General features: G+C 72.0%; 52 protein-coding genes and 1 pseudogene (1 of these 53 cut by a window edge). 30 read left to right on the forward strand and 23 right to left on the reverse strand.

Annotation, left to right across the window (positions count from 1 at the left end; all coding sequences use genetic code 11):
• Window positions 1-162 precede the first annotated feature (162 nt).
• Window positions 163-1,236 (forward strand): annotated as a pseudogene (locus tag ACIRQY_RS18815) (NAD-dependent epimerase/dehydratase family protein); the annotation flags it as partial.
• A gap of 246 nt (window positions 1,237-1,482) precedes the next feature.
• Complete coding sequence (locus tag ACIRQY_RS18820) at window positions 1,483-2,526, forward strand: lysophospholipid acyltransferase family protein (RefSeq protein WP_403926966.1); 1,044 nt, start codon at window positions 1,483-1,485, stop codon at window positions 2,524-2,526.
• A 164-nt stretch (window positions 2,527-2,690) separates the two neighbouring features.
• Here the strand turns inward: ACIRQY_RS18820 and ACIRQY_RS18825 are convergent, their stop codons facing one another.
• From ACIRQY_RS18825 to ACIRQY_RS18835, 3 genes are all read right to left on the reverse strand, one after another.
• The gene (locus ACIRQY_RS18825; protein ID WP_403926969.1) at window positions 2,691-3,926 is read right to left on the reverse strand and encodes a DUF5667 domain-containing protein; all 1,236 of its coding nucleotides are present in this window, start codon (window positions 3,924-3,926) and stop codon (window positions 2,691-2,693) included.
• Window positions 3,927-4,224: 298 nt separating this feature from the next.
• Window positions 4,225-5,016, reverse strand: coding sequence for an ECF subfamily RNA polymerase sigma factor, BldN family (locus tag ACIRQY_RS18830; protein WP_351789371.1), 792 nt, complete (start codon window positions 5,014-5,016; stop codon window positions 4,225-4,227).
• Window positions 5,017-5,541: 525 nt separating this feature from the next.
• Window positions 5,542-6,483: an HAD-IB family hydrolase gene (locus tag ACIRQY_RS18835; RefSeq protein ID WP_351789373.1), complete on the reverse strand. Its 942-nt coding sequence runs from the start codon at window positions 6,481-6,483 to the stop codon at window positions 5,542-5,544.
• Window positions 6,484-6,776: 293 nt separating this feature from the next.
• Between ACIRQY_RS18835 and ACIRQY_RS18840 the strand changes: the two genes are divergently transcribed.
• From ACIRQY_RS18840 to ACIRQY_RS18870, 7 genes are all read left to right on the forward strand, one after another.
• A complete protein-coding gene (locus ACIRQY_RS18840) occupies window positions 6,777-7,055 on the forward strand; it encodes a glutaredoxin family protein (RefSeq protein WP_351789376.1) in 279 nt (92 codons plus the stop codon).
• Between the two features lie 272 nt (window positions 7,056-7,327).
• Window positions 7,328-8,116: a redox-sensing transcriptional repressor Rex gene (locus tag ACIRQY_RS18845; RefSeq protein WP_351789379.1), complete on the forward strand. Its 789-nt coding sequence runs from the start codon at window positions 7,328-7,330 to the stop codon at window positions 8,114-8,116.
• Window positions 8,113-9,477, forward strand: a complete 1,365-nt coding sequence (locus ACIRQY_RS18850; protein WP_403926973.1) for a glutamyl-tRNA reductase — start codon at window positions 8,113-8,115, stop codon at window positions 9,475-9,477. The genes ACIRQY_RS18845 and ACIRQY_RS18850 overlap by 4 nt, the downstream gene beginning before the upstream one ends.
• On the forward strand, window positions 9,474-10,460 hold the full coding sequence (hemC, locus tag ACIRQY_RS18855) for a hydroxymethylbilane synthase (protein WP_351789386.1): 987 nt from the start codon (window positions 9,474-9,476) through the stop codon (window positions 10,458-10,460). The genes ACIRQY_RS18850 and hemC overlap by 4 nt, the downstream gene beginning before the upstream one ends.
• Window positions 10,457-12,127 carry a uroporphyrinogen-III synthase gene (locus ACIRQY_RS18860; RefSeq protein WP_351789388.1) on the forward strand — a complete coding sequence of 557 codons (1,671 nt, stop codon included), beginning with the start codon at window positions 10,457-10,459 and terminating at the stop codon, window positions 12,125-12,127. Before hemC ends, ACIRQY_RS18860 begins: the two co-directional genes overlap by 4 nt.
• A gap of 154 nt (window positions 12,128-12,281) precedes the next feature.
• Window positions 12,282-13,286, forward strand: coding sequence for a porphobilinogen synthase (gene hemB, locus ACIRQY_RS18865; RefSeq protein WP_351789391.1), 1,005 nt, complete (start codon window positions 12,282-12,284; stop codon window positions 13,284-13,286).
• 219 nt (window positions 13,287-13,505) lie between these two features.
• Window positions 13,506-13,775, forward strand: a complete 270-nt coding sequence (locus ACIRQY_RS18870; protein WP_351789639.1) for a DUF1876 domain-containing protein — start codon at window positions 13,506-13,508, stop codon at window positions 13,773-13,775.
• A 76-nt stretch (window positions 13,776-13,851) separates the two neighbouring features.
• Here the strand turns inward: ACIRQY_RS18870 and argS are convergent, their stop codons facing one another.
• Window positions 13,852-15,621 carry an arginine--tRNA ligase gene (gene argS, locus ACIRQY_RS18875; RefSeq protein WP_403926977.1) on the reverse strand — a complete coding sequence of 590 codons (1,770 nt, stop codon included), beginning with the start codon at window positions 15,619-15,621 and terminating at the stop codon, window positions 13,852-13,854.
• A gap of 233 nt (window positions 15,622-15,854) precedes the next feature.
• On the opposite strand from argS, the gene lysS reads away from it, so the two are divergent.
• A complete protein-coding gene (gene lysS / locus ACIRQY_RS18880) occupies window positions 15,855-17,579 on the forward strand; it encodes a lysine--tRNA ligase (RefSeq protein WP_384858471.1) in 1,725 nt (574 codons plus the stop codon).
• 74 nt (window positions 17,580-17,653) lie between these two features.
• Here the strand turns inward: lysS and ACIRQY_RS18885 are convergent, their stop codons facing one another.
• The 3 genes from ACIRQY_RS18885 to ACIRQY_RS18895 all read right to left on the reverse strand — a co-directional run bounded on the left by ACIRQY_RS18885 (window position 17,654) and on the right by ACIRQY_RS18895 (window position 20,836).
• Window positions 17,654-18,952 (reverse strand): DUF2637 domain-containing protein, encoded by a 1,299-nt coding sequence (locus tag ACIRQY_RS18885; RefSeq protein WP_351789400.1) that lies wholly within the window; start codon window positions 18,950-18,952, stop codon window positions 17,654-17,656.
• Window positions 18,953-19,078: 126 nt separating this feature from the next.
• Window positions 19,079-19,813, reverse strand: coding sequence for a DUF3558 domain-containing protein (locus tag ACIRQY_RS18890; RefSeq protein WP_403926981.1), 735 nt, complete (start codon window positions 19,811-19,813; stop codon window positions 19,079-19,081).
• Window positions 19,814-19,942: 129 nt separating this feature from the next.
• A complete protein-coding gene (locus ACIRQY_RS18895) occupies window positions 19,943-20,836 on the reverse strand; it encodes a DUF3558 domain-containing protein (RefSeq protein ID WP_403926984.1) in 894 nt (297 codons plus the stop codon).
• Window positions 20,837-21,011: 175 nt separating this feature from the next.
• Between ACIRQY_RS18895 and ACIRQY_RS18900 the strand changes: the two genes are divergently transcribed.
• Window positions 21,012-22,205, forward strand: coding sequence for an RtcB family protein (locus ACIRQY_RS18900; RefSeq protein ID WP_403926987.1), 1,194 nt, complete (start codon window positions 21,012-21,014; stop codon window positions 22,203-22,205).
• An 85-nt stretch (window positions 22,206-22,290) separates the two neighbouring features.
• On the opposite strand, the gene ACIRQY_RS18905 is transcribed toward ACIRQY_RS18900, so the two are convergent.
• Together ACIRQY_RS18905 and ACIRQY_RS18910 are read right to left on the reverse strand one after the other, a co-directional pair.
• On the reverse strand, window positions 22,291-23,055 hold the full coding sequence (locus tag ACIRQY_RS18905) for an SDR family NAD(P)-dependent oxidoreductase (RefSeq protein ID WP_403926989.1): 765 nt from the start codon (window positions 23,053-23,055) through the stop codon (window positions 22,291-22,293).
• A gap of 66 nt (window positions 23,056-23,121) precedes the next feature.
• Complete coding sequence (locus tag ACIRQY_RS18910; RefSeq protein WP_366446002.1) at window positions 23,122-23,457, reverse strand: YnfA family protein; 336 nt, start codon at window positions 23,455-23,457, stop codon at window positions 23,122-23,124.
• A gap of 96 nt (window positions 23,458-23,553) precedes the next feature.
• Between ACIRQY_RS18910 and ACIRQY_RS18915 the strand changes: the two genes are divergently transcribed.
• Window positions 23,554-24,015, forward strand: a complete 462-nt coding sequence (locus tag ACIRQY_RS18915; protein ID WP_403926992.1) for a hypothetical protein — start codon at window positions 23,554-23,556, stop codon at window positions 24,013-24,015.
• Between the two features lie 61 nt (window positions 24,016-24,076).
• Here the strand turns inward: ACIRQY_RS18915 and ACIRQY_RS18920 are convergent, their stop codons facing one another.
• Window positions 24,077-25,528 carry an FAD-dependent monooxygenase gene (locus tag ACIRQY_RS18920; RefSeq protein ID WP_403926995.1) on the reverse strand — a complete coding sequence of 484 codons (1,452 nt, stop codon included), beginning with the start codon at window positions 25,526-25,528 and terminating at the stop codon, window positions 24,077-24,079.
• 89 nt (window positions 25,529-25,617) lie between these two features.
• Here ACIRQY_RS18920 and ACIRQY_RS18925 point away from each other — a divergent pair, with 89 nt between their 5' ends.
• Window positions 25,618-26,178, forward strand: a complete 561-nt coding sequence (locus ACIRQY_RS18925; RefSeq protein WP_403926998.1) for a TetR family transcriptional regulator — start codon at window positions 25,618-25,620, stop codon at window positions 26,176-26,178.
• 50 nt (window positions 26,179-26,228) lie between these two features.
• On the forward strand, window positions 26,229-26,711 hold the full coding sequence (locus tag ACIRQY_RS18930; protein ID WP_351789424.1) for a MarR family winged helix-turn-helix transcriptional regulator: 483 nt from the start codon (window positions 26,229-26,231) through the stop codon (window positions 26,709-26,711).
• Between the two features lie 124 nt (window positions 26,712-26,835).
• On the opposite strand, the gene ACIRQY_RS18935 is transcribed toward ACIRQY_RS18930, so the two are convergent.
• Window positions 26,836-27,573, reverse strand: a complete 738-nt coding sequence (locus tag ACIRQY_RS18935) for a Mut7-C RNAse domain-containing protein (protein ID WP_403927001.1) — start codon at window positions 27,571-27,573, stop codon at window positions 26,836-26,838.
• Window positions 27,574-27,792: 219 nt separating this feature from the next.
• A complete protein-coding gene (locus ACIRQY_RS18940; protein ID WP_403927003.1) occupies window positions 27,793-28,644 on the reverse strand; it encodes an NAD(P)H-binding protein in 852 nt (283 codons plus the stop codon).
• 197 nt (window positions 28,645-28,841) lie between these two features.
• Between ACIRQY_RS18940 and ACIRQY_RS18945 the strand changes: the two genes are divergently transcribed.
• Entirely contained in the window at window positions 28,842-29,291 is a 450-nt protein-coding gene (locus tag ACIRQY_RS18945) for a GNAT family N-acetyltransferase (RefSeq protein ID WP_403927006.1), read from the forward strand.
• Here ACIRQY_RS18945 and ACIRQY_RS18950 read toward each other — a convergent pair.
• On the reverse strand, window positions 29,288-29,866 hold the full coding sequence (locus ACIRQY_RS18950) for a GNAT family N-acetyltransferase (RefSeq protein WP_403927008.1): 579 nt from the start codon (window positions 29,864-29,866) through the stop codon (window positions 29,288-29,290). The two genes, ACIRQY_RS18945 and ACIRQY_RS18950, sit on opposite strands and share 4 nt — an antisense overlap.
• A 14-nt stretch (window positions 29,867-29,880) precedes the next feature.
• Window positions 29,881-30,741, reverse strand: coding sequence for a DUF6597 domain-containing transcriptional factor (locus ACIRQY_RS18955; RefSeq protein ID WP_403927010.1), 861 nt, complete (start codon window positions 30,739-30,741; stop codon window positions 29,881-29,883).
• A 258-nt stretch (window positions 30,742-30,999) separates the two neighbouring features.
• Here ACIRQY_RS18955 and ACIRQY_RS18960 point away from each other — a divergent pair, with 258 nt between their 5' ends.
• Entirely contained in the window at window positions 31,000-31,635 is a 636-nt protein-coding gene (locus tag ACIRQY_RS18960) for a TIGR03086 family metal-binding protein (RefSeq protein ID WP_403927012.1), read from the forward strand.
• A 221-nt stretch (window positions 31,636-31,856) separates the two neighbouring features.
• On the opposite strand, the gene ACIRQY_RS18965 is transcribed toward ACIRQY_RS18960, so the two are convergent.
• Complete coding sequence (locus ACIRQY_RS18965; protein ID WP_351789443.1) at window positions 31,857-32,099, reverse strand: hypothetical protein; 243 nt, start codon at window positions 32,097-32,099, stop codon at window positions 31,857-31,859.
• Between the two features lie 263 nt (window positions 32,100-32,362).
• On the opposite strand from ACIRQY_RS18965, the gene ACIRQY_RS18970 reads away from it, so the two are divergent.
• Window positions 32,363-33,343 (forward strand): ABC transporter substrate-binding protein, encoded by a 981-nt coding sequence (locus ACIRQY_RS18970; protein WP_403927015.1) that lies wholly within the window; start codon window positions 32,363-32,365, stop codon window positions 33,341-33,343.
• Window positions 33,344-33,358: 15 nt separating this feature from the next.
• On the opposite strand, the gene ACIRQY_RS18975 is transcribed toward ACIRQY_RS18970, so the two are convergent.
• Window positions 33,359-33,763, reverse strand: a complete 405-nt coding sequence (locus ACIRQY_RS18975) for a MerR family transcriptional regulator (RefSeq protein WP_403927313.1) — start codon at window positions 33,761-33,763, stop codon at window positions 33,359-33,361.
• A gap of 184 nt (window positions 33,764-33,947) precedes the next feature.
• Here ACIRQY_RS18975 and ACIRQY_RS18980 point away from each other — a divergent pair, with 184 nt between their 5' ends.
• On the forward strand, window positions 33,948-35,912 hold the full coding sequence (locus ACIRQY_RS18980) for an APC family permease (RefSeq protein ID WP_351789447.1): 1,965 nt from the start codon (window positions 33,948-33,950) through the stop codon (window positions 35,910-35,912).
• Between the two features lie 331 nt (window positions 35,913-36,243).
• Here ACIRQY_RS18980 and ACIRQY_RS18985 read toward each other — a convergent pair whose 3' ends face one another.
• Window positions 36,244-36,846 (reverse strand): hypothetical protein, encoded by a 603-nt coding sequence (locus ACIRQY_RS18985; protein WP_351789450.1) that lies wholly within the window; start codon window positions 36,844-36,846, stop codon window positions 36,244-36,246.
• 230 nt (window positions 36,847-37,076) lie between these two features.
• On the opposite strand from ACIRQY_RS18985, the gene hemL reads away from it, so the two are divergent.
• The 7 genes from hemL to ccsB all read left to right on the forward strand — a co-directional run bounded on the left by hemL (window position 37,077) and on the right by ccsB (window position 44,916).
• Complete coding sequence (hemL, locus tag ACIRQY_RS18990) at window positions 37,077-38,423, forward strand: glutamate-1-semialdehyde 2,1-aminomutase (protein ID WP_351789452.1); 1,347 nt, start codon at window positions 37,077-37,079, stop codon at window positions 38,421-38,423.
• Entirely contained in the window at window positions 38,420-39,160 is a 741-nt protein-coding gene (locus ACIRQY_RS18995; protein ID WP_403927019.1) for a histidine phosphatase family protein, read from the forward strand. The genes hemL and ACIRQY_RS18995 overlap by 4 nt, the downstream gene beginning before the upstream one ends.
• Before the next feature lie 211 nt (window positions 39,161-39,371).
• The gene (locus ACIRQY_RS19000; RefSeq protein WP_403927022.1) at window positions 39,372-40,700 is read left to right on the forward strand and encodes a hypothetical protein; all 1,329 of its coding nucleotides are present in this window, start codon (window positions 39,372-39,374) and stop codon (window positions 40,698-40,700) included.
• A gap of 77 nt (window positions 40,701-40,777) precedes the next feature.
• Window positions 40,778-41,383: a TlpA family protein disulfide reductase gene (locus tag ACIRQY_RS19005; RefSeq protein WP_403927025.1), complete on the forward strand. Its 606-nt coding sequence runs from the start codon at window positions 40,778-40,780 to the stop codon at window positions 41,381-41,383.
• A 4-nt stretch (window positions 41,384-41,387) separates the two neighbouring features.
• Window positions 41,388-42,125 (forward strand): cytochrome c biogenesis protein CcdA, encoded by a 738-nt coding sequence (locus tag ACIRQY_RS19010; protein WP_351789464.1) that lies wholly within the window; start codon window positions 41,388-41,390, stop codon window positions 42,123-42,125.
• 5 nt (window positions 42,126-42,130) lie between these two features.
• Entirely contained in the window at window positions 42,131-43,840 is a 1,710-nt protein-coding gene (locus ACIRQY_RS19015; protein WP_403927029.1) for a cytochrome c biogenesis protein ResB, read from the forward strand.
• Entirely contained in the window at window positions 43,837-44,916 is a 1,080-nt protein-coding gene (gene ccsB / locus ACIRQY_RS19020) for a c-type cytochrome biogenesis protein CcsB (protein WP_403927032.1), read from the forward strand. Before ACIRQY_RS19015 ends, ccsB begins: the two co-directional genes overlap by 4 nt.
• Window positions 44,917-45,003: 87 nt before the next feature.
• Here the strand turns inward: ccsB and ACIRQY_RS19025 are convergent, their stop codons facing one another.
• From ACIRQY_RS19025 to ACIRQY_RS19045, 5 genes are all read right to left on the reverse strand, one after another.
• A complete protein-coding gene (locus ACIRQY_RS19025; protein ID WP_403927035.1) occupies window positions 45,004-46,551 on the reverse strand; it encodes a hypothetical protein in 1,548 nt (515 codons plus the stop codon).
• A gap of 4 nt (window positions 46,552-46,555) precedes the next feature.
• Entirely contained in the window at window positions 46,556-48,616 is a 2,061-nt protein-coding gene (locus ACIRQY_RS19030) for a hypothetical protein (protein WP_403927038.1), read from the reverse strand.
• 155 nt (window positions 48,617-48,771) lie between these two features.
• Complete coding sequence (locus ACIRQY_RS19035; RefSeq protein WP_403927041.1) at window positions 48,772-49,224, reverse strand: nucleoside deaminase; 453 nt, start codon at window positions 49,222-49,224, stop codon at window positions 48,772-48,774.
• 111 nt (window positions 49,225-49,335) lie between these two features.
• Window positions 49,336-49,956 carry a flavodoxin family protein gene (locus ACIRQY_RS19040; protein ID WP_403927044.1) on the reverse strand — a complete coding sequence of 207 codons (621 nt, stop codon included), beginning with the start codon at window positions 49,954-49,956 and terminating at the stop codon, window positions 49,336-49,338.
• A gap of 562 nt (window positions 49,957-50,518) precedes the next feature.
• The gene (locus ACIRQY_RS19045; RefSeq protein WP_351789482.1) at window positions 50,519-50,911 is read right to left on the reverse strand and encodes a PLD nuclease N-terminal domain-containing protein; all 393 of its coding nucleotides are present in this window, start codon (window positions 50,909-50,911) and stop codon (window positions 50,519-50,521) included.
• A gap of 89 nt (window positions 50,912-51,000) precedes the next feature.
• On the opposite strand from ACIRQY_RS19045, the gene ACIRQY_RS19050 reads away from it, so the two are divergent.
• From ACIRQY_RS19050 to ACIRQY_RS19060, 3 genes are all read left to right on the forward strand, one after another.
• Window positions 51,001-52,458 carry a menaquinone biosynthesis decarboxylase gene (locus tag ACIRQY_RS19050; protein WP_351789485.1) on the forward strand — a complete coding sequence of 486 codons (1,458 nt, stop codon included), beginning with the start codon at window positions 51,001-51,003 and terminating at the stop codon, window positions 52,456-52,458.
• A gap of 142 nt (window positions 52,459-52,600) precedes the next feature.
• Window positions 52,601-53,440, forward strand: coding sequence for a menaquinone biosynthesis prenyltransferase MqnP (gene mqnP, locus ACIRQY_RS19055; protein ID WP_403927316.1), 840 nt, complete (start codon window positions 52,601-52,603; stop codon window positions 53,438-53,440).
• Between the two features lie 32 nt (window positions 53,441-53,472).
• The gene (locus ACIRQY_RS19060; protein ID WP_351789490.1) at window positions 53,473-54,156 is read left to right on the forward strand and encodes a UbiX family flavin prenyltransferase; all 684 of its coding nucleotides are present in this window, start codon (window positions 53,473-53,475) and stop codon (window positions 54,154-54,156) included.
• On the opposite strand, the gene ACIRQY_RS19065 is transcribed toward ACIRQY_RS19060, so the two are convergent.
• On the reverse strand, window positions 54,157-54,282 hold the full coding sequence (locus ACIRQY_RS19065; RefSeq protein ID WP_351789653.1) for a hypothetical protein: 126 nt from the start codon (window positions 54,280-54,282) through the stop codon (window positions 54,157-54,159).
• A 122-nt stretch (window positions 54,283-54,404) separates the two neighbouring features.
• Between ACIRQY_RS19065 and ACIRQY_RS19070 the strand changes: the two genes are divergently transcribed.
• Both ACIRQY_RS19070 and mqnE read left to right on the forward strand, forming a co-directional pair.
• A complete protein-coding gene (locus ACIRQY_RS19070; protein WP_351789492.1) occupies window positions 54,405-54,860 on the forward strand; it encodes an Lrp/AsnC family transcriptional regulator in 456 nt (151 codons plus the stop codon).
• Window positions 54,861-54,913: 53 nt separating this feature from the next.
• Window positions 54,914-55,456: the beginning of an aminofutalosine synthase MqnE gene (mqnE, locus tag ACIRQY_RS19075; RefSeq protein ID WP_351789496.1), read on the forward strand. The gene runs 621 nt beyond the window's last position; only the first 543 of its 1,164 coding nucleotides appear in the window; its start codon is at window positions 54,914-54,916; its stop codon lies beyond the right edge, outside the window.

Consider the following 55,456-nt stretch of genomic DNA (forward strand, 5'->3'; position numbering starts at 1 on the left):
CGTCCGGCCCCCCCCCCCCGCCCCCCCCCGCCCCCCCCGGGGGGGGGCCCGGGCCCCCCCCCCCCCCCCCCCCCCCCCCCCCCCCCCCCCCACGCCTCATTGCGCGGGAATCCCGAGGCGCTACCGTGGCGGGCAACGGAAGACCGAGGGAAGGCGCTGATCTTGGGCAAGGTCGTGCTCGTCACCGGTGCTGCCCGGCACCTCGGGGGCCGTTTCGTACGGCGGATCCAGCGGGATCCCGAGGTGGAACGGGTGATCGCGGTGGACGCGGTCGAACCGGCGCACGGTCTGGGCGCGGCCGAGTTCGTGCGCGCGGACATCCGCCTGCCGGAGATCGCCAAGGTCCTCGTCACGCACGACGTCGACACGGTGGTCCATCTGGACGTCACCGGGACGGCGATCGGCGGCGGCGGCCGTACGTCGGTCAAGGAGACCAACGTCATCGGCACCATGCAGCTGCTCGGCGCCTGCCAGAAGTCGCCGCGGGTCGGCCGGCTCGTGATCAAGTCCAGTACGGGCGTCTACGGTGCCGCGCCCCGCGATCCGGCCGTCTTCACGGAGACGACGCCCGCGAAGTCGCTGCCTGGCGGGGGCTTCGCGAAGGACGCCGTCGAGGTCGAGGGGTATGTGCGCGGGTTCGCCCGGCGCCGCCCGGACGTGGCGGTGTGCGTGCTGCGCTTCGCCAACATCCTCGGGCCCCGGATCGACTCCCCGCTCGCCGAGTACCTGGCGCTGCCCGTCCTGCCGACCGTCCTCGGCTACGACCCGAGGCTCCAGTTCGTCCACGAGGACGACGTCGTCGACGTGCTGCGGCTGGCCGCGCACGAGCCGCGCAGGGCCACCCAGAACAGCGGCACGTTCAATGTGGCGGGAGACGGGGTGCTGCTGCTCTCCCAGTGCGCCCGGCGGCTCGGGCGGCCGACCGTGCCGGTGCTGCTGCCCGCGGTCACCTGGGTGGGCACGGCGCTGCGGGCCGTGGGGATCACCGACTTCGCGCCCGAGCAGATCCGGCTCCTCACGCACGGCAGGGTCGTCTCCACGGTCCAGACGCGTGAGGTGTTCGGTTTCTCGCCGCGCCGCACGACCGCCGAGACCTTCGCCGACTTCGTACGGGGGAGGGGGCCGGGGCTGCTGCCGCCGGAGACGGTCGCGAGGGCGGTGGACCGGCTCGCGGACCGGCTCGGAGTGCCGGTGGGAGGCGGAGAGGCCACGGGCACGGGGGACGGCTCAGGGGGCGGTGGCTCCGTGGGTGAGGGCTTCGAGGCCGGGGGGTCGGCGATCGTCGGCTCCACGACCGGCGGGTCTGCGATCGGTGGCTCTGGGGGTGGCGGCCCTGTGGGCAGTGGCTCCGCGGCCGGGGCTTCCTCAGATTTTTCCGGGGCCTCTGTCGCTCCTGGTGCGCCCGGGGCTCCTGTCGCACCCAGTACCTCTGTTACACCTGTTACTCCCCTTCACGACGGCGCCTGAGGAGACCGGACAGCGATGGCGGACGCCAAGGTCATTCCGTTCGACGACGACCGGTCCCGGGCCCGGCGGCGGCCCGGCCGTACGGACGGCGAGTCCGCGGCCGTACGGGTCCTGCCGGGCCCTCAGCAGGCCGCTCAGGGGGCGCCAGGGACCGGTGGCGTCCGGCGGGACGCCGAGGAGCCCCCGGCCGGGGGCGCGGTCGCCGGGGGCCCGGAGGCCGACGGCTGGGAGCGACGGCTCGCGAGCGGGCTGTCCTTCCTGCGACGGCGGATCACCGGCGACTACGAGGTCGACGAGTTCGGCTACGACGAGGAGCTGACCGACCAGGTCCTGATGTCGCTGCTGCGCCCGTTGTACGAGAAGTACTTCCGGGTCGAGGTGAAGGGTGTCGAGAACATCCCCTCCGAGGGCGGGGCGCTGATCGTCGCCAACCATTCCGGGACCCTGCCGCTGGACGGGCTGATGATGCAGGTCGCCGTCCACGACCACCACCCGGCCGGGCGGCACCTGCGACTGCTGGCCGCGGACCTGGTCTTCGTCCTCCCGGTCGTCAACGAGCTGGCCCGCAAGGCGGGGCACACGCTGGCCTGCGCCGAGGACGCGGAGCGGCTGCTGCGGGCGGGCGAGATCGTCGGTGTGATGCCGGAGGGCTTCAAGGGCATCGGGAAGCCCTTCGGCGAGCGGTACAAGCTCCAGCGGTTCGGCCGGGGTGGCTTCGTCTCGACGGCGTTGCGGGCCGGGGTGCCGATCGTGCCCTGCTCGATCGTCGGGGCCGAGGAGATATACCCGATGGTCGGGAACGCGAAGACGCTGGCGCGGCTGCTCGGCTTCCCGTACTTCCCGCTGACCCCGACCTTCCCCTGGCTGGGGCCGCTCGGGGCACTGCCGCTGCCGACGAAGTGGACGATCCAGTTCGGTGAGCCGATCCCGACCGATTCGTACGCGCCGGAGGCGGTGGAGGACCCGATGCTGATGTTCAACCTGACGGATCAGGTGCGGGAGCAGATCCAGCACACGCTCTACAAGTTGCTGGTGCAGCGCCGGTCGGTCTTCTTCTGACGGGCAGAGGGGCGGACGGACCGGTGGTGGGACGGACCGACAGCACGGCGGGCTGACGGCGGGACGGGTCGACAGCACGACGGGTTGACGGCGGACGGGTCGACGGGCTGATGGGAGATGGACGAAGGGGCGCCCCCCGTCCGTGGGGGCGCCCCTTCTCCTTGCTAGCGAGCGTCCTCGCTGTCGATGCCGAGGCCTGGTAGCAGGCCCGGCAGGAGGGGCGGAAGGGTCACGTCCGGCACGTCGGGGGTCGCGTGGGCACCCGGGGACTGCGTCGCCGGACCGGCCGGTGCGGGCGGCCTGAGCAGCCCTCCCGCGCTGCCGCTGAGCAGACCGTCGTTCTCCGGGGACCCGGTGCCGCCGTCCGTGCTCGGACTGCTGCTCGGGCCGGACGAGTGCGGCGGTGCGGAGTGGCCGCCCGCCGGAGGCGTCTCGTGGGCGGACGGCGGGCGGTGGCTGTCCGCACCCGGGGACTCCCTCGTCGTGGCGGGCCCGCCACCGGGGCTCTGGGAGCCGATGGCGCCCTTCTCGGGGGTCCTGGGCAGGACCGACTGGAGCGGCTCGACCTCTTCGTCTATGGCCTCGAAGACGTTCGTCACCTCGCTGCCGACGTCCGTGAGCTGCACGGGAAGCCGGTCGCGGATGCCGTTCCAGGTGCCCCGGTGGGACTGGGCGAAGGAGTTGAGCCGGGCCATCGGGCCGATCTCGCCGTCCCGGTCGTACGCCTGACGGAGCAGACGGTGTCCCTCCGAGGCGTCGTGCTGCATTCCGCTGAGGACCCGGCGGATCTCGGTGAGCGACTCGTGGTCGAGGTCGCCGGAGCGGCCCCGCTCCATGAGCCTGCGGGCCTCGCTGAGCCGGGTGGACGCCTGGTCGAGGTAGATGCCGCCGCGGTCCGCGTCGTCGTCCGCCATCCCCAGTTTGATGTCCTCCATGCCCCGCTTGAGCCCGTAGAGCGAGTCACCGGGAAGCGCGTCGGAGCTGGCCGCGGCCACTCCGCCGAAGGCACCCGCGGCCACACCGACCGTGAGGCCGCCCGCGGCGAGACCCTTGGTCCAGCGGGACCGGGGGCGGAACTTGCGCAGCGGGGACGCCCGGTGGGCGCCCTTGCCGCTCGTACTCCGCTGCTCCGGCACCGTGGGGGCCGCGGCCGCGCTGCCCTCCATGAGCATCGCTTCCATGGCGGCGACGAGCTGGGCTCGCTGCACCACCTTGACCTCGGGGTCCAGCTGTGGTTTCGGCAGGTCGCCGAGACCGTTCGCCAGAGCCAACAGTCGCCCCTGCTCGGCAGGTTCGACCGGGGCCTCGGGCTGCTCGGTCGCAGTGTCCTCGGACGCCCGGTCCTCCAGGGCCTGGGCGAAGGCGTTCGCCCGCCGGTGCGCCGATACGTTCGCGATCACTGGCGGCACCTCCTCTCGTCATGACGGTCGACTCCCCGGGGTGTCCGGAGGGTTGCACACCTTGAGCGCATCCACACGAAAGAGTGAGTGGCTGCGGACATGGCGTGTCCACAGGGAGCCTGCATCCCGCACAACGAGCGGCGCGGCACTTGGGTTACGCGCGAAAGATGATCGGACCAGTGCGTCATCGAGGCGTCACCGACTGTGAGTTGGATGGGGGTCGTGGGGGTGTGGGGGGAGTGGTGGTGCCCGAGTGGGGGGACGGGGGGCCGGGGCGCGTGTGGGGGGCGCGTCCGGGTCAGCGGGCGTCGTCCGGGAGGAGCCGGGCCAGGGTGCGCACGGCCCGGTACTGAAGGGTCTTGATCGCCCCCTCGTTCTTCCCCATGACCCGGGCGGTCTCGGCGACCGAGAGGCCCTGGAGGAATCGGAGGGTCACGCACTCCTGCTGCTGGGGGTTGAGGCGGCGGACCGCGTCGAGCAGGGCGGCGTTGGAGAGGGACTCCAGGACGGAGTCCTCCGGGCTGCGCTCGACCTCGTTGGCGTCGAGCATCTCGCCGGTGGTGACTTCCAGGCGGAAGCGGCTGGACTTGAAGTGGTCGGCGACCAGGTTCCTGGCGATGGTGACGAGCCAGGCACCGAAGTCGCGGCCCTGCCAGGTGAAGGTGGAGATCCGGCGCAGGGCGCGCAGGAAGGTCTCACTGGTGAGGTCCTCCGCCGTCGCCTTTCCGCCGACGCGGTAGTAGATGTAGCGGTAGACGGTGTCGCTGTACTGGTCGTACAGGCGCCCGAAGGCCTCGGCCTCGCCCGCTTGGGCGCGCTCCACCAGATCCATCATCCGGGCGCTGTCGCTGTCGGCGGTGGGTCGGCGGGTGGTGGTCGAGGTTCCGGAGCCGGAGCGGGCGCCGCGTCTGCCCACGGCGGCCCCGCCGTCGGCCAGGGCGTAGCAAGGGCCGGCGGGTGCCGGAGCGGCGAAGGCGAAGGCGGGGACAGGGCCGGCGTACGCGGTGGGGACGAAGCCGCGCAAGCGGTCGACGACCGTTGCGCGCAGCGTAGCCAGGCCCGAGGTGTCAACCCCGACGTGTGGGTACACGGGACTCCCAGAGGCAGAGCTTCCATCACGTGCAGTGCGGGACCGTTCACCCGTCGTGGCGACGTGAGGGGTCCTTTGTGCGTTTGAGGAGAATAACGCTTCGTACAGGCAGCGCTACACCCAGTTGCTCAAATCACCGGTTACGTCGGTTCTGTTACTGCTTGTAGTCGCAACTGGTCGCAATTGGCGATCATTTGTTGATCGTTTTGCTTACGGGTGTGATCGCTCGCACGTTGGGTTGTGCTCAAGTCCGGGGCGCGCGAGTGATCGGGGCCGCTGCGGGGTAAGGAGGCCGAAATGCCTGGTGGTCGACGTGCGCGGGGGTGTTCGACCACGGACGGGTGAGGGCCTCTGGTCCGGGTTTGTCGCAGATGATCGAAGCCGAAACGTATCGGCAGACGGCGCCCTGGTGGAACGTGGTGGTCCGGCGGTGCCGACCCGGTGACGGGCGGTGGCCTCGGCGACGGATCCGGTGGTGGCCCCGGTGGCCCTGACACCCCTGGTGGCCGTGGTGCGGCCGTGGCCTCAGCGGCGGCGGCGGTGCAGGGCGACCGCGGCGGCCGTGCCCCCGGCGATGGCGCCGAGGCCCGCGGCGGCGGGGATGCCGACCTTGGCGGCCTTGCGGCCGGTCCGGTAGTCGCGCAGCCGCCAGTCCCGCTCCTTCGCGTGCTTGCGGAGCTTGGCGTCCGGGTTGATCGCGTACGGATGCCCGACCAGGGACAGCATCGGGATGTCGTTGTGCGAGTCGCTGTACGCGGCGCAGCGGCTCAGGTCGAGGCCCTCGGCGGCGGCCAGCGCCCGTACCGCCTCGGCCTTGGCCGGTCCGTGCAGGGGCTCACCGACCAGCCTGCCGGTGTAGACGCCCTCGACCGACTCGGCGACCGTGCCCAGTGCGCCGGTCAGGCCGAGCCGCCGGGCGATGATCGTGGCGGTCTCGACCGGGGCGGCCGTGACCAGCCAGACCTTCTGGCCGGCGTCCAGGTGCGCCTGGGCGAGGCCGCGGGTGCCGGGCCAGATGCGGTCGGCCATGTACTCGTCGTAGATCTCCTCGCCGATCGACATCAGTTCGGAGACGCGGTGGCCCTGGACGATGGACAGCGCGCTGTCGCGGGCGTCCTGCATGTGCTCGGGGTCCTCGACGCCCGCCAGCCGGAACCAGGCCTGCTGCCAGGCGAACCGGGCGAGTTCGCGGCGCTGGAAGAACTTCCGCTTGTACAGGCCCCGGCCGAAGTGGAAGATCGCGGCGCCCTGCATCACGGTGTTGTCGAGGTCGAAGAAGGCGGCCGCCCGGACGTCGCCGACGACGGGGAACTCGGGCTCGGCGGGGGCCTCGCCCTCCGCTTCCTCCCGCTCCCTCTCCAGCTGGAGCGAGGTCTTGCGCGCTGCCTCGGCAGCGGCCTCGCCTGCGAGGACGCTGCGCGCGGTGGCGGAGCGCCTACGAGGGGTGAGCCATCCCAGAGCGGCCATGCCGTGAGCATAGCCAGTCTGTTCGGTACTTCCCGACTTGTGACGGTGCCGGGGCGTGAACACCCGGTGGCTTGCGGGTGCGCGGGCCGACGGGCACCCGTCCGGACGGGAAGGGGCGGCCGACCGGCACGTCCTTCCAGCCGTACGCCCATCCTCGCGGCGGTGCCTCCTGCCGTCCGGCGGTGTCTCCTTCCGTCCGGCGGTACCTCCTGCCGTCCGGCGGTGCCTCCTGTCGTCCGGCGGTACCGCCTTCTGTCCGGACGTGTGCCCGGGCGGAAGGCGGACGGACGAGAATGGACGGCATGTTCGGACGGAAGAGGAAGACGGACGCCGCCGCGCGGACCGTGACGCTGATCGGCAAGCCCGGGTGCCACCTCTGCGACGACGCCCGCGCGGTGGTCGAGGCGGTCTGCGCGGAGACCGGCGCGCGCTGGGAGGAGAAGGACATCAGCGTGGACGAGGAGCTGTACCGGGCCTACTGGGAGCAGATTCCCGTCGTCCTGGTCGACGGCGAGCAGCACACCTTCTGGCGCGTGGACGCCGAACGGCTCCGGCGCGAACTGGGTGCGTGACCGAAAGACGGCTACGATCGTGGACGTTTTGTTGGGTTCCGGGGGCGGCATCGTGAGGAGAGTGTGCGGTTTTGCCCCCATCAGGTTTTCAACGCGCCGCCGGGCTCCGCGGTTCCACGACGATACGAACCAGCCGCGTGACCCCGGTCACTTTGGCCAGACAAAACGGACACCATCTTTGTGCACGCGTTCACAAAGACATAGCCTGCATTCGACGGGGCGGTCTTGGGACATATGGCCGCCTGCAGCCCCGCTCATCCCGCAGGAGCACCGTGGCAACTGGCCGAACTCACCGACCGGCGACCCGTAGCCGAGGAATTCCCGAGGCCACCGTCGCCCGGCTTCCGCTGTATCTCCGCGCGCTCACCGCGCTGTCGGAGCGCTCCGTACCCACGGTCTCCTCCGAGGAGCTCGCGGCGGCGGCGGGGGTCAACTCCGCGAAGCTGCGCAAGGACTTCAGCTACCTCGGCTCCTACGGCACCCGCGGTGTCGGCTACGACGTCGAGTACCTCGTCTACCAGATCTCCCGTGAGCTGGGGCTCACCCAGGACTGGCCCGTCGTGATCGTCGGCATCGGAAACCTCGGTGCCGCGCTCGCCGGATACGGCGGTTTCGCCTCCCGCGGCTTCCGCGTGGCCGCGCTGATCGACGCCGACCCCGCCATGACCGGCAGGCCCGTCGCGGGCATCCCCGTCCAGCACAGCGACGACCTGGAACGGATCATCGAGGAGGACGGCGTCTCCATCGGCGTCATCGCGACCCCCGCCGGCGTCGCCCAGCAGGTCTGCGACCGGCTCGTGGCCGCCGGTGTCACCTCCATCCTGAACTTCGCCCCGACCGTGCTCTCCGTGCCCGACGGCGTGGACGTGCGCAAGGTCGACCTCTCCATCGAGCTGCAGATCCTCGCCTTCCACGAGCAGCGCAAGGCCGGCGAGGAGGCGGGCGCCGACAACGGCCCGAACACCGCCGGGACCGCCCCCGCCCCGCCGACCCCGCGCGGCACCACGGGCACCGGGCGCAAGGGACCCGACGGGGACGTCCCCGCGGTGATGCCCGCATGAGCCTTCTCGTCGTCGGCCTCAGCCACCGCAGCGCCCCCGTCTCCGTCCTGGAGCGGGCCGCGCTCGCGCCGGACACCCAGGCCAAGCTCCTGCAGGACACCCTCGCCGCCGAACCGGCCGCCGAGGCCACCGTCCTGGCCACCTGCAACCGCATCGAGCTCTACGCGGACGTGGACAAGTTCCACGCCGGGGTCGCCGAGCTGTCCACGCTCCTCGCCCAGCACAGCGGCGTCGGCCTGGACGAGCTGACCCCCTACCTCTACGTGCACTACGAGGACCGGGCCGTCCACCACCTCTTCTCGGTGGCCTGCGGCCTCGACTCGATGGTCGTCGGCGAGGGCCAGATCCTCGGCCAGATCAAGGACGCCCTCGCCCTCGGGCAGGAGCTGCACACGGCGGGCCGTCTCCTCAACGACCTGTTCCAGCAGGCCCTGCGGGTCGGCAAGCGCGCCCACAGCGAGACCGGGATCGACCGGGCCGGGCAGTCGCTCGTCACCTTCGGTCTGGGGCAGTTCGTCGACGGTGCGGACGGCACCGACGTCGACACCTGGGCCAAGGGCAAGAAGGCGCTGGTCATCGGCGCCGGTTCGATGTCCTCGCTGGCCGCCGCCACGCTGGCGCGGTCCGGAGTCTCCGAGATCGTCGTCGCCAACCGCACCCTGGCCCGCGCCGAGCGGCTCGCCGCGATCCTGAACGAGCCCGGCGGGACGGGCGTCGCCGCGCACGCGGTCGAGATGGTTGCCGTCGGCGACGAACTGACACGTGCCGATGTCGTCGTCTCCTGCACCGGCGCCACCGGAATCGTCCTCACCGCCGAGGACGTCGAGACCGCCGTCCGGGGACGCCGTACCCCGCTCGCCCTGCTCGACCTCGCCATGCCCCGCGACATCGACGCCGCCGCCCACCGCGTCCCCGGGGCCCGGCTGATCGACATCGAGTCGCTCGCCGAGGCCTCCGCCGACGCCCCCATGGCCGCCGACGTCGACCAGGTGCGCGCCATCGTCTCCGACGAGGTCGCCGCCTTCGGCGCCGCCCAGCGCGCCGCCCACATCACTCCCACGGTCGTCGCGCTGCGGACCATGGCGGCCGACGTCGTGACGAGCGAGGTCGCCCGCCTGGAGGGCCGGCTGCCCGACCTCGACGACAAGCAGCGCGCCGAGATCACCCAGACCGTGCGCCGCGTGGTCGACAAACTCCTGCACGCGCCGACCGTGCGGGTCAAGCAGCTGGCCAGCGAGCCCGGCGGCGCCGGGTACGCGGACGCGCTGCGGACACTCTTCGACCTCGACCCGGAGACGGTGGCCGCCGTCAGCCGGGCCGACCTGAATGACGCCGACGTCAAGAACCGAGGGCGAGTATGACCGAGAGGGCACTGAGGCTCGGGACCAGGCGCAGCAAGCTCGCCATGGCCCAGTCCGGGCACGTGGCCGACGCCGTCCGGCGGCTGACCGGCCGGCCCGTCGAGCTCGTGGAGATCACGACGTACGGGGACACCTCCCGGGAGCACCTCGCGCAGATCGGCGGCACCGGCGTCTTCGTCGCCGCGCTGCGCGACGCGCTGCTCGCAGGTGAGGTGGACTTCGCCGTCCACTCCCTGAAGGACCTGCCGACCACCCCGCACCCCGAGCTGACGCTGGCCGCGATCCCGCGCCGCGAGGACCCGCGCGACGTGCTGATCGCCCGTGACGGGCTGACGCTGGACCGGCTGCCCCGGGGCGCCCGGATCGGCACCGGCTCGCCCCGGCGGACGGCCCAGCTGCACGCCTACGCGCGCAACCACGGTCTGGAGTTCGGCTGCGTCCCGATCCGGGGCAACATCGACACCCGGATCGGCTACGTGCGCGGCGGTGAGCTGGACGCCGTGGTCCTCGCCGCGGCCGGACTCAACCGCATCGGCGGTACGGAGGAACTCACCGGCTCCCTGTCGGTCGACCGCCTGTCGGTCGACTCCGTGCTGCCCGCCCCCGGCCAGGGGGCCCTGGCGATCGAGTGCCCGGCGGCCGACGCCGGGCTCGTCGCCACGCTCGCCGCGCTCGACGACCCGCAGACGCGGGCCGCCGTGACGGCCGAGCGATCCCTGCTCGCCGCCCTGGAGGCCGGCTGCTCCGCACCCGTGGGTGCGCTGGCCGACCTGCTGGCCGACGACCCCGGTCACGGGCAGGTTGTCACCGAGATGCGCCTGCGTGGCGTCGTCGGCACCACCGACGGCTCGACGCTGGTGCAGCTGTCCACCACCGGACCCGTACCCACCTCGCACGACGAGGCCATGGCGCTCGGACGCGAACTCGCGGACGAGATGCTCGCCAAGGGTGCGGCCGGTCTTATGGGGGAGCGAGCACTTTGAACCCCACCAGCCCGACCGCCAGCCCGCTGTCCCCGGCCCTCGTGGGCCATGGGCACGTCACATTCCTCGGCGCAGGACCCGGTGACCCCGGGCTCCTGACCCTCAGGGCCGTCGAGGCCCTCGCCGGAGCGGATGTCCTGATCGCCGAGCCGGAGGTGCTAGAGGTCGTTCGCGGCCACGCGCGCGCTGGGGTGAGCACGCCGGAGCTGACAGTTGTTGACGAGGCGTCAACAACCGCCGGTGTCCCCGTGTTGAGGGATGCCGCCAATCTTGTCATGGAGGCCGCGAGGGGCGGCAGGCGGGTCGTCCGAGCGGTGACCGGAGACCCCGGCCTCGACGGGAACGCGGGAGCCGAGATGCTCGTCTGCGCCGCCGAGGGCATCCCCTTCGAGGTCGTGCCCGGTGTGGCCACGGCCGTCGGCGTGCCCGCGTACGCCGGTGTCCCGCTGCGGGACGCGCAGGGTACGGACGTGCGCTTCGTGGACGCCCGTACCGCCGACGAGCGGTGCTGGAGCGAGGTCGGCGCCTCCGACGGCACCGTCGTCGTGTCGACCACCCTCGACTCGGTGGCCGCCGCCGCCGGTGAGCTGATGGCGGCGGGCCGCAAGCCGGACACCCCGCTCACCGTCACCATCGGGGGTACGACCACCCGGCAGCGCACCTGGAACGCCACGCTCGGCACCATCGCCCAGGTCTTCAAGCAGGGGAAGATCCTTCCCTCGCCCGAGGGCCACCGGCCGGTCATAGCGGTGGTCGGCGAGCGCAGCGCCCCGGCGCAGCGCGCCCAGCTGTCGTGGTTCGAGTCCAAGCCGCTCTTCGGCTGGCGGGTGCTCGTGCCGCGCACCAAGGAGCAGGCGGCCTCGCTCTCCGACCAGCTGCGTTCCTACGGCGCGGTGCCGCACGAGGTGCCGACCATCGCCGTGGAGCCGCCGCGCACCCCGCAGCAGATGGAGCGGGCGGTCAAGGGCCTGGTCACCGGCCGCTACGAGTGGATCGCCTTCACCTCGGTCAACGCCGTCAAGGCGGTCCGGGAGAAGTTCGAGGAGTACGGGCTCGACGCCCGGGCCTTCGCCGGGATCAAGGTCGCCGCGGTGGGCGAGCAGACGGCCGCCGCGCTGGTCGACTTCGGCGTGAAGCCCGATCTGGTGCCGAGCGGCGAGCAGTCGGCCGCGGGGCTCCTGGAGGACTGGCCGCCGTACGACCCGGTCTTCGACCCGATCGACCGTGTCTTCCTGCCCCGTGCGGACATCGCGACGGAGACGCTGGTCGCGGGCCTGATCGAGCTCGGGTGGGAGGTCGACGACGTCACCGCCTACCGGACCGTACGGGCGTCGCCGCCGCCCGCGGACACCCGTGAGGCGATCAAGGGCGGCGGCTTCGACGCGGTGCTCTTCACCTCGTCGTCGACCGTGCGGAACCTGGTCGGCATCGCGGGGAAGCCGCACAACGTGACGGTGATCGCCTGCATCGGGCCCGCCACGGCCAAGACGGCCGAGGAGCACGGGCTGCGGGTGGACGTGCTGTCGCCGGAGCCTTCGGTGCACAAGCTCGCCGAGGCCCTCGCGGACTTCGGGCTGCGGCGCCGGGAGTCGGCCCTGGAGGCGGGCGATCCGGTGACGCGGCCGAGCGAGCGGCGGCCGGGCGCGCGACGGCGTCGTACGACCTGACCGGTCGTCCCAGAGGTGCGGGTCCCCCCGGGGGCCCGCACCTTTCGTGTCTCCGGGGCCGCGCGGGTGGGCTGCGGGAGGCTCGCGGGGAGCCCTGGAACCGGCAACACCATGTCGGTAAGTGCACTGTCCACCCAGGCGTAGCCTCGGGCGTATGAACTCGTACGGATCCTTTCCCGGGGCGCGGCCGCGGCGGCTGCGGACGACGCCCGCCATGCGCCGGATGGTGGCCGAGACGCGGCTGCATCCCGCCGATCTGATCCTCCCCGCGTTCGTGCGCGAGGGGATCACCGAGCCCGTCCCGATCCAGGCGATGCCCGGGGTCGTCCAGCACACGCGCGACACCCTGCGGAAGGCGGCGGTGGAGGCGCTGGAGGCCGGGGTCTCCGGGATCATGCTCTTCGGGGTGCCCGAGGACGCGAAGAAGGACGCCGTCGGAACGGCGGGCACGGACCCGGAGGGCATCCTCCAGGCCGCGATCCGGGACGTGCGGGCCGAGGTCGGCGACGACCTGGTCGTCATGTCGGACCTCTGCCTCGACGAGTACACCGACCACGGGCACTGCGGGGTCCTCGACGCCGACGGGCGGGTCGACAACGACGCCACGCTGGAGCGTTACGCCGAGATGGCCCAGGTCCAGGCCGACGCGGGGGTCCACGTGGTGGGGCCCTCCGGGATGATGGACGGCCAGGTCGGAGTGATCAGGGACGCCCTGGACACCATCGGCAAGGAGGACGTGTCGGTCCTCGCGTACACCGCGAAGTACTCCTCCGCCTTCTACGGTCCCTTCCGCGAGGCCGTCGGCTCCTCCCTCAAGGGCGACCGCAAGACCTACCAGCAGGACCCGGCCAATGTGCGCGAGTCGATGCGGGAGCTGGCGCTCGACCTGGAGGAGGGCGCCGACATGGTCATGGTGAAGCCTGCCGGGCCGTACCTGGACATCCTCGCGCAGGTCGCCGCGTCGGTGGACGTGCCGGTGGCCGCGTACCAGATCAGCGGTGAGTACGCGATGGTCGAGGCGGCGGCCGAGAAGGGCTGGATCGACCGGGACCGGGCGATCTTCGAGACCCTGACGGGCATCCGGCGGGCCGGGGCGCGCATGATCCTGACGTACTGGGCCACCGAGGTCGCGCAGAAGCTCGGACGCGGCGGGTACTGAGGGTCTTCCCTCCCGGCCGCGAGGGGTGAGCCGGGCCGGGCCGGTCGGTCGGGCCCGGTGCCGTGTCGGTGGGGTCTCCGGCCCTGCCGGTGGGCCGTGTGGGGCTTCGGCGCGGCCGGTCCCGGGCCGGTGGGACCGGGCCCGGGCTGGTGGGGGGCCGTCGTCCGGCGCACCCTGGAGGGGTAGCCGACAGGTACCCCGCTGGAGGTGGTCCTCATGATGCACACGCTTGTCGGATGGCATGTGGAGATGGAGTTCCAGGAGGAGGGCGACCGGACGCGGGCCGCGGCCATGGTCCGGCTCTCGGACGGCAGCGAGTTCCGGGCGCACGGCACCGCGAACCGGCACCCCTCCGACCCCGACCAGCTGCGGGTGGGCGAGGAGATCGCCGGTGCCCGGGCCCTGATGGACCTGGCCTCGCAACTGCTGCAGAAGGCGCACACCGAGATCGACGCGGTCTCCGGCAGGACCTCGCACACCATCCGCTGACGACGAGGCCCCCGGCACGGTTTCCCGTGCCGGGGGCTTTCGCGCCGGTCGCCCGGGGACGCTCCCGGGTCCGGCGTCAGAGGCGCTCGGGCGTCCTGATGCCGAGGAGCGCCATGCCCTGGTGGAGGGTCCGGGCGGTCAGGTCGCAGAGGAACAGACGGTTCTCGGCGACCTCCCGCGCGGGCTCCGGCTTGATGACCGGGCACTGGTCGTAGAACGTCGTGTACAGCGAGGCGAGCTGGTACAGATACGCGGCCAGCTTGTGCGGGGCGTGCTCCGCGGCGGCCTCGGAGATCACCTCGCCGAACTGGTCGAGGTGCAGACCGAGTGCCCGCTCGGCCGGGGCGAGCTCCAGCTCCGGGTGGGCCTGGGCGGTGCGGTCGCCGGCCTTGCCGAAGATCGACCTGATCCGCGCGTACGCGTACTGCAGGTACACCGAGGTGTCGCCGTTCAGCGAGACCATCTGGTCCAGGTCGAACTTGTAGTCACGGGCCGCGGACGTCGACAGGTCGGCGTACTTGACCGCGCCGATGCCCACGTACCGCCCGTTCTCCACGATCTCCGACTCGTTCAGGCCCACCTTCCCGGCCTTCTCGCGGACGACCGCCGTCGCCCGGTCCACGGCCTCGTCCAGCAGGTCCACCAGCCGGACCGTCTCGCCCTCACGGGTCTTGAACGGCTTGCCGTCCTTGCCGAGGACCGTGCCGAAGGCCAGCTGGACGGCCTTCACCTCGTCGTTCAGCCACCCGGCCCGGCGGGCCGTCTCGAAGACCATCTTGAAGTGCAGCGACTGGCGGGCGTCCACCACGTACAGCAGGGTCGTCGCCTTCAGGCTCCCCACCCGGTCGCGGATCGCGGACAGGTCCGTCGCCGCGTACCCGAAACCGCCGTCGGACTTCTGGACGATCAGCGGGGTCGGGTTGCCGTCCGGGCCCTTCACGTCGTCGAAGAAGACGCACAGCGCGCCCTCGGAGCGGACGGCGACGCCCGACTCCTCCAGGATGCGGCAGGTCTCCGTCAGCATGTCGTTGTAGCCGGACTCGCCGACCACGTCGGCGTCCCGGACGTCCATGTCGAGCTTGTCGAAGACCGAGTAGAAGTAGATCTTCGACTCGTCGACGAACCGCTGCCAGAGCGCGAGGGTCCGCTCGTCGCCCGCCTGGAGGTCCACCACGCGCGCGCGGGCCCTGGTCTTGAACTCCTCGTCGGAGTCGAAGAGGGCGCGCGAGGCCTTGTAGAGCCGGTTCAGGCTGGACATGGCCTCCTCGCCGGAGACCTCGGTCTCCGAGGAGTGGTCCAGCTCGTGCGGGTGCTCGATCAGGAACTGGATGAGCATCCCGAACTGGGTGCCCCAGTCGCCGATGTGGTGGCGGCGGACCACCGTCTCACCGGTGAACTCCAGGATCTCGACCATCGCGGCGCCGATCACGGCGGAGCGCAGGTGCCCGACGTGCATCTCCTTCGCCACGTTCGGCTGGGCGTAGTCGATGACCGTGGTGCCCGCCGACTCGTTGAACGGCACCCCGAGCCGGGCGTCGGCGGCACGGGCCGCCAGGGTCCGCACGATCGCCGCGTCCGTCAGCGTGATGTTCAGGAAGCCGGGGCCCGAGACCTCGATCTCCCGGAGGACGTCGTTCTCCGGGATGGCCGCCACGACCTGGGTGGCCAGCTCGCGGGGATTGCCCTTGAGCCGCTTGGCCAGCGCCAGGATGCCGTTGGCCTGGAAGTCGGCCCGGTCGCTTCGTCGGAGCAGCGGGTCGGCGGCGCCGGCCTCCGGCAGGGCTGCCGAGAGTCCGTCCGCGAGGCGCTGCTGCACGGTCGAAGCGAGGGAAGGGACCGAGGCCATGAGCTTCCGTTCCTGTTGAGTCCGGTGGGTCTGATTCGCCTGTCAAGTGTCCCACGGCACCACAACGGGGTTTCCCCGCCTGTGGACAACTCCGTCGCACACCTTTCCCGGTCTGTGGACAACTCCGGGGAGCGGTCTTCCGTCTGGGAGAATGACTGACGCAGGTAAGTCAGTCAGCACTCCTCAGGCAGCAGCCCCAGGAAGAAACTCCCAGGAAGAAGGACGTACCGACCGTGGCTCAGAGCAGCACCGAGACCGACTGGGTCTCCCGTTTCGCGGACGAGGTCATCGCCGAGTCGGAGCGACGTGCGCCTGGCAAACCGGTCGTCGTCGCCTCCGGCCTCTCCCCGTCCGGCCCGATCCACCTGGGCAATCTCCGCGAGGTCATGACCCCGCACCTGGTCGCCGACGAGATCCGCCGCCGGGGACACGAGGTCAGGCACCTGATCTCCTGGGACGACTACGACCGCTACCGCAAGGTCCCGAACGGCATCGAGGGCATCGACGAGTCCTGGGCCGAGCACATCGGCAAGCCGCTGACCTCGGTGCCGGCCCCCGCCGGTTCGCCCCACCCGAACTGGGCCGAGCACTTCAAGGCCGCCATGGTCGAGTCGCTGGCCGAGCTGGGCGTCGCGTACGACCCGATCAGCCAGACCGAGCAGTACACGGCCGGTGTCTACCGCGAGCAGGTCCTGCACGCCATGCGGCACCGCGCCGACATCGACGCCATCCTCGACCAGTACCGGACGAAGAAGGCGCCGAAGAAGCAGTCGCAGAAGCCGGTCGACGACGCCGAGCTGGAGGCCGAGGAGGGCTCCGGCGCGGCGAGCGAGGACGACGGTTCCGGCGGCTCCTCGGGCTACTTCCCGTACAAGCCGTACTGCGGCCGGTGCGAGAAGGACCTGACGACCGTCACCTCGTACGACGACGAGACCACCGAGCTGGCCTACACCTGCGCGAACTGCGGCTTCGCCGAGACCGTGAAGCTGAGCGAGTTCAACCGGGGCAAGCTGGTCTGGAAGGTCGACTGGCCGATGCGCTGGGCCTACGAGGGCGTGATCTTCGAGCCCTCCGGCGTCGACCACTCCTCGCCCGGTTCGTCCTTCGTCGTCGGCGGGCAGATCGTCCGCGAGATCTTCGACGGCGTGCAGCCGATCGGCCCGATGTACGCCTTCGTCGGCATCAGCGGCATGGCCAAGATGTCCTCCTCGCGCGGTGGCGTCCCGACCGCCGCCGACGCGCTGAAGATCATGGAAGCCCCGCTGCTGCGCTGGCTGTACGCCCGCCGCAGGCCCAACCAGTCGTTCAAGATCGCCTTCGACCAGGAGATCCAGCGGCTCTACGACGAGTGGGACAAGCTGGAGGCCAAGGTCGCGGACGGCACCGTGCTGCCCGCGGACGCCGCCGCCCACTCCCGCGCGGCCCGCACGGCCGCCGGAGAGCTGCCGCGCACCCCGCGCCCGCTGCCGTACCGCACGCTCGCCTCGGTCATGGACATCACCGCGGGACACGACGAGCAGACCCTGCGGATCCTGACCGAGCTCGACCCGGAGAACCCGGTCACCTCCCTCGACGAGGTCCGGCCCCGCCTGGACCGCGCCGAGAACTGGATCACCAGCCAGGTCCCGGCCGACCAGCGCACCATCGTCCGCGAGCAGCCCGACACCGAACTGCTCGGCTCCCTGGACGACGAGGGCCGCGAGTCCCTCCGGCTGCTCCTGGCGGGCCTCGACACCCACTGGTCGCTCGACGGGCTCACCACCCTCGTCTACGGCGTCCCGAAGGTGCTGGCCGGTCTCGACCCGGAGGCCAAGCCGACGCCCGAGCTGAAGCTCGCGCAGCGCGCCTTCTTCGCCCTGCTGTACCAGCTGCTCGTGAGCCGGGAGACCGGGCCGCGGCTGCCCACCCTGCTCCTCGCCGTCGGCGCGGACCGGGTGCGCAAGCTGCTCGGCGCCTGACCGGACGTGTGCGAAAGGGCCGCCACCCAGATGTGGGTGGCGGCCCTTTCCCATGACCCTGCGGCGTTGTGGTGTCAGGCGGTGTCGTGCTCGGCCATGCCGTCCTGGACCCGCTGCTTGAGGGACGGGAGCGACTGGTGCAGCTGCTCGGACAGGTCGGCGGGGAACTCCTGGAGGCCGTAGTACTCGGCCAGCAGCTCCGGCAGCGCGCGCTCGTCCGGGAACTCGTTGTGCTCCTGCGCGTACGTCCACAGGAACTTGAAGACGTCCTCCTCGAACTGGTCCACGGGAGGCTGCGGCTCCTCGACGAATTCGGGATAGGGGACGAACTCCTCGGGACCCGGTTGGGGGATGTCCTCCGGCCCCTGCGGGACCGGGACCGGCATGGGTTCGAGCCCCTCCACGATGCGCGGGTTGTAGGTCCCCTCGTACGTGTCGGGGGAGACCGTCTGCGCGGCGAACCACTGGCTCTCGTGCGTCGCGGGGCGCTCCCCGGCGCTCTGGTGCCCGGCCTCCAGGGCGGGTGCCTGGGCGAGGTCCCCGGACGGGGGTCCCGCCTGCTCCGGATGACCCGCCCCGGCCGCCGCGAGCTGCACCGGCTGCTGCGGGAGCTGCTGCGGCACCGGCGCCGAGGGGACGAGCGCGGGTGGCTGAGGCTGCGCGAACTCCTGCGGCGGCGGGGGCAGCAGCACCGGCTCGATGCCCGCCGCCGCCAGGCCCGCCGCGGCCGTCTCCGCCAGCGGCACCCCGTACCGCGCGAGCCGCAGCGGCATCAGGGCCTCCACCGGCGCCTTGCGGCGCCAGCTCCGGCCGTACCGCGCCTGGAGCCGCGCCTGGTAGATCATCCGCTCCTGCTCCAGCTTGATGACCTGTTCGTACGACCGCAGCTCCCACAGCTTCATCCGGCGCCACAGCCGGAACGTGGGCACCGGGGAGAGCAGCCAGCGGGTCAGCCGTACGCCCTCCATGTGCTTGTCGGCGGTGATGTCCGCGATCCGGCCCACCGCGTGCCGTGCCGCCTCGACGGAGACGACGAACAGGACCGGGATCACCGCGTGCATGCCCACGCCCAGCGGGTCCGGCCAGGCGGCGGCGCCGTTGAACGCGATGGTCGCGGCCGTCAGCACCCACGCCGTCTGCCGGAGCAGCGGGAAGGGGATCCGCATCCAGGTGAGCAGCAGGTCCAGGGCGAGCAGCACACAGATGCCCGCGTCGATGCCGATCGGGAAGAAGTACGAGAAGGTGCCGAAGCCCTTGAGCACGGCGAGCTCGCGCACGGCGGCGTACGAGCCCGCGAAACCGATTCCCGCGATGACCATCGCGCCGGCGACGACGAGACCGATGAGTATCCGGTGTGTGCGTGTCAGCTCCATCGCGGCCACCCGCGACCCCTCCCGTCAATCGACAATCCGGCCACAGAGTCGCACATGTGCGCGGAGCCCGACCCCCGGGGGAGGGACGGGCTCCGCGTCGACACGGCTCTCTGCGCCGTTTTGTGACTACTTGTTGGCTGCGGCCACGGCGGCCACGGCCTCCTTCGCGGCCTTCACCGCACCGTCCATGATCACCTTGTCGGACGGGGTGGGCGCGCCCGCGTATCCGGCGCCGTTGTACGAGAGCATCACCAGGACGTTGCCCGTGCGGGCCACGACGGTGGCGTAGACGAAGTCCTCGTTCGTCTTGCGCAGCTGGTAGGCCAGGGTCTTCGCCTCGTCGCCGATGCCCGTGACCGTGGCGCCGCGGACCTTCTGCGCGCCGGGGGTGTCCTCGACCTTCGCGAGCTCCTTCGTCATGCTGTTCCGGGCGCGCTCCTGGCCGCTGCCGAGGGAGACGTCCGACGCGTAGCGGTAGAAGGAGATGTCGAGCCAGCGGTACTGCGAGCCCTTCACACCCTTGTCCTCCAGGCCGTTCCAGGAGCAGCCGCTGCGGCTGTCGAGGTCGCTGGAGGGGGCGCGGGTGCCGGCCTTGGCCTTCGCCTTGGGCACCAGGGCGGCGGTGGTCTTGGCGGTGATCGCCTTGCACGCCTCGGGCAGCTTCGCGAACTTCGGCGGTTCGACCGTCTTCGTCGACTGCGAGGGCGACGGCGTCGCGGGCGTCGTGGCCGCCGTGTCCTTCGACCCGCTCGTACCGGAGCCGGAGTCGCCGGAGCCCGAGGAGCAGCCGGCGACGACGAGCATCACCGGGACGGCTGCGCAGGCGAGTATGCGGGTGAGTCGCGGAGCTGATCGCTGCATGGTTCCTTCAGTCGCTTGTCGTACGGCCGGCCGCTCCGGCGTGGGGCTCGGGCGCGGCCACGGCGTGGGGCCACGGGTACGCCGACACGTTACGTGGTCGTCCCGCGCTCACGGATCGGAGCCGGACGGCTACTCCTCCAGTCGTTCGGCGAGCAGCCGGGCCAGGTTCCGGGCCTTTTCCTGCAGTTCTCTGCTGTCGGGGGCCTCCGTGGAACCGGTGGTCTGCTCCCGGTAGGAGACGGTCACGATGACGTTGGATGTGCGGAACACCACGCTGACGGCCCGCTGCTGTCCGTTCGCGCCGACCTTGCTGAGGACCTCGTCGAGGAACGCGGTCTCGCCGAGCCCGTCGAGGACGCGGGGTTCCAGGCCGGTGTTCGAGGGGTCGCCGGTGGTGCCGGTGGCGGGCCGGTCCGAGGCGGTGGCCGTGGTCGTGCCCGTCGGGTTCCCGCCCGGAGCGCGGGTGGCGTCGGCGGACGGGTGCGGGGCGCTCGACGTGGTCGTCGCGGGCGGTGTGGTGGGGGTGGTGGCCGGGGTGGTCGGCGGCAGCGGGATGCCCGCCGCGATCTGCTTGCGGTCGTACACCTCCCGCGCCCGGTCGTCGTCGCTGACAGAGCCGTCGTACGAGACCACCCGCTCGATGTCGAGGGCGAGCCGGTGCGAGGTGTCGGGGGTGTCGGCCTTCCAGGCGCAGCCGACCCGCCGGTCGGTGTCGTACGTGACGGCGGCGACGCCCCGGTAGGCCTTGTTGCGCTCGGCGTCGGGCAGTGCGGCCGCGCCGGGGAGCAGGTCCTTGAGGGCGGCCTGCGGGACGGCACGGCACGGCTCGAAGAGCGTGCGGTAGCGGCCCGGGGGTGCCACGGCCGCGGCGGGGCCGGCCTTGGCGTCGAGGGAGACGTCGTCGGTCGGGGTGCCCGAGGAGCATCCGGTGAGGCCGATCCCCAGGCCGAGGCCGAGGGTGAGCACGACGGCGGTGCGCGCCGTGGACCCGGTGCGGCCGGGGGTGTACCTCTTTCGCTGCACGGTCCCAGGCTCCCTTCTCCCGAAAGTCTTTCCCGAAAACTGTTTGCCGCGCGAACCCGGCTGATGGACACAATGTCTATCGCACACGCAGCTGTTGATGCCGGTCCGCTGTCACCTGTACGGCTTTTGGCTCCAGTTTTTGCGTTTTCAGACTTTTCGGGGGAATCGAGGGGCTATGTCGTACGTCGAAGTGCCGGGGGCGCGGGTCCCGATCAGGCTGTGGGCGGATCCCGGCGGGGTCGAGAGCGGCGCCATGCGGCAGTTGCAGAACGTGGCGACGCTGCCGTGGATCAAGGGTCTGGCCGTGATGCCCGACGTGCACTACGGCAAGGGTGCAACGGTCGGTTCGGTGATCGCGATGGAGGGGGCGGTCTGTCCCGCGGCGGTCGGCGTGGACATCGGCTGCGGCATGTCGGCGGTGAAGACCTCCCTGACGGCCAACGACCTGCCGGGCGATCTGTCGCGGCTCCGCTCGAAGATCGAGCAGGCGATTCCGGTGGGCCGTGGGCTGCACCGCACGGAGGTGGACCCGGGACGGCTGTTCCAGTTCCCGACGGCGGGCTGGGACGACTTCTGGTCCCGGTTCGACGGAGTCGCCGACTCAGTCAAGTTCCGTCAGGAACGGGCACGACAGCAGATGGGAACGCTCGGTGGGGGAAACCACTTCATCGAATTCTGTCTCGATGAGTCAGGTGCGGTCTGGCTGATGCTGCACTCCGGGTCCCGGAACATCGGCAAGGAGCTGGCCGAACACCACATCGGTGAAGCCCAGAAGCTGCCGCACAACCAGGGGCTCGTCGACCGTGACCTGGCGGTGTTCGTCGCGGAGACCCCGCAGATGGCGGCCTACCGGCACGACCTCTTCTGGGCGCAGGAGTACGCGAAGCGGAACCGCGCGACCATGATGGCGCTCTTCCAGGAGGTCGTCCGGCGTGAGTTCCGCAAGGCGCGGGTGACCTTCGACCAGGTCATCTCCTGCCATCACAACTACGTGGCGGAGGAGCGGTACTCGGGCATGGACCTGCTCGTCACCCGGAAGGGCGCGATCCGGGCCGGCGCCGGGGAGTTCGGGATCATCCCGGGCTCGATGGGCACGGGTTCGTACATCGTGAAGGGTCTGGGCAACGAGGCCTCCTTCAACTCCGCCTCGCACGGCGCGGGACGGCGGATGAGCCGCACTGAGGCGAAGCGGCGCTTCTCGACGCGTGATCTGGAGGAGCAGACGCGGGGCGTGGAGTGCCGCAAGGACTCCGGGGTCGTGGACGAGATCCCGGGTGCGTACAAGCCGATCGAGCAGGTCATCGAGCAGCAGCGGGACCTGGTGGAGGTCGTCGCCAAGCTGAAGCAGGTCATCTGCGTGAAGGGCTGAGTCACGGGGCGGCTCGTTGGGGCGGGCCGTCTCCGTGGCGGGTGGGGGAGGGGCCGGTGCGGCGCGCCGGCCCCTCCCGCGCGCCCTACAGCTCGCGGTGGATCTTGGTGTTGGAGGCCTGGGCCCGGGGGCGGACGACCAGGAGGTCGATGTTGACGTGCGGGGGGCGGGTGCAGGCCCAGGTGATGGTGTCGGCGACGTCCTCCGAGGTGAGGGGTTCGGCCACGCCCGCGTAGACCTTGGCGGCCTTCTCCGTGTCGCCCCGGAAGCGGGTGGTCGCGAACTCGTCGGTCTTGACCATGCCGGGGGCGATCTCGATGACGCGGACCGGGGTGCCGACGATCTCCAGCCGGAGGGTCTCGGCGAGGACGCGGGCGCCGTTCTTGGCGGCGACGTAGCCCGCGCCGCCCTCGTAGGTGGCGTGGCCCGCGGTGGAGGAGAGGACGACGACCGTGCCGTCGCCGCTCGCGGTGAGGGCCGGGAGCAGGGCCTGCGTCACATGGAGGGTGCCGATGACGTTGACCTCGTACATCCGGCGCCAGTCGTCGGGGTCGCCAGTGGCGACGGGGTCGGCGCCGAGCGCGCCGCCCGCGTTGTTGACGAGGACGGCGAGGCTGCGGAACGCCGTGGCGAACTCGTCGACGGCGGCGCGGTCGGTGACGTCGAGGACATAGGCGGCGGCCTGGTGGCCGGCCTCGTTGAGCTCGGCGGCGAGGGCCTCGATGCGGTCTCCGCGCCGGGCGGTGAGGACCACGCGGTACCCGGCCGCCGCCAGCTGCCTGGCCGTGGCGGCGCCGATGCCGCCGCTCGCTCCGGTGACGACGGCGATGGGGGTACCGGGGGCAGTCATGACGTGGTGCTCCTCGCGCAGGTGGTCGATTTCGTCGATCGCCCGGCCAGGATAATTCGAGGGCGGTCAGCGGCCTCGGGGGGCGTACATGATCACGGCCATCCCGGCGAGGCAGACGAGGGCGCCGATGACGTCCCAGCGGTCGGGCCGGTAGCCGTCCGCGGCCATGCCCCAGAGGATGGACCCGGCGACGAACACACCTCCGTAGGCCGCCAGGACCCGGCCGAACTCGGCGTCCGGCTGGAGGGTGGCGACGAAGCCGTAGGCGCCCAGGGCGATGACTCCGGCGCCGATCCAGACCCAGCCCCGGTGCTCGCGCACGCCCTGCCAGACGAGCCAGGCGCCTCCGATCTCGAACAGGGCAGCGACGGCGAAGAGCGCGAGGGAGCGAAGGGTCAGCATGAAGGCAGCGTGCCATGGGACACGCAGGCTGATGAGTTGTCAGAAGATCGGATGATTCATGGGTATTTTGGGCCTATGCGTGGATTGAGGAAAGGCGTGCTCGGGGTCGTTCTCGCGGCCGTCGTCGTGACGGGTGCGGGGACGGGCGCCGTGGCCCGGGGGCCGGTGGCCGTGCCGGAGGCCGATCTGTCCCATCACGGTCATGTCTCCCTCTGGGACGGGAGGGTCGGCGTCTGGCTGGTCAGCGAGAACCTGGGGCCCTCCGATCTCACCCAGGCCACCGTCCGGCTCGCCTTCTCCGAGCCGATGTCGGGCGCCCAGGAGCTGCCGCCCGCCTGTCTGTGGAGCAGCGACCGTGTGGTGTCCTGCCGGACCGGCGGGCTGTCCGCCGTCCGGGACGTCGGTGAACTCGCCCTCGACCTGCGGACCGCCGGTCTCCCCGACGAGCTGACCGTGGACGTCTCCACGGCCTGGCGGGACGGAGCGGCCGACCTGAACCCGGGCAACGACCGGCACCACGTCCTGGTGCTCGCCACCGGAGACCCGTACGTCTTCTGATCCCCGGCCCCGCCGGAGGGCCGGGCGCCGCCTCCCGGGCGCCCCCGGCCGGGGCGGGGGCTCAACGCCCCGTCCATCCCACATAGCCGTCGGGGCGGACCAGGACCGTGTCCCGCTTCCCCGGGTCCCGCCAGGTGGCCCGGACGAGCCGCTCGGAGGACACGGGTGCGCCCGGCGGCAGCGCGGGGCCGGCCCCCTCCGGGGCGATCAGGACGAACTCGCCCGCGCGCAGCAGCTCGTAGAGCCGCCCCTCGCGCAGCCGGACGTCCGGGGCGCGGCGGCCCACGGGCCGGGTGGTGCCCGCCGGGGGCGGATAGGCGATGGCGAGTCCGCTGATCATGCCCATGGCTCGGGAGGAGAGGGGCCGCACCCTGTTCACGACGTGGATGCCGAGGGCGCGGGCGCCGCGGGTGAGCGGGGTGTGGGCCATCGCGATCCGGACGAGCGCGCCGCTGCTGCGCAGCACCATCGCGCCGACCGGGTGGCGCTCCGCGTGGTAGCTGTCGAGGAGGGCTTCGGGGTCGGGTGCGTCACCGCGCAGGACGGCGGCGAGCTTCCAGGAGAGGTTGGCGGCGTCCTGGAGTCCGGTGTTCATGCCCTGGCCCCCGGCGGGGGAGTGCACATGGGCGGCGTCCCCGGCGAGGAAGACCCGGCCCACCCGGTAGGACGGGACCTGGCGCTCGTCGCTGTGGAAGCGGGAGACCCAGCGCGGGTCGTACATGCCGTGGTCGGTGCCGAGGGCGCGCCGGGCCAGCGCCCGGACCTCTTCGAGGTCGACCGGTGTGCTGTCGGCGACCTGGCGGGTGCGGCTCCAGCCCATCACCCGGTACCAGCCGTCGCCGAACGGGATGAGGAAGGCGAAGGTGTCGCCGGAGCCCTTGACGGTGAAGGACTCCTCGGGCTCCTCCGCGAGGCGCACATCGGCGAGGACGAGGGAGCGGATCACGGAACCGCCGGGGAAGGGCAGCCCCAGGGCGTCGCGGACCGCGCTGCGGGTGCCGTCCGTGCCGACCAGATGGCGGGCCCGGAGGGTGAGACGGGTGCCGTCCGGCCCGGTGAGGTCGGCGGTGACGGAGTCGGCGTCCTGACGCAGTCCGCGCAGCTCCGTGTCGTACCGGAAGGTGACGCCCGCCTCCACGGCCCGTCGCTCCAGGAGCCTCTCCACCTCGTACTGCGGGGTGACGAGCAGATGGTTGAAGCGGCTGGGCAGCTGGGTGATGTCGATGTCGAGCGCGTTGAAGAGCCGTGCGCGGTCGAGGGTCGTGCCGGTGGCGAGGAGCTCGTCCGCGAGGCCCCGGGCGTCCAGTTGCTCCATCGTTCTGGCGTGGACGCCGAAGGCGCGGGTCAGGTTGCCGAGGTCGTGCGGGCGGCGCTCGACGAGGGTGACGTCGATGCCCGCGGCGGCGAGGTCGCCGGCGAGCAGCAGGCCGGTGGGGCCCGCGCCGACGACGAGTACCTGTGCGTCCGTCCGCTCCGTGGTGCTCATGGCTGCCTCCAGGGTGTCCACGACCATTTGGTCAACATCTGTTGGTCAACGCTTGTTGACAACTGTAGGGCCGGGGCGGATGGAATGTCAACGCTTGTTGGCCTACAGTTGTTGGTATGAAGACCGCCCGACGCTCCGACGCCACCAGGGCCGCCATCCTGGAGGCCGCCCGGGAACGCTTCGCCTCCGACGGATACGACCGCGCCACCATCCGGGCCATCGCCCGTGACGCCGGGATCGACCCGTCGATGGTCATGCGCTACTACGGCAACAAGGAGGGCCTGTTCGCCGCCGCGTCGGAGATCGAGATCGGCCTGCCCGAGCTGGGAGCCCTTCCCGCACGGCACGTCGGGGCCGTCCTCGTCACCCACTTCCTGGAGCGCTGGGAGCGGGACGAGGTCCTCACCGCGATGCTCCGGGTCGGGGTCACGAACGCGGCGGGGGCCGAGCGGATGCAGGAGGTCTTCGCGCAGCAGCTCGGGCCCGTCACCCGGGGCGTCTGCCCCGATCCCGCTGATGCCCCGCGCCGCGCCGCGCTGGTGGCCTCGCAGATCCTCGGTATGGCGCTCACCCGCTATGTGCTGCGGCTGCCGCCCGCCGTCGAGATGACCCCCGAGGAGATCGTGGCCTGGCTCGGCCCGACCGTGCAGCGCTATCTGACCGCCGAGGCCCCCTGAGCGCGGCCGCCCGCCCCGGGATCCGGGTGCCCGGTTCGTACACTCTTCACATGCCGCAGAAGAGTTCCGGCCGGCGTGCCGCCCTGAAGGACGAGCTGTTCGGGGAGGCCCGCCGCTACATGGCCGCCTACGCCCTGTTCAACCAGGCCGTCGCCGACCACCTGGGGCTCCACCCGACCGACGTGCAGTGTCTGAACCTGCTCAGCCTGGAGGAGGGGCCGGTGACCACCGGCCGGGTCGCCGAGCTGACCGGACTCACCACGGGCTCGGCCACCCGGCTCGTCGACCGCCTCGAACGGTCCGGCTACGCGACGCGCGAACGCGACACCGAGGACCGGCGCCGGGTCCTGGTCACGCTCGCGCCCGAGCGGGTCGCGGAACTCGGAGACCTGTGGCGCAAGCTCAACGACACCTGGGGCACCATGTTCGAGGCCTACAGCGATGCCGAACTCGCCCTGCTCATCGCCCATATGCGGCGGACCGTCGAGGTCAGCGCCGCCCAGATCGAGCGCCTCCGCGGCGGCCTCGACTGACTTACAGGGCCACCGAGCCACCGAGCCACCGGTCACCGGGCCACCGGTCACCGGCCGGACCTGTGCCCGGACCGCCGGACACGCCCCCCGGCACCCCCCCCAGGAGGACCATCCCGCCGTTGCCTCAGGCCGTTGTCGGGGCGCCGAACTCCCGTACCGCCTCGGTCACGATCTCCTCCAGGCGGGAGTGGTGCGCCCCGCGCCAGTAGACCCGGCCGCACTCCACGCACTCGGCGAACACGTCGTAGGTCTTCTCCGTGCCGTGCTCCAGCCGCTCGCGCACCGCTTCCTTGTCCGCGTCGCTCAGCCTTCCGTTGCACGCCGTACAGCGGGTCCAGGGCGCGAGCGGGGGCGCGAAACGCTCCAGGACGTCCCGGAGCTGCTCCTCCGGCTGGTCGCTGTAGACATAGGCACCCGCCCACAGCTCGCGGCGGCGCAGCAGGCCCCGGTCCCGGGAGAGCATCACGCGCCTCTCCTCGGCCGAGAGCGCGGCGAGCGCGGGATCGCCGATGTCCTCGCTCTCGTAGGCCGCGTCCACCCCGAGCAGACGCAGCCGCCTGGCCAGGGTGCCCAGGTGCACGTCGAGCAGGAACCGCAGCGGCGCACCCGGCACCGGCTGCGGGCGGGCGACACCCTCCACCTCGACCGTCTCGCCCGCCGCCGGGACGTGCGAGGCGTCGACGGGCCGCCCGTCGACGACGAGCCGTCCCGTCTCGGTGCGCGGCACACCGAGGGACTCCACGACGTGCCCGAGCGAGGAGGTGCCGTCGGTGGTCAGGGCCGTCGAGCCCGTGCGGCGCTCCGCCGCGACGAAGACTCCGAGGCCGGGGGCGAAACTGATCTGGATCTTCGGTCCGTTCACGGGGACAGGATGGCATCGGTCCGGGAGGGGTGACCAGGCGAATTCCTCGCCGGGGCGGCCGGGACTGCCGGGACTGCCGGGGCGGCCGGGGCGGGAGGCCGAGGAGAGGGCGTCACCCGCCCGCAGCCCGGGGCGGCCGGGCTCTGGGCTGACGGGCCGCTCTGTCGGCGCGTGGTCCGTGCCGGTCATGTGGTGTGGGTGGTGGTGTGGGCCGGTCACTCAGACGGGGAACGCCTCCCTGTGGTCGGTGGCCCACTCGGCGAAGGTGCGGGCAGGGTGCCCCGTCAGTTCCTCGACGGTGCGGGTCAGGGGAGCCGGCCGTCCGTCGTGGGTGGACCAGTGGGACAGCAGGGCATCGGCGAAGGCTCCCGGCATGAAGGCGGCGACGGACTCCTTCCACCGCTCGGGGGTGGTCACGGTGTGCGGTGCCGGTCGTCCCGTCACCCCGGCGAGGACCGCGAGCTGCTCGACGAAGGTCAGCGACTCGGGGCCGGTCAGATGGTGGGCGGTGCCGCGCAGCCGGGGCTCGGTGAGCACGGCGAAGGCGGCCTCGGCGAGGTCCCGCTCGTGGATCGGGTCCCCGTACGCGTGCGGGACGGGTAGTGCGGGCCCGTGTCCGGCGCGCAGCGGGCGGGCCCACTGCAGGGCGTTCGTGGCGAAGGCGCCCGGACGGAGCAGGGTGGTCTCGAAGGCTCCGGTCGCCGCCGCCGCGGAGAGGGCGCGCTCGGCGGTCAGATGGGAGGCGGCGACGGCGTTCCGCTCGGCGTCCGGGGCGAGGACCGAGCTGGAGGAGAGGAGGACGACATGCCCGACGCCCGCCGCGCGGGCCCGGTCCGCGAAGGTCTCGGCATGGCGCGGCGCGGCGTACAGGAAGACCGAGTCGACGCCGTCCAGGGCCGCGTCGAAGGTGGCCGGATCGCCGAGGTCGCACCGCACGGTGCCGACCCCGGGCGGTGGGGAGAGTTCGCCGGGGTGCTTGGAAGCGGCTCTGGCCTCGATCCCCGCGGTGCCGAGCAGTTCGAGCAGGACGGAGGCGACACGGCCACGGCTGCCGGTGACGAGGACGGTCATGGGATTCCTTCTGAGTGCGTGAGTGCGTGAGTGCGTGAGTGCGTGAGTGCGTGAGTGCGTGAGTGAGTGAGTTCGTGCGTGAGGGGAGCTGGAACGGGCATTGATCTGCGTGGCACATTGACTGCGTCACGCAGATAAATATCCAGGCCCGTGCCCAGGTCGTCAACCCTGAAAGATCCCTGAGGTACCGTCCCGCCATGAAGATCATCGATCTTGAGCCCGGTGACCCCCGGCTGGAGAGCGACCTCCTTCCGGTCCTCACCGAACTCCGGCCCCACCTCACCGCCGAGCTGTTCCGCGAGGTGTACGCGGCGGGGCATGCCCAGGGTCTGCGATTCAGTGCCGCCTATGCGGACGACGGTCGCTGTGCGGGTGCGGCCGGCTGGCGGATCGTCCACAGCACCAGCTCCCCGCGCAAGCTGTACGTGGACGATCTGGTGACCGCCGCCGCGGACCGTTCCACCGGCGTCGGCCACGCCCTCGTCACGCATCTGGAGGGCCACGCGCGCGCCGCGGGCTGCCATGAACTCGCCCTCGACTCCGGCACCCACCGCACCGGAGCCCATCGCTTCTACCTGCGCGAACGGTTCGACATCGTGGCCTTCCACTTCACCCGGCCGCTCACCCCGGGCGGGGACGCCTCCTAAGGCGCGTTCCGCAAGTCCCGCCCGCCCGGCGACGACTGGCGCGCACGCCGGAGCGGGCCCGTCAGGTCGAGCCGCCAGTCGTTGCAGCGCATCAGGTGGCCCGGCGGGTACTCGAAGTCCCGCTCGCCGAGCAGGTCGAACCCGGCCTTGCGGCACACCGCGTTCGACGGCGCGTTCTCCGTCGAGGGGTACGCGTGCAGGAAGCGGTGCAGGCCCGCGCGCCGGGCCTCGACGGCCACCGCGCGCGTGGCGGCCGTCGCCACGCCCCGGCCCTGGAAGCCCGGCAGCACGCTCCAGCCGGTCTCGTACGCCGGTTCGCCGTCCCCACCGCGCACCCAGAAGCCGATGCTGCCCGCCACGACCCCCTCCGGCTCCAGCGTGATCCGGAACATCCGCCCGGCTCCCGTGCCGTCCGCGCTCAGGCCCACATAGCGGCGGTGGCGCCGAACGAGCTGCTCCTCGGTCTCCGGGCCGCCGAGATGCTCCGTCAGTTCCGGTGCGTTCAGGGCGCGCAGCAGCTCGGCGTCGTCCTCGGACCAGGCGTCGAGACGTACGGCTGAGATGTCGTTCTCCATGCTCGTACGGTAGGTCAGGGGGCTGACAGTCCCCGGGCGTACGCGGTCGGCGGCACCCCGACCGTCGCAGTGAAGTCCCGTACGAGGTGGGCCTGGTCGCTGTAGCCCAGTTCCGCCGCGATCCCCGCCCAGTCGGGTCCCTCCGGAGCCCGCGCCGCGTCGGCGCGCTCCAGGGCCTCATGGACGCGGTACCGGAGGATCACCCACTTCGGCCCCACGCCCACGTGGGAAGCGAACAGCCGCTGGAGCGAGCGCGCCGACAGACCCGACGAGGCCGCCAGCCGGGAGACCCTGCGGACCGTCCGGTCCGTGCGGATCAGATCGACCAGTTCCATGGCCCGGTCGGCGGCCGGATCGGGGACGGGACCGTGGGCCAGCAGGAACGCGTCGAGCGCCGCCACGCGCGCGTGGTCCGCGTCGGGGGAGAGCATCCGGGACAGCGGGTCAGGGGAGCCCGGCCCCTGCGGGAACACCCCGGCCGCCGGGACCCGGCGGCCGGTCCACACCGACACCGGCCACGCGGGCGCGAACGGCCGGAAGCCGCCGGGCCGGAACTGCGCCCCGCAGACCCGGCCGGACTCCGCCAGTTCCTGGGTGAACAGGCCGTGCCCGATGCCCGAGACCTCGGCGGACGCGTGCGCCGAGGCCGTGGGGGCGCCGATCGGCCCGTACCGCTGGAAGACGACGTTCACCGACGGGTGCGGGACGAGACGGCTGACGTACGGCTGGTCGAGATTCCAGTCGATCAGCCAGTAGTGCTCCAGATAGGGCCGCAGTTCCGGCGCCGGGGTGTGCCGTCGGAAGCGGACCCGGGCGAGCAGTTCGGCGGGGTCGACGATGCCCCGCATGTCCCGGCGAGGAGCGGAATCGGCCATCCTTCGATGCTAGGCGCGCCCCTGAGGCCGCCCCGAGGCTATCCCTGAGGCCACCCCCGAGCCTTGCGGCGCCGTCACCTCCGCCACCGCTACCACCCCGACCCTCCACCGTCACCACCCCGACCCCGTCACTTCCGCCCCAGCCGCCGCTCCGGTCCTCGTGTCCATCCCCCCGTACTGGGCCGTGCGCGGGACAAGTCTTCGGTCTGGCGCGTTTCTTCAAGACGGTCGTGGGCATGTTCCCGGAACGTCGGTCTCATGACGAACACCAACCCGCCCCGCGTCGGCTCCCTCCTCCGTACCGCCGCCGCGCACGCCGTGCCCCTCGTCAGGGACACCCCCGACACGGCTCTGGGCGCGCCCACGCCCTGTGCCGAGTACGACGTCCGTGCTCTTCTGAACCACCTCTTCGACGTGGTGGTGAACTTCCAGGCCCTCGCCGCCAAGCGGTCCGCCGACTTCTCCGGCGCCCCGGACCGGCTCGCCGACGCCGACTGGCGCGACCGCTTCGAGGACGAGACCGGGAAGCTGGTGGACGCCTGGTCGGCGCCGGGCGCCGACGAGGGCACCACCGGGTCCCTCGGCCTGCCCGCGCGGACCGTCGGCTGCATGGTGCTGCTCGACCTCACCGTGCACGCCTGGGACCTCGCCCGCGCCACCGGGCGCCGCTTCGAGCCCGATCCGGCCGTGGTCGAGGGACTCGCCGAAGAGGTGGAGGGGATGGCGCCGATGGCCCGGAAGGCCGGTGTCTTCGGGGAGGCGGTCGAGCCGCCCGCCGACGCCACCGCCTTCGAACGGCTGCTCGCGACGACCGGCCGCGCCCCCCGGCCCGCCACCACCCACGACCCGCGCCCGGCCGGGACCCACGCCTCGACGACGACCGAGAACGGCTGAGACCACCGAGAACCACTGAGACGACTGAGAGCGACCGGGACGGCTGAGAACGACCGAGGAGTACGGGGAAGCGGGGCCGGGGGCGACCGGGCGCCGCCGGAGATCCGGTCGCCCGGTCGGCGCTCCGGGACCCGGTCGCGTTCACGGGCGCACCCCTGGCACCTGGTCTCGGCCCCGCCCCGGAACCGCCCCGGGCCTCCGCCCCTCCGCCGCCCCCGGAATCAGCGGAGGCGGCCCGCCTGGCCCAGGGAGAGCCGGGAGACGACCTGGCCGAAGGCGTGCTCCTCCGCGGGTGTCAGGGACGTCGATTCCAGCGGGTGCCACACCCGCGCCAGCGGGACACCCGCCCGGTCGCGGCGCGCACGGGAGCGCAGGCCGAGCGACAGCCACACCACCGTCGAGACGGCGAGCAGGCCGAACAGGGTGAGGACACGGGGGTCGGAGAACTGGCCGGGCAAGGACATGGCTCACTCCAGAGCGAGAGGCCGCCCGCGCGTGGCGCGCCCCGGCAGGTGGCGCGCGGGCACGGAGGCACGATCGATTCCTACTGCTTCCTCCCGACCTGTTCAGTTAACACCACCGGGGAGGACTTTCGGCAGGGGGTCCCGGGACCTTGGTCCCCCCGGGCCGGATGTCCACCACCGGACGACAGGCCCTCTTGTGCGGGCCGGGCAGTCGTTCCAAGGTGGCGGAAGAGGCACATTCCGGCCGGGGAGGGAGTAGCCGCATGTCCGGTACTCAGGCATGGGGATTCACGGACGACAGGGGTACGGAGCTGGGGGCGGCCCGCGTCCCACGACGGGTGGTGGCGTACATACGGGCCGGGGCGGCCCTCTGCGATCTGGGGGTGACCCCGGTCGCCGTCTACGGCTCCGGGCACGACGGGGAGGCCCCCGACCCCGCGAAGGAGGGCGGGCTCGGGGCGGCGGCCGTGACGTACCTCGGGCCGGGCCGGACCCTGGACGAGGAGCGGCTGCGGTCGCTGCGGCCGGACGTGCTCGTCGACGTGACCTATGACGGGAAGAGCCCGTACGCGCTCGACGAGGCCGTCGCCGAGCGGCTCGGGGTGCCGCTCGTGGCGCTCTCCGTCGGTGGCGAACTCACCCTCGGGGCGATCCTCGACCGGTTCGCGGCGCTCGCCACCGGTCTGGGCGCCCGCCCCGACCCCGGTGGAAGGGACGGCGAGGCGGAGGCCACCACCCTGCCCGCCGCCACCGCGCCGCCCGCCACCGCACGGCCCGCCACCGCACCGCCAGTCGCCATCACCCCGCCCGGCGCTGCCACCCCTCCCGTCACGGCTGCTCCCGCCACCGCCCCGCCGCTCACCGCCCTGCCCGTCGCCGAGCGGGCGCTGCGGGAGGCCGCGGGGCGGGGCGGGGCCGCCGTGCTCGCGCTCTCCGGCGCCGGTCCCGAGCAGGTGCACCTGGCCCGCCCGGACGCCTGGCCCGAGCTGGCGCGCCTCGCCGAACTGGGCGTACGGCTGCTCGACCCCGGACCGGGCCCCGGGGCCAACTGGCTCACCGCCGACTGGGCCCGCGCCGCCGAGCTCCGGCCCGACCTGGTCCTCTTCGACAGCCGGGCCCACGCCACGCCGCCGGACGGGCCCCTCGCGCACGTCCCGCGCACCGCCTGGAACCCCGAGACCCCGCCCAGCCCCGCTGCCTACGCGCGCTTCTTCCACGAGCTGGCCCGGACGCTCGCTCCCTGACCTGCCCGACCCCGGTCAGACCGATACCGCCGTGAGACGGGTGCGGCGGAGCGAGTCGGCGAACTCCTCGGCGCGGCCCAGCTGCGCCCGCAGTTCGGCGACCCGTTCCGCCGCGGCCCGCTCGTACCGCCGGACGCGGGCCAGGAGCGCGGCCCGCTGCTCCGGTTCCAGCTCCGTGGCCGTGCCCGCGCGGTCGGCGGTCAGCCGGTCCACCGCGGCCAGCAGCTCACGGGTCTCGTCGAGGGTGAAGCCGAGCGGCTTCATCCGGCGGACCACCATGAGCCGGTCCACGTCGGCGTCCGTGTAGAGCGGGAACCCGCCGGGCGAGGCGGCGGACGGCACGACCAGACCGCTGTCCTCGTACTGGCGGATGGTGCGCAGGGGCAGTTCGGTCCGGGTGGCGACCTCCCCGATCTGCAGGGGGGCGCCGGACGACCGCGCGTCCCCGGGCCCGCGTGCTCCCCGGTACTCCCGGGCTTCCCGGCTCTCCGCTGCTCCGCTCACGGCCAGATCCTTCCTCGTGCGGGCGTCCCCGAGGCGTACGGGGTTCCCCCAGGGCGCGGCGTACGCGCATGACATGCCATTCGTCCTAACTTCATCACTTATGAGAGCTGGAAGTGCGGCGAAACGCCTGCTGGTCGGTCGTCCGTTGGACAGCGGCCGGCTCGGGGAGACCCTGCTGCCGAAGCGGCTCGCGCTGCCGATCTTCTGCAGCGACCCGCTCTCCTCCGTCGCGTACGCCACCGAGGAGATCCTGCTGATCCTCGCGCTCGGCGGCCTCGCGGTGCTGCACCTCGCCTGGTACGCGGCGATCGGCATCGTCGTCCTGCTCCTGGTCGTCGTCGCCTCCTACCGGCAGACCTGCTACGCCTACCCGGGCGGCGGCGGCGCCTACGTGGTCTCCTCCGAGAACCTCGGGCGGACCGCCGCGCTCACCGCCGCGTCCGCGCTGCTCATCGACTACGTGATGACCGTCGCCGTCTCGGTCGTCTCCGGGGTCGCCGCGATCACCTCGGCGGTCCCCTCGCTCGACGGGCACGCCGTGGCCCTCTCGGTCTTCTTCGTCGCCGTCCTGGCCTGGATGAACCTGCGCGGGGTGCGGGAGTCGGGGCGCTGGTTCGCGCTCCCCACGTACGCCTTCATCAGCGTCGTCTACCTGATGTTCGCGGTGGCCGCCGTCCGGATGGCGACCGGTACGACGATCCGCGCCGAGTCCGCCCGGCTGCCCGTGGAGGCGGTCTCCACCTACTCCGGGATCGCGCTGGTGCTGCTCGCGCTGCGCGCCTTCGCCTCCGGCTGCACCGCGCTCACCGGGGTCGAGGCCGTCAGCAACGGCGTACCCGCGTTCGCCAGGCCGAAGAGCCGCAACGCGGCCATGACGCTCGCGATCATGGGCGGGCTCTCCGTGACCATGTTCTTCGGGATCACGGTGCTCGCCATGGTCTACGAGGTCCACGTCGCCGAGGACCCCACGGAACTCGGCCTTGCTCCCGGCACCCCGATGTCCACCGCGCTCGCCCAGATCGGACGGGCCACCTTCGGCGACTGGCACGTCCTCTTCTACCTGCTCCAGGCCGTCACCGCGGGCGTCCTGGTCCTGGCGGCCAACACCGCCTTCAACGGCTTCCCGATGCTCGCGTCGGTCCTCGCCCGCGACCGCTACGCGCCCCGGCAGCTCGTCCACCGCGGCGACCGGCTCGTCTACTCCAACGGCGTCGTCCTCCTCGCGCTCGCCGCGATCGTCCTGATCGTCGCCTTCGACGCGGAGCTGACCCGCCTCATCCAGCTCTACATCATCGGCGTCTTCGTCTCCTTCACCCTTTCCCAGGCGGGCATGGTCAAGCACTGGCGGCGGGAACTCGCCACGCCCGCCGGGGCGGCGGACCGGCACGGCATCCGCCGCCGCCTCACCATCAACGGCTTCGGCGCCTGTCTCACGGCGGTCGTCCTCGTGATCGTCCTCATCACCAAGTTCACCCACGGTGCCTGGATCGTCGTCCTCGCGATGCCGCTGCTCTTCGCGGGCATGAAGGGGGTGCGGCGGCACTACGACGCCGTCGCCGCCGAGGTCGCCGTGGAGGCCGACGTCCGGCCCCGCGCCCTCGCCGAGAACCATGTCCTGGTGCTGGTCGCCTCGGTCAACGCGCCCAGTCTGCGGGCGCTGTCCTACGCCCTGACCCTGCGTCCCGCGTCGCTCACCGCCGTCACCGTGGCGGAGGACCCGGCGGAGGCGGAGGCGCTCCGGGCGAGCTGGGACGCGCACGGCATCGACGTACCGCTGCGGGTGCTCAGCTCCCCGTACCGCTCGATCGTCCAGCCGGTGCTGCGGCACGTCAGGGACGCGCCCGAGCGCACGGGGGACGCGGTGGTCTCGGTGGTCATCCCCGAGTACGTGGTGGGGCGCTGGTGGGAGCAGCCGCTGCACAACCAGAGCGCGCTGCGGCTCAAGGCCCGGCTGCTGTTCATGAAGAACGTCGTCACGATCGACGTGCCGTACCGGCTGGCCTCGGCCCGTGAGCTGGCCGCCGAGCGGGCGAAGGCGGCACGGGAGGCGGAGGGCCGTGTCTGAGAAGGACGGACGAGGCCGGGGCCGGGACGGCCGGACCCACCCGGGTGCGAGACGCCCGGGCCCCGTGGCCGGGACGCGCGGGACCCACCCGGGGCCGGGGCGGTCGACCCCACCCGGTTCGAAGACGGCCGGGACGCCGGGGCCGACACGCGCCGGGCTCACGGTCCCGGCGGGCCGGACCGGGCGCCGCCCGGCCCCCGGCCCCGCACCCGTCGCGTCCACCCACCGGCCGTGTCGGCGCACCTGCCGTCAGGGCCGTACCGGGCCGTTCACCCGCCGGGCCGTCCGGCCGTGCCCCCGTCCGGCCGGGACCCCGTCCGCCCACCCGTCGTCAGGGCCACACCAGGCAGTACGGCTGGTGGCCCGCCTCGTGGAGGCGGACCGAGAAGTCCTGCCACTCGTGGAGCAGCTGGTAGACGTCGAACGCGTCGCGCGGGCCGCCCCGGTCCGGGACCGTGGACCAGATGAAGGCCGCGGCGCCCACCGACTCCTCGCCGATCCCGCGCAGCGGGTCGACCACGGTCATCGGCAGTTTCACCACCGCGTAGTCCGGGTGCAGCACGACCAGTTCCAGGGGCGGCACCTTGTGCAGGGGCATCCCCTGGATGCCGGTGAGGACCATCGCGGCTATGGTCTCCGGCTTGATCTTGCTGAACATGCCGCCCATGCCGAGCTCGTCGCCGCCGAGCTCCTCGGGCCGCATGGAGATGGGGACGCGGGCCGCCGTGGCGCCGTTGGGCGCGCCGAAGTACTTGTAGGTCACTCCCAACCGGCCGCTCCTGCTTCGGGGGGCCGGCTCGCCAGGGGTGCCCGAGGCGCCCCCCTGCCCGCCCGCCGTCGGGTCCTCGGTCCGCCGGCGCCGGTGTCTCCCCCGCCGGGCAGACTCCGGACCCAGATCGTCCGTCCCCTCGCCCGGTCCGCCACCGCGATGCATATCTCCACCCGACTGCTTCTTCTCGGCAACACGACCCCGCCGCGCAACCCGATCATCGTGTCAGTGACCTCCCCCGCGTTCGTACGGTGAAACACCTGTCCGCAAGAACGCCGTGGCCTCTGACACCATGGATTCCGTGAGTCATCCCCATGTCGCCCCAGTTTCGCAGACGCGGAGGGCGAACGCCCCGGCGTAATACCGGGGGTGTCCGCACCGTCCGTCCGTTCCCGATGTCGTGCCCTCAGTCGTTCTCGCAGGTCAGGATCACAGTGCCGTATTCATACGAAGCCCCAGTCTCACAGACGCTTTTCGACCGCGCGTCCCTCGTGACGCCCGGCGGCGTGAACTCACCGGTGCGTGCCTTCCGGGCCGTGGGCGGAACGCCCCGGTTCATGGTGTCCGGTTCCGGTCCCTACCTCACCGACGCGGACGGGCGGGAGTACGTCGACCTCGTCTGCTCGTGGGGTCCGATGATCCTGGGCCACGCGCATCCCGAGGTCACCGCGGCGGTGCGGGAGGCCGTGGGCCGGGGGACCTCCTTCGGGACGCCCGGCGAGGGCGAGGTGGCCCTCGCCGAGGAGATCGTCGCGCGGGTCGAGCCGGTCGAGCAGGTGCGCCTGGTCTCCTCCGGCACGGAGGCGACGATGTCCGCGATCCGGCTGGCCCGCGGGTTCACCGGGCGCGCGAAGGTCGTCAAGTTCGCGGGCTGCTACCACGGCCACGTCGACGCGCTGCTCGCCTCGGCCGGTTCCGGGGTGGCCACCCTGGGGCTGCCCGACACCCCGGGCGTGACCGGGGCGCAGGCCGGGGACACGATCGTGCTCCCCTACAACGACCTGGAGGCCGTGCGGGCCGCGTTCGCCGCGCACCCGGGCGAGATCGCCTGTGTCATCACGGAGGCCTCGCCCGGCAACATGGGTGTGGTGCCGCCGCTGCCCGGCTTCAACCAGGGGCTCGCGGACCTGTGCCGGGAGAACGGCGCGCTGTACGTCTCCGACGAGGTGATGACCGGTTTCCGCACCTCGCGGGCGGGCTGGTACGGCGTGGACGGGGTCAAGGCCGACCTGCTGACCTTCGGCAAGGTCATGGGCGGCGGCTTCCCGGCCGCCGCGTTCGGCGGGCGGGCCGACGTCATGGGCCATCTGGCTCCGGCCGGGCCGGTCTACCAGGCGGGCACGCTCTCCGGGAACCCGGTCGCGACGGCCGCCGGTCTCGCGCAGCTGCGGCTGCTCGACGACCCGGCGTACGCGCGGGTGAACGCGGTCTCGGCGGAGATCCAGGGCCTGGTCACGGGCGCCCTGGCGAAGGAGGGCGTGGCGCACCGGCTGCAGACCGCGTCCAACATGTTCTCGGTGTTCTTCACCGCCGACGAGGTGCGGAACTACGACGAGGCGAAGCGGCAGGAAGCCTTCCGTTTCAATGCCTTCTTCCACTCGATGCTGGCCGACGGGGTGTATCTGCCGCCGTCCGCGTTCGAGTCCTGGTTCGTGTCGGCCTCCCACGACGAGCGGGCGATCGAGCGGATCGCCGCCGCGCTGCCCGCCGCCGCCCGTGCCGCCGCGGAGGCGACGGCATGAGCGAGCGCGCGCGGACCGAGGGGGAGCGGGAGGACGCTCCGGTGAAGGAGAGCCCGAAGGGCGCCGAGGACATCACCGTCGTCCATCTGGTGCGGCACGGCGAGGTGCACAACCCGGAGGGTGTCCTCTACGGGCGCCGTCCCGGCTACCACCTGTCGGAGCTGGGCCGGAAGATGGCGGACCGGGTCGCGGAGTCGCTGGCGGACCGGGACATCACGTACGTCGTCGCCTCCCCGCTGGAGCGGGCGCGCGAGACGGCGGCGCCGGTGGCGAAGACGCACGGCCTGGACCTGGCGAGCGACGAGCGGCTGATCGAGGCGGCGAACGTCTTCGAGGGCAAGACCTTCGGCGTCGGTGACGGGGCCCTGCGCAAGCCGGGGAACTGGAAGCACCTCACCAATCCGTTCCAGCCGTCCTGGGGCGAGCCGTACATCGAGCAGGTCGTCCGCATGATGGGCGCGCTGGACGCGGCGAAGGACGCGGCCCGGGGCCACGAGGCGGTCTGCGTCAGCCATCAGCTGCCGATCTGGATCGTCCGCAGCTTCGTGGAGAAGCGGCGGCTGTGGCACGACCCGCGGCGGCGGCAGTGCACGCTCGCCTCGCTGACCTCGTTCACGTACCGGGGCGACAGGATCGTCTCGGTCGGTTACAGCGAGCCCGCCCGGGACCTCGTACCGGCGCATCTGCTGGCGGGGGCGAAGCCGGTGAAGGGGAAGTCGAAGGCGTTCGGGGCGTAGTCCGTCCGGAGGTTCCGGGGCGCGGACCGGTCGCCCTGGACAGTGTGGAGCGCGCGGTCCAGAGTGCTGGGGCGGTCGTTTGGTGTTCATGCCAATCGACCGCCCTAAAATTTTTGTGCTATTTCCCGGAACCTCCGTGTTCCTCCCGGCATCTCACTCATTGTCGGTTTGGATGACGTTCATCTCGTACGTCAGGTCGAATGGGGATGCCATGCGCGGGAACAGCGGGATCAGTCGAAGGGGGCTGCTCGGAGCGGGCGCCGGGGCCGCGGCGGCGCTGGGACTGGCCGCGTGCAGCACGGGCGAACAGGGCACGTCCGAACGGACCGGACCGGGCAAGGGGGGCGAAAGCTCGACCGGACCGGGCAAGCCCACCCCCGCCAAGGACGACGTCAAGCTCATCGGCGACGGTTCCACCGCCGACACCGGCAAGCAGCCGCACCAGCCCGACGCCCCCGTCCCCCTCGAACCCGGCCAGACCCCGCCCCAGTTCGTGATCTTCTCCTGGGACGGCGCGGGCGAGGTCGGCAACGGACTCTTCCCCCGCTTCCTCGAACTCGCCAAGAGCCACGACGCGGCGATGACCTTCTTCCTCTCCGGGATCTACCTCCTCCCCGAGTCCAAGAAGAACCTCTACCGCCCGCCGAACAACCGCGTCGGCGCCTCCGACATCGGCTACCTCACCGACGACCACATCAAGGACACCCTGAAGTACACCCGGCAGGCGTGGCTGGAGGGCCACGAGATCGGCACCCACTTCAACGGGCACTTCTGCGGCGGCTCCGGCTCCGTCGGCAACTGGACCCCGGCCCAGTGGCAGAGCGAGATCGACCAGGCGATGAAGTTCGTCACCGAGTGGAAGACCCACAGCGGCTGGACCGACCTCGACCCGCTGCCGTTCGACTACACCAAGGAACTCGTCGGTGGCCGCACCCCCTGCCTCCTCGGCCAGGACAAGCTGCTCCCCACCGCCAAGCGGCTCGGCTGGCGCTACGACGCCAGCTCGCCCGGCGGCCGGCAGGTCTGGCCCGACAAGCGCCAGGGCATCTGGGACCTGCCCCTCCAGGCGGTGCCCTTCCCCGGACGCTCCTTCGAAGTCCTCTCCATGGACTACAACATGCTCGCCAACCAGTCGAAGAACACGACCAAGGGAATGCCCTCCCGCTACAAGGGCTGGCGCGAGCAGGCCGCCGGAGCCTATCTGGCCGGATTCAACCGCGCGTACACCTCGAACCGCGCCCCCTTCTTCATCGGCAACCACTTCGAACAGTGGAACGGCGGCATCTACATGGACGCCGTCGAGGAAGCCCTCAAGGGAATGGCCGGAAAGAAGGAGGTGCGTCTCGTCTCCTTCCGGCAGTTCACCGACTGGCTCGACGTCCAGGACCCGAAGATCCTCGCGAAACTGCGTACCCTGGACGTCGGACAGAAGCCGGCCGGGGGCTGGAACACCTTCCTGAGGCCCGCCCCGGCCACTCAGCCCACCCCGACCGCCTACTCCTCCGCCCCGGCGCCCGACTCGTCCGCCCCCGCGGCTTAGGCGATCTTGACAAGGGGCTTTCCGGGCACGTAGGGGGGTGCCCAAGATCCCCCAAACGCCCATGCGAAACTTTTCACATGAGCCTTAGCCGTGCCCCTCGACGCACCCTGCTCGCCGTCGGAGTGCTGACCGCCGCCCTCACGCTCTCGGCCTGCGGCGGCGACAGCAACGGCAAGTCCGGCGGCGGTGGCAACACCAACTTCGTGACCGACGCGGGCGGCATCGCCACCGTCGCCAAGGGTGAACGCGCGGCCCCCGGAAAGCTCGCGGGCGAGACCCTCGAAGGCGAACAGCTCGACGTCGCCTCCCTCAAGGGCAAGGTCGTCGTCCTCAACGTCTGGGGCTCCTGGTGCGCCCCCTGCCGGGCCGAGGCCCCGCACTTCGCCAAGGTCTCCAAGGACCTCAAGGCGCAGGGCGTCGAGTTCGTCGGCCTCAACACCCGCGACCCCAACAAGCAGCCCGCCCTCGCCTTCGAGGAGGACTACGGGGTCACCTACCCCAGCCTCTACGACCCGCAGGGCGAACTGATCCTCTTCGGCTTCCCCAAGGGCACGCTCAGCCCGCAGTCCATTCCTTCCACCGTCGTCCTCGACAAGGAGGGCCGGATCGCGGCCCGCTCCCTCATGGCGCTCAACGAGGAGAAGCTCCGCTCGATGATCGAGCCGCTCCTCAAGGAGAAGTGAGCCGGTGAACGAGACCGTCACCAGCGGAGCCCTGCTGCTCGCCCTGCCCCTCGCGTTGCTCGGCGGGCTGGTCTCCTTCTTCTCCCCGTGCGTGCTCCCGCTCGTCCCCGGCTACCTCTCCTACGTCACCGGGGTCACCGGCACCGACCTGGCCGAGCAGCGCCGCGGCCGGATGACCGCGGGCGCCCTCCTCTTCGTCCTCGGCTTCACCGCCGTGTTCGTCTCCGGCGGCGCGCTCTTCGGCTACTTCGGCTCCACGCTCCAGGAGTACCGGGGCACGCTCACCACGATCCTCGGCGTGCTCATGATCCTCATGGGCGTCTTCTTCCTCGGGCTGATGCCCTGGTTCACCCAGCGCGAGTTCCGCTTCCACAAGAAGCCCGTCACCGGACTGCTCGGCGCGCCGCTGCTCGGCGCGCTCTTCGGCATCGGCTGGACCCCGTGCATCGGCCCGACCCTCGCCTCGGTCAACGCCCTCGCCCTCCAGGAGGCCAGCGCCGGACGCGGGGCGATACTCGCCTTCGCGTACTGCGTCGGACTCGGCGTGCCGTTCGTGCTCGCCGCCGTCGCCTTCCGCAAGGCGCTCGGCGCGTTCGGCTGGATGAAGAAGCACTATGTGTGGGTGATGCGCGTCGGCGGCGGCATGATGCTCCTCACCGGTGTCCTGCTCCTCACAGGTGTGTGGGACAGCATGGTCGCCACGATGCAGGGCTGGTCCAGCGGTTTCACGGTGGGGATCTGAGTTCCATGAGTACGACCGACACTTCCGGCACGACGCAGCGGCAGGAGAGCCTCGGCGACGCGGGGGAGCACCTCTCCACCGCCCCCACCGAGGACCGGGGCGACGCCCCCGTCGGCGGCCCCGTCCTCGGGGTCATCGGCTGGATCCGCTGGTTCTGGCGGCAGCTGACCTCCATGCGGGTCGCGCTGATCCTGCTGTTCATGCTCTCCCTGGGCGCCGTCCCCGGCTCCCTCGTCCCGCAGAACAGCGCGGACGAGATGAAGGTGCAGGCCTTCAAGGAGGCCCACGAGACGCTCAGCCCGCTCTACGACAAGCTGCAGTTCTTCGACGTCTACAGCTCGGTGTGGTTCTCCGCGATCTACATACTGCTGTTCGTCTCCCTCATCGGCTGCATCGTGCCGCGCACCGGACAGTTCGTCGGCCAGCTCCGCAGCCGGCCGCCGGGCGCCCCCCGGCGCCTGGACCGGCTCCCCGCGTACACCACCTGGCGCACCGAGGCCGCTCCCGAGGAGGTCCGGGCCGCCGCGCTCGGGCTCCTCAAGGGCCGCCGGTTCCGCTCCCACACCGCGGGGGACGCGGTCGCCGCCGAGAAGGGCTATCTGCGCGAGGCCGGGAACCTGGCCTTCCACGTCGCCCTGATCGTGATGCTCGTCGCCTTCGCCTGGGGCCAGCTCTTCAAGTCCGAGGGCGGCAAGCTGATCGTCGAGGGCGACGGCTTCTCCAACACGCTCACCCAGTACGACGACTTCAAGTCCGGCTCCCAGTTCGGCATCGGGGAGCTGGAACCGTTCAGCTTCAAGCTCGACGCCTTCGACGGCACCTACGAGAAGAGCGGCCCCCAGCGCGGCACCCCGCGCACCTTCGAGGCGGCCGTCACCTACACGCGGGGCGGCGAGCCGACGAAGGCCGTCATCCGGGTCAACGAACCCCTCAAGGTCGGCGACTCCAAGGTCTATCTGATCGCCCACGGCTACGCCCCCGTCGTCACCGTCAGGGACGGCCGGGGCAAGGTCGTCTACAACGCCGCCGTGCCGCTGCTGCCCATCGACAACAACGTCACCTCCACCGGCGCCATCAAGGTGATGGACGGCTACCGCGACAAGAACGGCGAGAAGGAGCAGCTGGGCTTCCAGGCGTTCTTCGTGCCGACCTTCGCGGGCGCGGGCCAGGGCACGATGTTCTCCCAGTTCCCCGCGCTGGACTTCCCCGTCATGGCGCTCACCGGCTACCACGGGGACCTGCGGGTCGACTCCGGGCTGCCGCAGAACGTGTACCAGCTCGACAAGACCAAGATGAAGCAGTTCAAGGACGCGTCCGGCGGCAAGCTCGCCCAGCGGCTGCTGCCCGGCGAGACCATGACCCTCCCCGACGGGGCCGGCTCGATCACCTTCGAGAAGGACATCAGGGAGTGGGCCAGCTTCCAGATCTCGCAGCAGCCCGGCAACGGGCTGGCGCTCGCGGGCGCGATCGCCGCCATCGCCGGTCTGACCGGCTCGCTCTTCATCCAGCGGCGCCGGGTCTGGGTCCGGGCCGTCCGCGGTGAGGACGGCGTCACCGTCGTCGAGATGGCCGGACTCGGCCGCAGCGAGTCCGCGAAGCTCCCCGAGGAACTGGGAGACCTCGCGCTCGCGCTCACCCAGGACGCGCCCCCCGCACCGGAACCCGCGGACGAACCCGCAGAAGAACCTGCCCCTTCTGGAGAGGCCGACAAGTGATCCTCGCCGCCACGACCAACGAGAGCCTGGCGCGGATGAGCGACGTGCTCATCTACTCCTCGATGGCCGTCTACACCCTGGCTTTCTTCGCCCACATCGCCGAGTGGGTGCTGGGCAGCCGCAGCAAGGTCGGCCGCACCGCCGCCGCCCTCACCCCGCGCGCCGCCACCGCCCCCGCCGTGACCGTCCAGGTCAAGAAGGCGGGCGGCACCACCGTGCTCGACAAGCCGAAGGTCGTCACCCGCGCCGCGGCCGGCGCCCGTGACGTGCCGGACGGCCCCGGCGCGGCGGGCGGCACCGTCAAGGGCGACCTGTACGGCCGCATCGCCGTCTCGCTCACGGTCCTCGCCTTCCTGGTCGAGGCCTCCGGCGTGATCGCCCGGGCGTTCGCCGTGCAGCGGGCCCCCTGGGGCAACATGTACGAGTTCTCCACCACCTTCTCCACGGTGGCGGTCGGCGCGTACCTCGGTTTCCTCTTCGCCAAGAAGAACGTCCGCTGGATCGGTCTGCCGCTGGTCACCACCGTCCTGCTCGACCTGGGCGTGGCCACCACCTGGCTGAAGACCCCCAGCGACCAGCTCGTCCCGGCGCTCGACTCGTACTGGCTGTGGATCCACGTCTCCACCGCGATCTTCTGCGGCGCCGTCTTCTACCTCGGGGCCGTCGCCACCGTCCTCTACCTCTTCCGCGACTCGTACGAGAACAAGCTCGCCACCGGCGGGAACCCGGGCTCCTTCGCCCGCTCGGTCCTCGAACGGCTGCCCTCGGCCGCCTCGCTCGACAAGTTCTCCTACCGGGTCAACGCGGCCGTCTTCCCGCTGTGGACGTTCACGATCATCGCGGGCGCGATCTGGGCCGGGGACGCCTGGGGCCGCTACTGGGGCTGGGACGCCAAGGAGGTCTGGTCGTTCATCACCTGGGTCGGCTACGCCGCGTACCTCCACGCGCGGGCCACGGCGGGCTGGAAGGGCCGCAAGGCCGCGTACATCGCGCTCGTCGCCTTCGCCTGCTTCCTGTTCAACTACTACGGCGTGAACATCTTCGTGACCAGCAAGCACTCCTACGCCGGAGTCTGACCCGGCCCGCCGGAGTCCGCTCCGGCACCACCGCCGGACCCCCGGCCCCCGGCCCGAAGGCCGGGGGCCGGTCCCGTTCCCCCGCCGTCACCCCCGCTTCGGCGGCAGGCACGTCTCGGTCGGCGGACGGCCCTCGGGCCACGCCATCTGGACGAAGCGCTGGGTGCCGTCCGGGGCCAGCTGCACGATCGGGACCGCCTTGTTGTACGGGTTGCCGTAGTTGTCCAGGCAGATCCAGCCGCTCGCGCCCGTCACCCGCAGCGAGCCCTTGACCTGCGGCCACTGGTTGCCCACGTCCTCCTTCGTCGGATAGGCCGCGCCGTCCGGGGTGGCCTGGCGGATCGCGTGCACCGCCGTCGTCAGGGCGTCGTACGCGATGATCGCCTGCCCGTCGGCGAGCGCCACCGGCCGGTCCTTCGGCGTCACCTTCGTGATGTCCCGGACGAAGTCCTCGTACGCCCGGGTCGAGCCGCCCGTCGCGGGGACCTTCCGGCCGGGGCCGGGCAGCCAGGCGTCGGGGTGGGCGAGCGCCGCGTACCGCACGGTCAGCCTCCCCTTGAGGGCGTTCTTGTCGAGCTTGGCGTCCGCGCCCAGGTACGAGCCCTCGTCGCCGGTCAGGACGGTGAAGGCGCGGTCCACACAGCCCCGGTCGCCGAGCGCGTTGATGAACTGGCGCAGCTGGGTGTGGCGGCCCGCGAAGAACACCGTGTCGGTGCGGGTGTCGCAGATGATGTGGGTGATGTTGCGGAAGGTGTTGGCGGTGGTGCCCTCCTGGGTGGGATCGCTCGCGGCGGTGAACTCCAGCGGCTCCAGCGGCGCGTCCTTCAGCGAGGTGGCGAACGCCGCCTTCAGGGTGTCGACGTAGTGGTCACCGCTCCGGGTGTCCTGGACGAGGAGTGCCTTGGCCGCCTCGACCCGGCCGAAGTGCGCCAGCGCCCTGGCCTCGTCGCTGTTGGTGGGGGAGACCCGGGCGAGCCCGGGGAACGGCTTGCCGCCGGGGCCGTTGGCGATGTCGTCGGCGGTGATGGTGGTGCCGACCACCGCGACCCTGGCCCTGGTGAGGACGGTCACCGCCTGCCGCATCTCGGTGGAGGAGGTGGCGATGCCGGAGACGGCCCGCAGCCGTTCCGGCCCCTCGGCCAGGGATATCACCTGATCGACCGCGGCACGCCAGTGGGCGTTGCCCCGGCCGGTGTTGGCGAGCACCAGCCGGATCGTGGGCCGCTGCCCGTTGGACTCGTGGTTGGCCCGCAGCTGGGCGGCGTACGCGCCCTGCACCTCGTGCAGCACCTTGTTCCGCATCCCCCCGTCGGTGGAGGTCAGGGGCAGCAGGACGGCGACGGTGACGTACTCGCCGCTCTTGAGCGTGGCGTTCTCGGCGCGGATGGCCCCGGCGACCTCCCGGAGCTCGGCGACGCCGAAGTCATGGCCGTCGCCGTTGACGCCCACGCACTCGGAGCTGCCGGCCGGACGCGCCACCCCGGCGGCGCAGGAACGATCCTCCGGAGTGGTGAGCCGGACCACGCCGTAGCCACCGGCCCCGAGGACGAAGGCGGCGGCGACGACCGAGGCGACGAGCTTCTGGCGAGGGGTGCGGACACGGCGGCGCAGGGGGTCGAGCAGTCGGTCGGGCATGACGTCAGACTCCGTCCTCGCGGCCCGGCGGCAGCGACAGCTCCCGCCGGGCACGGATGTCACGCGGCCAGTGGGTGGCCGCGTCCCAGAGGGAACCGCTGCCCGTCAGATGACGGCCGGACAGCCTGCGCAGCTCGTGCGCGAGCCGGTCGGCCACCTCCTCGTCGGGCAGCGCCAGCGGATCGGTCAGCAGCCATACGGCGTGCAGCAGCCGCCGTACGGCCAGGTGCAGTGCGACGGCGTCGGCGTCGAGCCCCGGCGGCAGCGGACCCGGCGGCCCCTGCCCCAGGGCCGCCGCCCGGCGCGGATCGGGCCCGGCGGCTCCGCGCTCGCGCGGATGGGGGGCGGAGGCGATGAACCGCAGCCGCCCCAGCCAGCCGAGGACGTCCGCGTCGGGGAAGGTCTCCCGCAGATGGCCGACGGCCTCGTCGGTGCGGCCCAGCGCCAGATCGTGGTGGAGCCGGTACGGGCCCGGCCCGGGCCCGTAGTGCCGGCGCAGGGTCTCGTGGACGGCGTGCCAGGCCGTGTACCGGGGGTGGTCGTCGTCCTCGAAGCGGAGCCGGTGCAGCAGCAGCGCCCGCAGCAGTGGGTCGGCGACGAAGTGCCGGGGGCTCTCGGGCCAGTCCTCCGCGCGCAGCAGGTCGCGGACCCGCAGCGCCACGTCCCCGTCCAGGGACGCGCCCTGGAGCCGGGCGCGGGCCAGCATCCGGGCGGACTCCTCGTCGTGGGCGGCGGCGAGCACGGCGTACGGCCCCGGCCGCCGCACCGGCAGCAGCTCGGCGAGCAGGGCGGGGGCCACCGGCACCGGCGGGGAGTCCTCGCGGAGCTCCACCGTCAGATCGAGCAGCCGCCCCGGGGTGAGGTGCGCCGTGAGGTGCGCCGGAGCCTGGCCCGCCGCCCGGCTGAGCAGCGCCACCCCGAGGGGCCGTCCGCCGGTCAGCCGGTGGACGGCGCGGGCGAGTTCGGCGGGGGTCCGGCCCGCCGGGTCCCGGTGGTCGAAGGCGGCCCGGGTCTGGGCGGGCGAGAGCGGGGTCAGTTCGACGGCGAGGATGCCGGAGCCGATGCTCGTCCCGCGCGGGCAGGGCGCCCGGTGCGCGGTCTCCGGCAGCCGGGTGCGGGTGGCCTGCCGCAGGCCCTCGTGGTCCCGGACGCGGGAGGTGGCGAGGACGACGGTCCGGTCGCGGCGGCCCCCGGCGCGGGCCCGCAGGACCGGCTCGACGAGCTGCCGCCCGAGGGGTTCGTGGGCGTTGTCGAGGAGGAGCAGCGGGCGGCCGACGCGGGCGCCGCGCGCCAGCCCGGTGTAGGAGCGGCGCAGGTCCTCGACGAGCGCGCCGACGAGGAAGTCCTCGGCCTCGCGCCGCCGCCGGCCGTCCTGCTCGAAGTCGATCGCGAGCTGCTGGAGCCCGGCCTTGCCGTTGCCGCCCGCGTTGCGGTAGCTGCCGTACCAGCTCTCGGAGGTCCGCTGGAGGCGTCCGAAGACCTCTTCGAGGACGGTCTCCACGGTGGCCTCGGCCAGCATCCCGGCGAGCGGCGCGGCGGCCTCGGCGAAGGTGGAGGCGAGGGTGGAGAGGACCTTGCCGACCCAGTTGGCGGCGGCGCCCCGGGTCGCGTCGACCGTGGAGAGCAGCGGTCCGAGCCGCAGCAGGTCGCGGCGGGCCCGCTCGTCGTCCTCCCGGGACCAGGCGAGGGAGGCGACGGCGACCAGGCCGAGGGAGAGCCGGGGGAACCGCACCGGCCGGGCGCCCAGGACCTTCGGCGACAGCTGCACGGCGAGTTCGGCGAGCGCCCCGGTGACCGGGGTCCAGCCGGGGCCGTGGTCGGCGGGCGGCTCGACGTCCTCGCAGTCGAACAGGGCCAGCGGCGTGTACCCCTTGTAGCGGTCGCGGACCTCCTTCAGGAGGGCCGTCTTGCCGGTGCCCCGGCCGCCGGTGAAGACGGTGACCGGTGGGTCGTCACCGTGCTCGAACGGCACCCGGGCGCCGCCCTCCCGGGTGAGACCGCTGAGGCGGGCCACCAGCCCGCCGTCCTCCAGGACCGCCTCCCGGCCGTACAGATCTCTTGCCACGATCCGTCACCCCCGTGTGCCCCCGTTACCCCCGTCACAGTCAACTTCAGGATATGGGCGGGTTGTTGGGAAAGCCTTCGCCTTTTCGACTCTGCTTTCGAGTCGTTGCGGGGGTGTGGTGCGGCTGTGGCCGTACGGGAGGTTTCGGCGGACCTTCATGCCTCGCCGATGTCCTCGTTCCACAGGGCGGGGTGCCGGGTGACGAACTCCCGCATCAGGGCGGCGCATTCGGGATCGTCGAGCAGGACGACCTCGACGCCGTGCCGGGCCAGCCACTCGTGCCCGCCGCGGAAGGTCTCCGCCTCCCCGACGACCACCCGGGAGATCCCGAACTGCCGGACGAGCCCGGAGCAGTACCAGCAGGGCGAGAGGGTCGTCACCATCGTCGTCCCCCGGTACGAGCGCTGCCGTCCGGCCGCCCGGAACGCGGCGGTCTCCGCGTGCGCGGACGGGTCGCCGTCCTGCACCCGGCGGTTGTGGCCGCGCCCGAGCAGCGTCCCGTCCGGTCCGTAGAGGGCGGCGCCGATCGGGACGCCCCCCTCGGCGCGTCCGGCGCGGGCCTCGTCGAGGGCGACGGCGAGCCGCGCGAGGTCCTGTTCCCGGTCCATGGGGAGAGCCTTCCCCGTGGGGCCCCGCGCGTCACCTGTCCGGCGGGTGCAGCGGGTGCAGCGGGTGCAGCGGGTCCGGCGGGTCCGGCGGGTCCGCTCCGGGGCGGAGGGTCAGGCGACGGCCCCGGCGGTCTCCTCGTAGGGGAAGCGGGCGAGCGGCGCGGGGCGGTCGAAGAAGCTCCGGGCGGCGGTCAGCGCCCGCTCGTCGGTGCGGATGCGGCCGGGCCGGGAGGCCGTCCCGGTCAGGACGCCGCCGAACCGCATCCGCAGATAGGCCGCCGAGTGGCTGAGGGAGGTGGTCAGGCCGTCGGCGACGACATGGTCGTCGTCGGCCATGACCGTCACCCCCCACAGGGTGCCGCCCGCCATGCGCTCCTTGAAGTCGGAGCCCGGCATGTTCAGCCAGCCCGACCAGTAGTCGAGGTAGCGCTTGGTCTGCGCGGAGAAGCTGTACCAGTAGAGCGGCGAGACGATCACGACGTCGGTCGCCTCCTCGGTGGCCCGCAGCAGCAGCCGCTCGTCCTCGCCGGTCGGCCGCCCGGACACCTCGTGGCGGCCGTCCTGGAAGTCGGGCAGCACCAGCCGGTTCAGGTCCACCCACCGCCGGGAGACACCGGCGGGCAGGTGGGCGGCGGCCTCGCGGGCCAGGATCTCGGAGTTGCCGTCGGCCCGGGAACTGCCGAGCACGAAGAGGAACGAGCGGTCCGCGCCAGGGGCGGCGTCGAAGGTCATGTCAGCTCCGGTGTCATGGGGTAACCGTTGCCAACTCGCCTTCCTCCCAAGGTATTCCACCGCTCAGGCGCGACCGCCGGACCTGCGAAGACCGGCTCCGCCGGGCCTCCGGCGTGCCGCTCCGCCGGGCCTCCGGCGGTCCGGCGTACGGGCCTCGGCCGGGGTCCGCGCCCGGCCGGACACGAAGGCGTGAGCCTTGTCGCGGAGCCACCGGAAGGCACATCGCGGAGCCACCGGAAGACAACGGGGGATCACTCCGCGGAGAGTGCGGCGTTTCCGTCCCGCCGGACCGCGCCGGACCGCGCCGGACCGCGCCGGACCGCGCCGGACCGCGCCGGACCGCGCCGGACCGAGGCTCCCGTGGCCTGCCCGCCGGGCTTCCTGTGGACGTTCCGTCGGGATCCGCGACCTGTCGGTCGAGCCCGTGGGGCCCGCTCCGCCGGGCCTCCGGCGTTCCGTCCGGCCGGGTCCGTGGCCCGCCGGGCCTCCGGCGGATCTCCCGGCCCTGCTCTGGCCGGGGCCGTCAGTCTCCCGGCCCTGCCCCGGCCCCGGCCCGGGGCCGTCAGCTCTCCGGGTCCCCGTCGCGCTCGCGGCGCTTCAGTTCTTCCTCGCGGCGGCGCAGGTCGGCCTCCCAGTCCTCCAGGCGGCTCTCGTCCTGCTGCGGGACGGCGGTCTCCGGGTCCTCGTCGCGGGGCTTCTCCTCCCGCAGCGATTTCAGGAACTCGGGGTTGTCGTCGGGGGCGACCCAGCCGCCCGGGGCACCCCGGCCGCGCGGCTTGCGCTGCTTGCCCGCGACGATCCAGCCGATCGCCCCCACGAAGGAGAACAGCAGTACGACGATGGCCCAGACCGGCTTGGGGAGGTGCTTGACCTCTTCCTCCGGAGTGTTCAGGCAGTCGATGAAGGCGTAGATCATCAGAGCCAGCGGCAGGATGAACAGCAGCGCTCTGAGCATGTGGGACGGCCCCCCGGAAGCGGTGGCGGGGGCACAGTTCGGCGCCCCGGTGACAGGTCAAGGGTAGCCGGTGACCGATACTTGCCCCTATGGCTTACGACGATCTCCGCTCGCTGCTCAGGGCTCTGGAACGTGAAGGCGACCTCAAGCGCATCAAGGCCGAAGTCGATCCGTACCTGGAGGTCGGGGAGATCGTCGACCGGGTGAACAAGGCGGGGGGCCCGGCGCTCCTCTTCGAGAACGTCAAGGGCTCCGACATGCCCCTGGCGATGAACGTCTTCGGCACCGACCGCCGGCTCCTCAAGGCCCTCGGCCTGAAGTCGTACGCGGAGATCGGCGAGAAGATCGGCGGACTGCTCAAGCCCGAGCTGCCGCACGGCTTCGTCGGTGTCCGCGAGGCCTTCGGCAAGCTGGGCTCGATGGTCCACGTGCCGCCGAAGAAGGTGAAGTCCGAGGCGGCCCCCGTGCAGGAGGTCGTGCTCACCGGCGACGACGTCGACCTGGACCGGCTGCCCGCGCTCTTCACCTGGCCGAAGGACGGCGGCTCCTTCTTCAACCTGGGCCTCACCCACACCAAGCACCCCGAGACGGGCGTGCGGAACCTGGGCCTCTACCGCCTCCAGCGCCACGACAAGCGCACCATCGGGATGCACTGGCAGATCCACAAGGACAGCCGGAACCACTACGCGGTCGCGGCGGCGAAGGGCGAGCGGCTGCCGGTCGCCATCGCCTTCGGCTGCCCCCCGGCGGTGACGTACGCCTCGACGGCTCCGCTGCCGGGCGACATCGACGAGTACCTGTTCGCCGGTTTCGTGCAGGGCAAGCGGATCGAGATGGTCGACTGCAAGACCGTCCCGCTCCAGGTCCCGGCCCAGGCCGAGGTCGTGATCGAGGGCTGGCTGGAGCCGGGCGAGATGCTCCCGGAGGGCCCCTTCGGCGACCACACCGGCTTCTACACCCCGCAGGAGCCCTTCCCGGCGCTGACGATCGACTGCGTCACCATGCGCAGGCGCCCGCTGATCCAGTCGATCGTGGTCGGCCGCCCGCCGACCGAGGACGGTCCGCTGGGCCGCGCGACCGAGCGGTTCTTCCTGCCGCTCCTCAAGATCATCGTGCCGGACATCGTCGACTACCACCTGCCGGAGTCGGGCGGCTTCCACAACTGCGCGATCGTCTCGATCGACAAGAAGTACCCGAAGCACGCGCAGAAGGTGATGCACGCCATCTGGGGCGCGCACATGATGTCGCTGACCAAGCTGATCATCGTGGTCGACAAGGACTGCGACGTCCACGATCTGCACGAGGTCTCCTGGCGCGCCCTCGGCAACACCGACTACGCCCGGGACCTCACGGTCGTCGAGGGCCCGGTCGACCATCTCGACCACGCCTCCTACCAGCAGTTCTGGGGCGGCAAGGCGGGCATCGACGCCACGAAGAAGCTGCCCGAGGAGGGCTACACCCGGGACGGCGGCTGGCCGGACATGGTGGAGTCGGACCCGGCGACGGCCGCCCTGGTGGACCGCCGGTGGAAGGAGTACGGGCTGTGAGCGGGCGCGACACGCGGGGAACTGGCGGTACGGGGGCGCGGGCGCCGCGCCGCCGCGCGGGCGGTCCGGGGTGCGGGCTGTGACCACCGCCGCCGTTCCCGGAGCGCAGCCGGGCCGTACGCGGTCCTTCCTGCGTCTCGTGATGATCGAGCACTCGGTCTTCGCGCTGCCCTTCGCGTACATCGCCTCGCTCACCGCGATGTACCGGCTGGACCGGAGCATCCACTGGTGGACGCTGTTCCTGGTCACCGTCTGCATGGTGGGCCTGCGGACCTTCGCCATGGCCTGCAACCGGATCATCGACCGCGAGATCGACGCGCGCAATCCGCGCACGGCGGGCCGCGAGCTGGTGACCGGCGCGGTGTCGGTGCGGTCGGCGTGGACCGGGGCGGGGATCGCGGTCGTCGTCTTCCTCGGCGCCGCCGCCCTGCTGAACCCGCTCTGTCTGGCGCTGGCGCCGCTCGCGGTCGTCCCGATGGTCGTCTATCCGTACGGGAAGCGGTTCACGAACTTCCCGCACGCGATCCTCGGTCTCGCGCAGGCCATGGGGCCGGTCGGAGCCTGGCTCGCGGTGACCGGCGAATGGTCCTGGGACGCGGTGATCCTGGGCCTCGCGGTGGGCGTCTGGATCGGCGGCTTCGATCTGATCTTCGCCTGTCAGGACGTGCAGGCGGACCGGGCGACCGGCGTGATGTCGGTGCCCGCCCGCTTCGGCGTCCCGGCGGCGCTGTGGGGCGCCCGCGTCTCGGCGGTCCTCACCACCGGTCTGCTCGTCTGGTACGCGCTGGCGACCGGCGCCGGGCTGTTCTTCTGGACCGGTCTGGTGATCGTGGCGGCGGCCTTCTGCTACGAACACTCGATCGTGAAGCCGCACGACATGTCCCGGCTGAACCGGGCCTTCTTCACGACCAACGGCTTCATCGGGATCACCCTGTTCGTGTGCGCCCTGCTGGACCTGCTGGTCCGCGGCCTGACGCCGTAGTTCCCGGTCCGATGGCGGATAGGCTCGACGGCATGAACGACGGCAAGCGCACACCGTGGGTCGTGGGAGTTTCCGGGGCGTCGGGCACGCCGTACGCGGCCGCCGTGCTGCGGGGGCTTCTCGCGGCGGGGGAGAGCGTCGACCTGGTCGTGTCGCGGGCCTCGCGGCTCACGCTGCTCGACGAGACGGGGCTCCCCTTCCGGGACGCGCACTGGCGCGAGGACCTGGCGGCGTGGCTGGCGCGGGGCGCCGACGGGAAGCCGGACGCGTTCGGCGCCGCCGGTCTCTCCGGCGCGCTGGACGACGTGCGGTACTGGGCGGCCGGCGACCTGGCGGCGGGGCCGTCCTCGGGTTCGTACCCGGCGAAGGGGATGCTGGTGGTGCCCGCCTCGACCGCCGCGGTGGCGGGAGTGGCACTGGGGCTCTCGAAGGACCTGCTGCAGCGGGTCGCGAGCGTGACGCTGAAGGAGCGGCGGCCGTTGGTCGTCGCGGTGCGGGAGACCCCGCTGAACGGGCAGACGCTCAGGCACATGGTGACGCTGGACGAGGCGGGCGCGGTCGTGCTGCCCGCCTCTCCGGCGTTCTACGCGGGGGCGACGCACATCCAGGACCTGGTGGACTTCGTCGCCGGGCGGGTGCTGGACGCGGCAGGGGTGCCGCACCGGCTGTACCGCCGTTGGGAGGGTGAGCTCGGTGGCGCCACCCCCCGGGGATGATCAGCGCTTCTTCGCGGGCTTCCGCTCGGCGCGCTTCGGGGCGGCGGACCGCTGGTGGGCACGCGAGCGGTTGGCCATCTCCTGCAGCTCGCGCATACGGGCGTAGGCCATCTCGATCGTGTACACGGTGACACACTCCTGAAAGATCGTCTTTGATCTGATGAAAGATTCACAGGGCTTCTTCCCTGTGTACCTTAGATTCTACACCTAAACGCGCGGTATCGCTGGACAATGGAAGGTTCTTCGCTATGGACGCCGTGGACAGGCAGCTCATCCAGGCTCTGCGCGAGAACGGACGTGCCTCGTACGCCGAGCTCGGCCGTCTCGTCGGGCTCTCCGGCCCCTCCGTCACCGACCGCATCAACCGCCTCGAAGCGGCCGGGGTCATCACCGGCTACCGCGCCACCGTCGCCGCCGCCTCCCTCGGCCTCGGCGTCACCGCCCTCATCGGCATCTCCCTCTCCGACGCCGCCGACCACGAGGACGTGGCCCGCCGTCTGAAGGACCTCGCCGAGATCGAGGACTGCTGGTTCATCGCGGGCGACGACTCCTTCATGCTCAAGGTGCGCGTCAGCGACGTCGACGGCCTGGAGAAGACCATCCGCAGGCTCAGCGGCACCAAGGGCGTCTCGCGCACCCGCACCACGATCGTGCTCTCCACGAAGTGGGAGAACCGGGTCGGGGAGCTGCCCGAAGAGGGCTGAGAGTACGGTGAACGACCGAGTCTGATTTCAGGAGAAGAGGGAGGCGGCCGCAGATGGACGCTGGGCTCAAGCGCGAGCTGGAGCAGAAGGTCCGGGACGGTGAGCGGCTGAGCCGTGAGGACGGCATCGCCCTGTACGAGTCCGACGACCTCGCCTGGCTCGGCGGGCTGGCCCACGAGGTCCGGACCCGCAAGAACGGCGACGTGGTCCACTTCAATGTCAACCGGCATCTGAACATGACCAACGTCTGCACCGCCTCCTGCGCCTACTGCTCCTTCCAGCGCAAGCCGGGCGAGAAGGACGCGTACACCATGCGCATCGAAGAGGCCGTGCGCCTCGCGAAGGCGATGGAGAACGAGAACCTCACCGAGCTGCACATCGTCAACGGGCTGCACCCCAACCTGCCCTGGCGGTACTACCCGCGCTCCCTCTCCGAGCTGAAGAAGGCCCTGCCGCACGTCTCCCTCAAGGCCTTCACCGCCACCGAGATCCACCACTTCGAGACGATCTCCGGGATGTCCGCCTCCGACATCCTGGACGAGCTGATCGAGGCCGGTCTGGAGTCGCTGACCGGCGGCGGCGCCGAGATCTTCGAC

The organism is Streptomyces sp. NPDC101490 (genome assembly GCF_044767145.1).
Lineage (GTDB): Bacteria > Actinomycetota > Actinomycetes > Streptomycetales > Streptomycetaceae > Streptomyces.

What these genes read in the sequence shown, in the direction of transcription:
- ACIRQY_RS18965 (WP_351789443.1), bottom strand. Translation starts at nt 32,099, where the DNA reads ATGTCCTTGCCCGGCCAGTTCTCCGACCCCCGTGTCCTCACCCTGTTC.
- ACIRQY_RS18950 (WP_403927008.1), bottom strand. Translation starts at nt 29,866, where the DNA reads ATGGAGAACGACATCTCAGCCGTACGTCTCGACGCCTGGTCCGAGGAC.
- ACIRQY_RS18980 (WP_351789447.1), top strand. Translation starts at nt 33,948, where the DNA reads ATGAGAGCTGGAAGTGCGGCGAAACGCCTGCTGGTCGGTCGTCCGTTG.
- ACIRQY_RS18960 (WP_403927012.1), top strand. Translation starts at nt 31,000, where the DNA reads ATGACGAACACCAACCCGCCCCGCGTCGGCTCCCTCCTCCGTACCGCC.
- ACIRQY_RS18970 (WP_403927015.1), top strand. Translation starts at nt 32,363, where the DNA reads ATGTCCGGTACTCAGGCATGGGGATTCACGGACGACAGGGGTACGGAG.
- ACIRQY_RS18905 (WP_403926989.1), bottom strand. Translation starts at nt 23,055, where the DNA reads ATGACTGCCCCCGGTACCCCCATCGCCGTCGTCACCGGAGCGAGCGGC.
- ACIRQY_RS19000 (WP_403927022.1), top strand. Translation starts at nt 39,372, where the DNA reads ATGCGCGGGAACAGCGGGATCAGTCGAAGGGGGCTGCTCGGAGCGGGC.
- ACIRQY_RS19060 (WP_351789490.1), top strand. Translation starts at nt 53,473, where the DNA reads ATGAACGACGGCAAGCGCACACCGTGGGTCGTGGGAGTTTCCGGGGCG.
- ACIRQY_RS18885 (WP_351789400.1), bottom strand. Translation starts at nt 18,952, where the DNA reads ATGGAGCTGACACGCACACACCGGATACTCATCGGTCTCGTCGTCGCC.
- hemB (WP_351789391.1), top strand. Translation starts at nt 12,282, where the DNA reads ATGAACTCGTACGGATCCTTTCCCGGGGCGCGGCCGCGGCGGCTGCGG.
- ACIRQY_RS19050 (WP_351789485.1), top strand. Translation starts at nt 51,001, where the DNA reads ATGGCTTACGACGATCTCCGCTCGCTGCTCAGGGCTCTGGAACGTGAA.
- ACIRQY_RS18995 (WP_403927019.1), top strand. Translation starts at nt 38,420, where the DNA reads ATGAGCGAGCGCGCGCGGACCGAGGGGGAGCGGGAGGACGCTCCGGTG.
- hemL (WP_351789452.1), top strand. Translation starts at nt 37,077, where the DNA reads ATGTCGTGCCCTCAGTCGTTCTCGCAGGTCAGGATCACAGTGCCGTAT.
- hemC (WP_351789386.1), top strand. Translation starts at nt 9,474, where the DNA reads ATGACCGAGAGGGCACTGAGGCTCGGGACCAGGCGCAGCAAGCTCGCC.
- ACIRQY_RS18910 (WP_366446002.1), bottom strand. Translation starts at nt 23,457, where the DNA reads ATGCTGACCCTTCGCTCCCTCGCGCTCTTCGCCGTCGCTGCCCTGTTC.
- ACIRQY_RS18840 (WP_351789376.1), top strand. Translation starts at nt 6,777, where the DNA reads ATGGACGGCATGTTCGGACGGAAGAGGAAGACGGACGCCGCCGCGCGG.
- ACIRQY_RS18890 (WP_403926981.1), bottom strand. Translation starts at nt 19,813, where the DNA reads ATGCAGCGATCAGCTCCGCGACTCACCCGCATACTCGCCTGCGCAGCC.
- ACIRQY_RS18820 (WP_403926966.1), top strand. Translation starts at nt 1,483, where the DNA reads ATGGCGGACGCCAAGGTCATTCCGTTCGACGACGACCGGTCCCGGGCC.
- ACIRQY_RS18870 (WP_351789639.1), top strand. Translation starts at nt 13,506, where the DNA reads ATGCACACGCTTGTCGGATGGCATGTGGAGATGGAGTTCCAGGAGGAG.
- ACIRQY_RS19070 (WP_351789492.1), top strand. Translation starts at nt 54,405, where the DNA reads ATGGACGCCGTGGACAGGCAGCTCATCCAGGCTCTGCGCGAGAACGGA.
- ACIRQY_RS18900 (WP_403926987.1), top strand. Translation starts at nt 21,012, where the DNA reads ATGTCGTACGTCGAAGTGCCGGGGGCGCGGGTCCCGATCAGGCTGTGG.
- argS (WP_403926977.1), bottom strand. Translation starts at nt 15,621, where the DNA reads ATGGCCTCGGTCCCTTCCCTCGCTTCGACCGTGCAGCAGCGCCTCGCG.
- ACIRQY_RS18945 (WP_403927006.1), top strand. Translation starts at nt 28,842, where the DNA reads ATGAAGATCATCGATCTTGAGCCCGGTGACCCCCGGCTGGAGAGCGAC.
- ACIRQY_RS18850 (WP_403926973.1), top strand. Translation starts at nt 8,113, where the DNA reads ATGAGCCTTCTCGTCGTCGGCCTCAGCCACCGCAGCGCCCCCGTCTCC.
- ACIRQY_RS18835 (WP_351789373.1), bottom strand. Translation starts at nt 6,483, where the DNA reads ATGGCCGCTCTGGGATGGCTCACCCCTCGTAGGCGCTCCGCCACCGCG.
- ACIRQY_RS18930 (WP_351789424.1), top strand. Translation starts at nt 26,229, where the DNA reads ATGCCGCAGAAGAGTTCCGGCCGGCGTGCCGCCCTGAAGGACGAGCTG.
- ACIRQY_RS19015 (WP_403927029.1), top strand. Translation starts at nt 42,131, where the DNA reads ATGAGTACGACCGACACTTCCGGCACGACGCAGCGGCAGGAGAGCCTC.
- ACIRQY_RS18940 (WP_403927003.1), bottom strand. Translation starts at nt 28,644, where the DNA reads ATGACCGTCCTCGTCACCGGCAGCCGTGGCCGTGTCGCCTCCGTCCTG.
- ACIRQY_RS19025 (WP_403927035.1), bottom strand. Translation starts at nt 46,551, where the DNA reads ATGCCCGACCGACTGCTCGACCCCCTGCGCCGCCGTGTCCGCACCCCT.
- mqnP (WP_403927316.1), top strand. Translation starts at nt 52,601, where the DNA reads ATGATCGAGCACTCGGTCTTCGCGCTGCCCTTCGCGTACATCGCCTCG.
- ACIRQY_RS19045 (WP_351789482.1), bottom strand. Translation starts at nt 50,911, where the DNA reads ATGCTCAGAGCGCTGCTGTTCATCCTGCCGCTGGCTCTGATGATCTAC.
- ACIRQY_RS19040 (WP_403927044.1), bottom strand. Translation starts at nt 49,956, where the DNA reads ATGACCTTCGACGCCGCCCCTGGCGCGGACCGCTCGTTCCTCTTCGTG.
- ACIRQY_RS18955 (WP_403927010.1), bottom strand. Translation starts at nt 30,741, where the DNA reads ATGGCCGATTCCGCTCCTCGCCGGGACATGCGGGGCATCGTCGACCCC.
- ACIRQY_RS18920 (WP_403926995.1), bottom strand. Translation starts at nt 25,528, where the DNA reads ATGGTCGTGGACACCCTGGAGGCAGCCATGAGCACCACGGAGCGGACG.
- ACIRQY_RS19005 (WP_403927025.1), top strand. Translation starts at nt 40,778, where the DNA reads ATGAGCCTTAGCCGTGCCCCTCGACGCACCCTGCTCGCCGTCGGAGTG.
- ACIRQY_RS18925 (WP_403926998.1), top strand. Translation starts at nt 25,618, where the DNA reads ATGAAGACCGCCCGACGCTCCGACGCCACCAGGGCCGCCATCCTGGAG.
- ACIRQY_RS18985 (WP_351789450.1), bottom strand. Translation starts at nt 36,846, where the DNA reads ATGCATCGCGGTGGCGGACCGGGCGAGGGGACGGACGATCTGGGTCCG.
- ACIRQY_RS19035 (WP_403927041.1), bottom strand. Translation starts at nt 49,224, where the DNA reads ATGGACCGGGAACAGGACCTCGCGCGGCTCGCCGTCGCCCTCGACGAG.